This window comes from Micromonospora sp. MP36, assembly GCF_008119785.1.
Taxonomy (GTDB): Bacteria; Actinomycetota; Actinomycetes; order Mycobacteriales; family Micromonosporaceae; genus Micromonospora.
Map to the genome: position 1 here is coordinate 1 of NZ_VSFA01000018.1, position 57671 is coordinate 57671.

Annotated in this window: 51 protein-coding genes and 1 pseudogene (1 of these 52 running past the window's edge); 18 read left to right on the forward strand and 34 right to left on the reverse strand. The window is 71.4% G+C overall.

The genetic code is table 11. The annotated features are described in order from the left end of the window. Window positions 1–289: hypothetical protein (locus FXF52_RS41655; protein WP_222870538.1), on the forward strand; the 289-nt coding region annotated here is incomplete at its 5' end. 172 nt (window positions 290–461) lie between these two features. On the opposite strand, the gene FXF52_RS15835 is transcribed toward FXF52_RS41655, so the two are convergent. The 5 genes from FXF52_RS15835 to FXF52_RS15850 all read right to left on the reverse strand — a co-directional run bounded on the left by FXF52_RS15835 (window position 462) and on the right by FXF52_RS15850 (window position 6014). After that, on the reverse strand, window positions 462–1754 hold the full coding sequence (locus FXF52_RS15835; protein ID WP_148797669.1) for an MFS transporter: 1293 nt from the start codon (window positions 1752–1754) through the stop codon (window positions 462–464). Between the two features lie 241 nt (window positions 1755–1995). Further along, complete coding sequence (locus FXF52_RS15840) at window positions 1996–3501, reverse strand: sugar ABC transporter ATP-binding protein (RefSeq protein WP_255472012.1); 1506 nt, start codon at window positions 3499–3501, stop codon at window positions 1996–1998. Between the two features lie 12 nt (window positions 3502–3513). Continuing rightward, the gene (locus FXF52_RS15845) at window positions 3514–4932 is read right to left on the reverse strand and encodes an RNA-guided endonuclease TnpB family protein (RefSeq protein WP_148797670.1); all 1419 of its coding nucleotides are present in this window, start codon (window positions 4930–4932) and stop codon (window positions 3514–3516) included. After that, entirely contained in the window at window positions 4929–5069 is a 141-nt protein-coding gene (locus FXF52_RS41660; protein ID WP_187413522.1) for a hypothetical protein, read from the reverse strand. The genes FXF52_RS15845 and FXF52_RS41660 overlap by 4 nt, the downstream gene beginning before the upstream one ends. Before the next feature lie 108 nt (window positions 5070–5177). Then, window positions 5178–6014 carry a DeoR/GlpR family DNA-binding transcription regulator gene (locus FXF52_RS15850; RefSeq protein WP_222870539.1) on the reverse strand — a complete coding sequence of 279 codons (837 nt, stop codon included), beginning with the start codon at window positions 6012–6014 and terminating at the stop codon, window positions 5178–5180. A gap of 260 nt (window positions 6015–6274) precedes the next feature. Here FXF52_RS15850 and FXF52_RS15855 point away from each other — a divergent pair, with 260 nt between their 5' ends. The 5 genes from FXF52_RS15855 to FXF52_RS15875 all read left to right on the forward strand — a co-directional run bounded on the left by FXF52_RS15855 (window position 6275) and on the right by FXF52_RS15875 (window position 13416). Beyond that, the gene (locus FXF52_RS15855) at window positions 6275–8755 is read left to right on the forward strand and encodes a LamG-like jellyroll fold domain-containing protein (protein WP_148797671.1); all 2481 of its coding nucleotides are present in this window, start codon (window positions 6275–6277) and stop codon (window positions 8753–8755) included. Between the two features lie 102 nt (window positions 8756–8857). Next, the gene (locus FXF52_RS15860; RefSeq protein ID WP_148797672.1) at window positions 8858–9925 is read left to right on the forward strand and encodes an ABC transporter substrate-binding protein; all 1068 of its coding nucleotides are present in this window, start codon (window positions 8858–8860) and stop codon (window positions 9923–9925) included. Then, complete coding sequence (locus FXF52_RS15865) at window positions 9925–11451, forward strand: sugar ABC transporter ATP-binding protein (RefSeq protein WP_148797673.1); 1527 nt, start codon at window positions 9925–9927, stop codon at window positions 11449–11451. The genes FXF52_RS15860 and FXF52_RS15865 overlap by 1 nt, the downstream gene beginning before the upstream one ends. Continuing rightward, on the forward strand, window positions 11444–12406 hold the full coding sequence (locus FXF52_RS15870; protein WP_148797674.1) for an ABC transporter permease: 963 nt from the start codon (window positions 11444–11446) through the stop codon (window positions 12404–12406). The genes FXF52_RS15865 and FXF52_RS15870 overlap by 8 nt, the downstream gene beginning before the upstream one ends. Beyond that, window positions 12403–13416 (forward strand): ABC transporter permease, encoded by a 1014-nt coding sequence (locus FXF52_RS15875; protein ID WP_148797675.1) that lies wholly within the window; start codon window positions 12403–12405, stop codon window positions 13414–13416. Before FXF52_RS15870 ends, FXF52_RS15875 begins: the two co-directional genes overlap by 4 nt. Before the next feature lie 296 nt (window positions 13417–13712). Here the strand turns inward: FXF52_RS15875 and FXF52_RS15880 are convergent, their stop codons facing one another. Further along, window positions 13713–14720 carry a YafY family protein gene (locus FXF52_RS15880; protein ID WP_148797676.1) on the reverse strand — a complete coding sequence of 336 codons (1008 nt, stop codon included), beginning with the start codon at window positions 14718–14720 and terminating at the stop codon, window positions 13713–13715. A 99-nt stretch (window positions 14721–14819) separates the two neighbouring features. Here FXF52_RS15880 and FXF52_RS15885 point away from each other — a divergent pair, with 99 nt between their 5' ends. Further along, the gene (locus tag FXF52_RS15885) at window positions 14820–15506 is read left to right on the forward strand and encodes an alpha/beta fold hydrolase (protein ID WP_148797677.1); all 687 of its coding nucleotides are present in this window, start codon (window positions 14820–14822) and stop codon (window positions 15504–15506) included. Window positions 15507–15560: 54 nt separating this feature from the next. After that, entirely contained in the window at window positions 15561–16127 is a 567-nt protein-coding gene (locus FXF52_RS15890; RefSeq protein ID WP_148797678.1) for a GNAT family N-acetyltransferase, read from the forward strand. Between the two features lie 92 nt (window positions 16128–16219). Here the strand turns inward: FXF52_RS15890 and FXF52_RS15895 are convergent, their stop codons facing one another. The 5 genes from FXF52_RS15895 to FXF52_RS15915 form a co-directional block, all read right to left on the reverse strand. Beyond that, window positions 16220–18700: a M14 family metallopeptidase gene (locus tag FXF52_RS15895; protein WP_148797679.1), complete on the reverse strand. Its 2481-nt coding sequence runs from the start codon at window positions 18698–18700 to the stop codon at window positions 16220–16222. A gap of 322 nt (window positions 18701–19022) precedes the next feature. After that, complete coding sequence (locus FXF52_RS15900) at window positions 19023–19583, reverse strand: DUF3592 domain-containing protein (protein WP_255472013.1); 561 nt, start codon at window positions 19581–19583, stop codon at window positions 19023–19025. 86 nt (window positions 19584–19669) lie between these two features. Then, window positions 19670–21472, reverse strand: a complete 1803-nt coding sequence (locus tag FXF52_RS15905) for a glycoside hydrolase family 15 protein (protein WP_148797680.1) — start codon at window positions 21470–21472, stop codon at window positions 19670–19672. A gap of 49 nt (window positions 21473–21521) precedes the next feature. After that, window positions 21522–21998: a hypothetical protein gene (locus FXF52_RS15910; RefSeq protein ID WP_148797681.1), complete on the reverse strand. Its 477-nt coding sequence runs from the start codon at window positions 21996–21998 to the stop codon at window positions 21522–21524. A gap of 350 nt (window positions 21999–22348) precedes the next feature. Continuing rightward, window positions 22349–23110 (reverse strand): alpha/beta fold hydrolase, encoded by a 762-nt coding sequence (locus tag FXF52_RS15915; protein ID WP_148797682.1) that lies wholly within the window; start codon window positions 23108–23110, stop codon window positions 22349–22351. 47 nt (window positions 23111–23157) lie between these two features. Here FXF52_RS15915 and FXF52_RS15920 point away from each other — a divergent pair, with 47 nt between their 5' ends. After that, the gene (locus FXF52_RS15920) at window positions 23158–24546 is read left to right on the forward strand and encodes a hypothetical protein (RefSeq protein WP_148797683.1); all 1389 of its coding nucleotides are present in this window, start codon (window positions 23158–23160) and stop codon (window positions 24544–24546) included. Between the two features lie 25 nt (window positions 24547–24571). Here FXF52_RS15920 and FXF52_RS15925 read toward each other — a convergent pair whose 3' ends face one another. From FXF52_RS15925 to FXF52_RS15950, 6 genes are all read right to left on the reverse strand, one after another. Beyond that, entirely contained in the window at window positions 24572–25300 is a 729-nt protein-coding gene (locus tag FXF52_RS15925; protein ID WP_148797684.1) for a YqjF family protein, read from the reverse strand. A gap of 89 nt (window positions 25301–25389) precedes the next feature. Further along, complete coding sequence (locus FXF52_RS15930) at window positions 25390–25974, reverse strand: DUF3618 domain-containing protein (RefSeq protein WP_148797685.1); 585 nt, start codon at window positions 25972–25974, stop codon at window positions 25390–25392. A 20-nt stretch (window positions 25975–25994) separates the two neighbouring features. Continuing rightward, entirely contained in the window at window positions 25995–26387 is a 393-nt protein-coding gene (locus FXF52_RS15935; protein ID WP_148797686.1) for a phage holin family protein, read from the reverse strand. Continuing rightward, window positions 26384–27055 (reverse strand): hypothetical protein, encoded by a 672-nt coding sequence (locus tag FXF52_RS15940; RefSeq protein ID WP_148797687.1) that lies wholly within the window; start codon window positions 27053–27055, stop codon window positions 26384–26386. The genes FXF52_RS15935 and FXF52_RS15940 overlap by 4 nt, the downstream gene beginning before the upstream one ends. 347 nt (window positions 27056–27402) lie before the next feature. After that, on the reverse strand, window positions 27403–28920 hold the full coding sequence (locus FXF52_RS15945) for a sodium:solute symporter (protein ID WP_148797688.1): 1518 nt from the start codon (window positions 28918–28920) through the stop codon (window positions 27403–27405). Further along, window positions 28917–29204 (reverse strand): DUF3311 domain-containing protein, encoded by a 288-nt coding sequence (locus FXF52_RS15950; RefSeq protein WP_148797689.1) that lies wholly within the window; start codon window positions 29202–29204, stop codon window positions 28917–28919. The genes FXF52_RS15945 and FXF52_RS15950 overlap by 4 nt, the downstream gene beginning before the upstream one ends. Window positions 29205–29423: 219 nt before the next feature. Here FXF52_RS15950 and FXF52_RS15955 point away from each other — a divergent pair, with 219 nt between their 5' ends. Genes FXF52_RS15955 through FXF52_RS15965 form a run of 3 tightly spaced genes read left to right on the forward strand, consistent with a single transcriptional unit; the run spans window position 29424 to window position 31346 of the window. Next, window positions 29424–29960, forward strand: coding sequence for a cupin domain-containing protein (locus FXF52_RS15955; protein ID WP_148797690.1), 537 nt, complete (start codon window positions 29424–29426; stop codon window positions 29958–29960). Between the two features lie 23 nt (window positions 29961–29983). Continuing rightward, on the forward strand, window positions 29984–30328 hold the full coding sequence (locus FXF52_RS15960; RefSeq protein WP_148797691.1) for a TIGR04076 family protein: 345 nt from the start codon (window positions 29984–29986) through the stop codon (window positions 30326–30328). 16 nt (window positions 30329–30344) lie between these two features. Continuing rightward, entirely contained in the window at window positions 30345–31346 is a 1002-nt protein-coding gene (locus FXF52_RS15965) for an LLM class flavin-dependent oxidoreductase (RefSeq protein WP_148797692.1), read from the forward strand. 142 nt (window positions 31347–31488) lie between these two features. Here the strand turns inward: FXF52_RS15965 and FXF52_RS15970 are convergent, their stop codons facing one another. The 4 genes and pseudogenes from FXF52_RS15970 to FXF52_RS15985 all read right to left on the reverse strand — a co-directional run bounded on the left by FXF52_RS15970 (window position 31489) and on the right by FXF52_RS15985 (window position 34512). Next, window positions 31489–32640 carry an aminotransferase class I/II-fold pyridoxal phosphate-dependent enzyme gene (locus FXF52_RS15970; protein WP_148797693.1) on the reverse strand — a complete coding sequence of 384 codons (1152 nt, stop codon included), beginning with the start codon at window positions 32638–32640 and terminating at the stop codon, window positions 31489–31491. Further along, a pseudogene (locus tag FXF52_RS44060) lies at window positions 32591–32923 on the reverse strand (pyridoxal-dependent decarboxylase); the annotation flags it as partial. The gene FXF52_RS15970 and the pseudogene FXF52_RS44060, both read right to left, overlap by 50 nt. A gap of 236 nt (window positions 32924–33159) precedes the next feature. Continuing rightward, window positions 33160–33447 (reverse strand): DUF2277 domain-containing protein, encoded by a 288-nt coding sequence (locus FXF52_RS15980; RefSeq protein ID WP_148797695.1) that lies wholly within the window; start codon window positions 33445–33447, stop codon window positions 33160–33162. A gap of 75 nt (window positions 33448–33522) precedes the next feature. Beyond that, entirely contained in the window at window positions 33523–34512 is a 990-nt protein-coding gene (locus FXF52_RS15985) for a YafY family protein (RefSeq protein ID WP_148797696.1), read from the reverse strand. A 110-nt stretch (window positions 34513–34622) separates the two neighbouring features. Between FXF52_RS15985 and FXF52_RS15990 the strand changes: the two genes are divergently transcribed. After that, window positions 34623–35060, forward strand: a complete 438-nt coding sequence (locus tag FXF52_RS15990) for a VOC family protein (protein WP_148797697.1) — start codon at window positions 34623–34625, stop codon at window positions 35058–35060. A gap of 204 nt (window positions 35061–35264) precedes the next feature. Here the strand turns inward: FXF52_RS15990 and FXF52_RS15995 are convergent, their stop codons facing one another. After that, window positions 35265–35546 carry a DUF2277 domain-containing protein gene (locus FXF52_RS15995; RefSeq protein WP_148797698.1) on the reverse strand — a complete coding sequence of 94 codons (282 nt, stop codon included), beginning with the start codon at window positions 35544–35546 and terminating at the stop codon, window positions 35265–35267. Window positions 35547–35693: 147 nt separating this feature from the next. Continuing rightward, window positions 35694–36314 (reverse strand): maleylpyruvate isomerase family mycothiol-dependent enzyme, encoded by a 621-nt coding sequence (locus FXF52_RS16000; RefSeq protein WP_255472014.1) that lies wholly within the window; start codon window positions 36312–36314, stop codon window positions 35694–35696. Window positions 36315–36436: 122 nt separating this feature from the next. Between FXF52_RS16000 and FXF52_RS16005 the strand changes: the two genes are divergently transcribed. Both FXF52_RS16005 and FXF52_RS16010 read left to right on the forward strand, forming a co-directional pair. After that, entirely contained in the window at window positions 36437–37495 is a 1059-nt protein-coding gene (locus tag FXF52_RS16005) for a sigma-70 family RNA polymerase sigma factor (protein ID WP_148797700.1), read from the forward strand. Between the two features lie 31 nt (window positions 37496–37526). Next, window positions 37527–37886, forward strand: coding sequence for a VOC family protein (locus FXF52_RS16010; protein ID WP_148797701.1), 360 nt, complete (start codon window positions 37527–37529; stop codon window positions 37884–37886). Between the two features lie 79 nt (window positions 37887–37965). On the opposite strand, the gene FXF52_RS16015 is transcribed toward FXF52_RS16010, so the two are convergent. The 7 genes from FXF52_RS16015 to FXF52_RS16045 all read right to left on the reverse strand — a co-directional run bounded on the left by FXF52_RS16015 (window position 37966) and on the right by FXF52_RS16045 (window position 50791). Next, window positions 37966–43977, reverse strand: coding sequence for a ThuA domain-containing protein (locus FXF52_RS16015; protein WP_148797702.1), 6012 nt, complete (start codon window positions 43975–43977; stop codon window positions 37966–37968). 99 nt (window positions 43978–44076) lie between these two features. Continuing rightward, the gene (locus FXF52_RS16020) at window positions 44077–44928 is read right to left on the reverse strand and encodes a sugar phosphate isomerase/epimerase (RefSeq protein WP_148797703.1); all 852 of its coding nucleotides are present in this window, start codon (window positions 44926–44928) and stop codon (window positions 44077–44079) included. Next, window positions 44925–46100 (reverse strand): substrate-binding domain-containing protein, encoded by a 1176-nt coding sequence (locus tag FXF52_RS16025; protein ID WP_148797704.1) that lies wholly within the window; start codon window positions 46098–46100, stop codon window positions 44925–44927. The genes FXF52_RS16020 and FXF52_RS16025 overlap by 4 nt, the downstream gene beginning before the upstream one ends. 32 nt (window positions 46101–46132) lie before the next feature. Further along, window positions 46133–47146, reverse strand: a complete 1014-nt coding sequence (locus FXF52_RS16030) for an ABC transporter permease (RefSeq protein WP_148797705.1) — start codon at window positions 47144–47146, stop codon at window positions 46133–46135. Further along, window positions 47143–48168: an ABC transporter permease gene (locus FXF52_RS16035; protein WP_148797706.1), complete on the reverse strand. Its 1026-nt coding sequence runs from the start codon at window positions 48166–48168 to the stop codon at window positions 47143–47145. Before FXF52_RS16035 ends, FXF52_RS16030 begins: the two co-directional genes overlap by 4 nt. Then, window positions 48165–49667, reverse strand: coding sequence for a sugar ABC transporter ATP-binding protein (locus tag FXF52_RS16040; protein WP_148797707.1), 1503 nt, complete (start codon window positions 49665–49667; stop codon window positions 48165–48167). The genes FXF52_RS16035 and FXF52_RS16040 overlap by 4 nt, the downstream gene beginning before the upstream one ends. After that, window positions 49664–50791: a Gfo/Idh/MocA family protein gene (locus FXF52_RS16045; protein WP_148797708.1), complete on the reverse strand. Its 1128-nt coding sequence runs from the start codon at window positions 50789–50791 to the stop codon at window positions 49664–49666. The genes FXF52_RS16040 and FXF52_RS16045 overlap by 4 nt, the downstream gene beginning before the upstream one ends. 133 nt (window positions 50792–50924) lie before the next feature. Between FXF52_RS16045 and FXF52_RS16050 the strand changes: the two genes are divergently transcribed. The 3 genes from FXF52_RS16050 to FXF52_RS16060 all read left to right on the forward strand — a co-directional run bounded on the left by FXF52_RS16050 (window position 50925) and on the right by FXF52_RS16060 (window position 54285). Then, window positions 50925–52097, forward strand: a complete 1173-nt coding sequence (locus FXF52_RS16050) for an ROK family transcriptional regulator (RefSeq protein ID WP_148797709.1) — start codon at window positions 50925–50927, stop codon at window positions 52095–52097. Between the two features lie 114 nt (window positions 52098–52211). Next, on the forward strand, window positions 52212–53198 hold the full coding sequence (locus FXF52_RS16055; RefSeq protein ID WP_148797710.1) for a serine hydrolase: 987 nt from the start codon (window positions 52212–52214) through the stop codon (window positions 53196–53198). Window positions 53199–53241: 43 nt separating this feature from the next. Then, window positions 53242–54285: a P1 family peptidase gene (locus FXF52_RS16060; RefSeq protein ID WP_187413523.1), complete on the forward strand. Its 1044-nt coding sequence runs from the start codon at window positions 53242–53244 to the stop codon at window positions 54283–54285. 16 nt (window positions 54286–54301) lie between these two features. Here the strand turns inward: FXF52_RS16060 and FXF52_RS16065 are convergent, their stop codons facing one another. The 4 genes in view from FXF52_RS16065 to FXF52_RS16080 are tightly spaced (each overlapping or abutting the next) and all read right to left on the reverse strand, a layout consistent with a single transcriptional unit that may run on beyond the window. Next, the gene (locus FXF52_RS16065) at window positions 54302–55831 is read right to left on the reverse strand and encodes an aldehyde dehydrogenase (NADP(+)) (protein ID WP_255472015.1); all 1530 of its coding nucleotides are present in this window, start codon (window positions 55829–55831) and stop codon (window positions 54302–54304) included. Next, window positions 55824–57311, reverse strand: a complete 1488-nt coding sequence (locus FXF52_RS16070) for an NAD(P)/FAD-dependent oxidoreductase (protein WP_148797711.1) — start codon at window positions 57309–57311, stop codon at window positions 55824–55826. Before FXF52_RS16070 ends, FXF52_RS16065 begins: the two co-directional genes overlap by 8 nt. Then, window positions 57295–57600: a (2Fe-2S)-binding protein gene (locus tag FXF52_RS16075; protein WP_148797712.1), complete on the reverse strand. Its 306-nt coding sequence runs from the start codon at window positions 57598–57600 to the stop codon at window positions 57295–57297. The genes FXF52_RS16070 and FXF52_RS16075 overlap by 17 nt, the downstream gene beginning before the upstream one ends. Further along, window positions 57597–57671, reverse strand: the end of a protein-coding gene (locus FXF52_RS16080) for an FAD-binding oxidoreductase (protein WP_148797713.1). Its footprint extends 1083 nt past the window's final position; 75 of the gene's 1158 nt are visible here — the last part of the coding sequence; its start codon lies beyond the right edge, outside the window — the gene reads right to left on this strand; the stop codon is at window positions 57597–57599. Before FXF52_RS16080 ends, FXF52_RS16075 begins: the two co-directional genes overlap by 4 nt.

Consider the following 57671-nt stretch of genomic DNA (forward strand, 5'->3'; position numbering starts at 1 on the left):
GCTGCTCGCCCCGGTCGAACTGTCCATCTTCTGCTTCCGCTACCTGCCGCCGGCGGCCCGTGGCGGCTCGCGGTCGGAGGCCGTCGAGGAGGAACTCGACCGCCTCAACGAACGGATCATGCTGGCCCTGCAGCGGGCCGGCAGTTCGTACCTGTCCAACGCCACCATCAACGGTCGCTTCGCGTTGCGGGGCTGCGTGCTCAACTACCGCACCACCCGTCGTGACATGCAGATCCTGCTCGACGACGTGCGCCGCGCCGCCGAGCAGGCCATGGCGGCGACGCGCTGACCGGTGGATCAGGAGTCGATGGGGTCGGGCCGAGGACCGCTGGGCCGGCAGGCGTCCGCCGGGTGGCTGGGGTGCCTTCCGGTCCAGCGTCGCCGTCGTACCGTTCACGCTGGCCGACGAGGCGGGGGAGAGGGACCGGTGCCGCGGTGCGGCCGGGCCGTGCGTCCAGTCGTCAGCCCGGCTCGATCCGGTTCGCCCGGGAACGGCTCGTCCCGGCGCTCAACAGGAGGATCCCGCAGGCTGCGGCACCGCCGAGCGGCGCGAGCAGGAAGCCGACCGTGAGCTCTCCCACCGCGTCCAGTAGCGCCCCACCTGCCGCCGCGCCGGCCGCGCTGCCGACGGAGAAGGCGGTCGCCGCCCACGCGAACGCCTCGGCCGCCGTGCCGGCGGGCGCGACCTCGTCGATCGCGACGAACGCCAGGGTGAGCAGCGGCGGCAGCGCGAGCCCGCTCAGCGCCATCAGCGCCATCATGACCGGCGGAACCGGGGTGAACAGCAGGGGCAGGTAGCCCGCGGCGAAGACCCCGACCGCGCGGGGCAGGGTGGCGTGCTGGCGCAGCGCCGTGAAGCGGACATAGAGCAGGCCGCCGACCAGGGCCCCCGTCGCCTGGGCGGCGAGCAGCCAACCCGTCCAGGATCGGCTGCCGACAGACTCGGCATACCCGGTCGCGGCGACCGTCACGCTGCCCACCGCCGTGCCGACCAGCAGCAGTGCGCCGAGGATCGGTCGGAACCGGCCGGCCCGTAGCGGACCGGCCCAGTGCCGTACCGCTGGCTCGCCCAGCCAGCGACGGACCGCGCCGGTGGTGGCGAACCACAGCGTGCCCACGGCCTGGAACAGCGCGGCCGCCGCCAGACCGCCGCGCGGGCCAGTGAGCGCGACGGCTGCGAGCGTGACCATCGGACCCAGGATGAAGATCGCTTCTTGTACGGCGACGTCCAGCGTGTACGCGGCCTGTACCTGGTGCGGGGGCAGCAGATCGCGCCACAGCACCCGCAGGCACGACTCGAACGGCGGCGCGCCGAGCCCGGCGAGCCCGGCGGCGAACACGGTCACCGGCAGGTTGACCTGCGCCGCGGTGAGCAGGAATCCGATCGTGGAAATGGCTGCCGCCAGCCACAACACCGGGGGCTGTCGCCATCGGTCCGCCATCCGGGCGAACATCGGCTGACCGACTGCGGTGCCGGCGGTGAATGCGCCGACCAGCACGCCCGCAACGGTGAGGGTCATCGTCTCGCGCGCGAAGATCAACAAAGCCAGCGGGGCGGCGCCGAGCGGGAGTCGGCCGAGCAGGCTGGCGGCGAGCACGCGGGCGGCCTGCTGCGCCCGCAGTACGGCCATCGCCGAGGGTTCGCTGGCGGTGGAGGTGGCCCCGGCATCGCTCGGCGCGGTGCCGCTCGACGGGTGCGCGACGGACAGGTCTCCGGCGGCCGGGGCGTCGTGGGTCTGATCGGGTATGGGCATGACGGGGCGCTCCAAGAGTGGCAAAAAGCGGACCGGGCGAAGAGGGAAGGCCGCGCCGATCAGGGAGCGAAGTCGGAGCGCTCGTAGTCGTTGCCGTAGAGCGGCAGATCGGGCGTGATCCAGCAGCCGTACGCTGCGGCGACGACTTCGAGCAGGATCACGCCGACAGTCTACGCCCGGTCAGACCACCGAACGGCCCCGCCGGATGCCGCTGCGGCCCGCCGCGGCGGCGTCGTGGGGGTCAGCTCGCCGCGAGCAGCGCCAGGATGTTCTTCTCGGTGACGCTCGGGCCGGTCAACTGCCCGGCGACGGTGCCGTCGCGCAGCACCAGGACGCGGTCGCAGGAACCGGCGAGTTCCTCCAGATCGGAGGAGATCAGCATGACCGCCAGCCCGTCCACCGCGAGATCGTCGATGAGTGCCTGCACCTCGGACTTGGTGCCGATGTCGATGCCGCGGGTCGGCTCGTCGAGCATCAGCACCCGGGGGTGAGTGGCGAGCCAGCGGGCCAGCAACACCTTCTGCTGGTTGCCGCCGGAGAGTTCCCCGACCGGCTGGTGCGGGCTGGTCGCCTTGATCCTCAGCCGGCGCGTGAAGGTCTCGACGATCCGGTCGAGGCGGGCCTCGGAGACGATGCCGGCACGGGAGAGTCGGGGGAGCGCGGCGAGCGCGATGTTGTCGCGGACCGACAGCGAGGCGATGATGCCCTCGGCCGCACGGTTCTGCGGCAGCAGACCCACGCCGGCGCGGACGGCGCCGGCGATCGAGCGCCGGCGCAGGCGGGTGCCGGAGACGGTCACCTGCCCGGCGTCCAGCGGGATGGCGCCGGCGATGGCCATGGCCGTCTCACTGCGGCCGGCGCCCAGCAACCCGCTGAGACCGACGACCTCGCCGGGCCGAAGGTTGATCGACACGCCACCGAGGACGTGGCGCCGGGTGAGGCCGGTGGCCTGCAGGATCGGCGGGTCGGCGGGCTCGGGGGCCACGCCTTCGGGGGCCGGCGCCGCGAGCGTCACCCGACGGCCGAGCATCAGCGACACGAGCCGCATCCGGTCGAGGCCGGCGAGCGGGCCGGTGTGCACCAGCCGGCCGTCGCGCAGCACGGTGGCGCGGTCGCAGATCCGCTCGATCTCGGCGAGGCGGTGGCTGACGTAGACGATGGAGCGGCCCTGGGCGCGCAGCGCGTCGAGCCTGGTGAGCAGTTGGTCGACCTGATCGTCGTGCAGGCCGGCGGTGGGCTCGTCGAGGACGATCACCGAGGTGCCGATGGTGACCGCGCGGGCCACGGCGACCAGCTGCTGGATCCCGGCGTCGAACGATTCGAGGGGCCGCCGTACGTCGATCCGCAGGCCGCAGTCAGCCATGATGTCGCTGGCTCGGGTGTGCATCTCGGCGATGTTGATGAGGCCGAGCCGGCGGCGCGGTTCGCGGCCCAGGAACAGGTTCCGGGCGACGCTCATCTGTGGGACGAGGTTGGCCTCCTGGTGGACACCGCCGATCCCCGCGCGCTCGGCGTCGCGTGGCGAGGAGAACCGCACCGGCACGCCGTGCAGCCGCAGCACGCCGGCGTCCGGCCGGTCGATGCCGCAGAGCACCTTGATCAGGGTCGACTTGCCGGCGCCGTTCTCCCCGACGACGGCGTGCACCTCGCCCTGTCGCAGAGTGAACGAGACGTGGTCGAGGGCGCGCGTGCCGGGGAAGTCCCGGACCACGCCCGCGGCTTCGATCACGGTGCTGCTGCCTGCCACGGTGCCTGCTTCCTACTTCTTGCTCATTGCTGAGTGGTTCGGATGGTTCGCTCTCCGCTCAGCGGTGGCTGGGCTGGAGTCCTGGACCGGCAGTCTGGTCCGGTGGCGATCGGTCCGGTCCTGCAGGATCTGCTTCACCACATGGTGTGGGGTGTGCAGGGCGATGTCGGGGTCGCCGGCTCGGTGCAGGATGTTGATCGCGGCGTTCACGTCGGCTTGCCACACCACCCCGCACTGGGTGCAGTGAAACCGGTCGCCGCTGCGTCGGCCGAAGTCGCCGCAGTGGTGGCAGGTTTGTGAGGTGTAGGCGGCGTTGACGGGAACGAGCGCAGAACCTCTGCGCTCCGACACGCTTTTCAGCGCCTCGGCGGTGACTCCTTTGGTCCACGCGGCGAGACGCCGGTTGATGTTCTTGGGAAGCTTCTTACGTCCGGTGAAGCGTTTTGTGAGGTCCTCGGCGATCACCGTGTTCGCTTTGTCGACGACCTCGTGCACGGCGGTGAAGATCTCCGTACGCACCCGCGCCCGGTGCCGGGCGGCCTGCCGGTCCCGCTTCACCGTGCCGAGGTTGTTGGCCTTGATCCGGTGCGCTTTCGCGTGGTCACCGCGGAGCGCGGCGGTGTTGGCGATCGAGCGCAGCTTCGCCCGCCGCCGGTTGCGTTCCTTCAACCGATCCGACTCATTGGACAGCAGCACGCCAAGCTGTTCACCGTGGGGCTGGCCGTCGGAGTCGGTGAGGGCTTCGGTGTAGCCCTTGTCCACGCCGATCGTCGCCTCGCCGCACGGCCGCTGCGACGACCGCATCCCCGACGCGTCGATCTGGTAGGGCACCTCGACCCGCCCGCCGCGCAGGATCAGCCGCAGCGTCCCGGTCGGGGCGACCGTCGTGGACAGCGGGATTCGGACCATCCGCCGGGGTTCGAGACCGGGAACCGCCAGCCACAACCGGCCGCGCCCGTCGACGATCGTGTTGTAGTTGTCGGCGCGTACCACGATCTGATGGTGGGTATGGTTGTGGCCTCGCTTCCAGTGCTTGCGCATCTGCCGAGCGAGGAACGGATCGTCGGCCCATTGGTTGGCCTTTAGCGCGGTGAGCATTCGCTTGCGTTCGGCCGGATCGCTCGTGCGTCGGCTGATCGCCCGCCGGACGTCGACCTTGGCCGCCTCCAGGTTCGCGGCGATGTCGGCCATGGCGTCGCGGACGGTTTCCTTCCACGCATTCGCCAACACACCAAACCGGGCGTGTGTGCCGTCGGCCAGCCACCGGTCGCGCACCTGCCGGTCCCTCAACCCGGACCCGACGCCCTTGATCGAGCCGTAGCGCTGCCACACCTCGCTGCGCACCCGGCCCAAACAGCGGGCCTGCTCCGCCAGGGCGGCGTACTTACCTGGGTTGAGTCGGGCCGAGCAGGCGATGCGTGTGACCTTCACCGGTCACTCTCCATGGTCAGGTCCGCCCCTTGGAGTTCCTTTTCGTAGCGTCGGAGACCGCTCAGCTGGCCAGCGAAGGTGCTCAGCGAGCGGCCCACCCACTTGGCAAACTCGCCGATCTGGTACACGCTACCCACGACAGTCAATCGTCGACAGCTTTAGAACGGAAAGCAACCACCAGTCGCGGTGGCCGGCGAGCCGGCTGAGGCGAATGATTGCGCACGGCGGGTGGAAAGGTAAAGACGTCAGGGCCTGGCGACGTGCAGCCGGACGGCCCGGTTGGCCAGTTCGTCGAGCACGTCGCGGGGGGCGGCGTCGTCGGTCACGAGGTGGTCGATCTCGTCCGTGGGGACGGTCTGCACCATGGTGTCGACTCCGATCTTGGTGTGGTCGGCGAGCACGACGATCTCCTCGGCCGCCGCGGCGAGGGCCCGGTCGACGCTGGCGACCTGCATGTTCGGCGTGGAGACGCCGCGTTCGGCGGTGAGGCCGTTGCCGGAGATGAAGGCCCGGCGGACCCGCAGACCGGCGAGTGAGCGCTCGGCGGCGCTGCCGACCAGCGCGAGGATGGCACCGCGGAGCGTGCCGCCGGTGAGGACGACCTCGACCCGTGGCGCGTTGGCGAGCGCCTGAGCCACCAGCAGTGAGTTGGTCACGACGGCCAGCTCGGCGTGCCGGGTGAGCTGCTGTGCGAAGAGTTGGGTGGTGGTGCCGGCGCCGACGACGATGGCGTCGCCGTCCTCGACGAGCGAGGCGGCGAGTTCGGCGATGGCGGCCTTCTCGGCGGCGGCGACCTGGGCCTTCTGGGCGTAGGTGGGTTCGCGGGACAGTGCGCCGGGCAGGGTGGCCAGCGCGCCGGGCAGGGTGGCGCCGCCGTGGTGGCGGTTGAGCAGTCCGTCGGCCTCCAGGATCCGCAGGTCACGTCGGACGGTGACCTCGGAGGACTGCACGGCCTGGGCGATGTCCCGCAGCGAGACCGCGCCGTTGGCGTGCATCAGTTCGAGGATGCGTTGCCGGCGTTCGGCGGCGAACATGGTCCGCCGGCCCTCGGTCGCCGTCCGGGAGTCGTCGCCAGGTGCCACGTTGTCCTCTCTTCGTGATCGGGCCAGCCTGGTTCTGATCGTACTCTGCACCCCTCTCGCACCTGGTGAGAGCGCTCCCGGATCGTTTCTGATCGGATCTGATCGAATAGTATTGACTTGAGATCGTGACGATGATTGATTGTTTCCCAACGATTTCAGGCAGGTCGCCACCCGGTCCGGCCGGCTCACCTCCGGCCCGGTGCCCGGGCGCTCCGGCTTGCCCTCTCACGCCCGAGTTCGTGAGAAAGGGGCCCTGAACGATGAGAAGAGCAGCCATCGCGCTGGTCGCCGCGGCCTTCGTGCTCGGCGGCGTGCCCGGGGTCGCGCACGCCGAGGCGACCTGGCATCCGGGCACACCACCGATCGCCACGCCGTGGACCGGCCAGGTGTCGCCGGACAACGCGCTTCCCGACTACCCCCGTCCTCAGTTGGTCCGCAAGAGGTGGGAGACCCTCAACGGGGTCTGGCAGTTCGCGGGGGCGCAGGAAGGCGAAGCGCCACCGATCGGCGAACAGCTCAGCGAGCGGGTGCTCGTGCCGTACCCGATCGAATCGGCATTGTCCGGCATCCAGCGGCACGAGGACCGGATGTGGTACCGGCGCTCGTTCGACGTGCCGGCGAACTGGCGGATCGGCGGCGACCAGCGGCTGCGGCTCAACTTCGGTGCCGTCGACTACGACGCCACGGTCTGGGTCAACGGCATCAAGGTCGCCACCCACCGCGGCGGCTACGACGGCTTCAGCGTCGATGTCACCGACGCCCTGCGCGGCCGGGGAGCCCAGGAGTTGGTGGTCGGCGTCGAGGACCGCACCGACCAGACCTGGCAGCCGGTCGGCAAGCAGCGCAACGTGCCCGACCGCGGCATCTTCTACACCTCGTCGTCCGGGATCTGGCAGAGCGTCTGGATGGAGCCGGTGTCGGCGAGCCACGTCGAGCGGTTGCGGATGACGCCGGACATCGACGACGCCAGCCTCCGGCTCACCGTGCAGGTCGCCGGTGGCAGCGGTCGTACGGTCGAGGCCGTCGCGTACGCCGGCAACAAGCCCGTCGGCCGGGTATCCGGGCCGGCCGGCGCCGAACTGCGCGTCCCGGTGCCGAACCCGCAGCTGTGGTCGCCCGACTCGCCGTACCTCTATGACCTGAAGGTGCGGGTGCTGGACGGCCCGAAGGAGACCGACCGGGTCGAGTCCTACTTCGGCATGCGCGAGGTGAGCAAGGTCAAGGGCGCCGACGGCAAGCTTCACCTGGCCCTCAACGGCAAGATCCTGTTCAACCTGTCCACCCTGGACCAGGGCTTCTGGCCGGACGGCATCCACACGGCGCCGACCGACGAGGCGCTGCGCTTCGACATCGCCGAGACCAAGCGGCTCGGCTTCAACACGATCCGCAAGCACATCAAGGTGGAGCCGGACCGCTGGTACTACTGGGCCGACCGGCTGGGCCTCATGGTGTGGCAGGACATGCCGGCCATGCGTACCGGCGGTATCCCGCCGGTCGACGCGCAGCGGGAGTTTGAGCGGCAGCTCAAGGAGATCGTCGACGAGCACCAGAGCTGGACCTCGATCACGGTCTGGGTGCCGTTCAACGAGGGCTGGGGCGAGTGGGACCGCACGGCGACCGGCCGGATCGCCGACGAACTGCGCGCCCAGGACCCGAGCCGGCTGGTCAACGCGCACAGCGGCGTGAACTGCTGCGCCTCCAAGGGTGATTCGGGCCGCGGCGACATCATCGACTTCCACCAGTACGTCGGCCCCGCCTCGCCGGTGCCCGGCGGGGACCGCGTCGCGGTGGACGGCGAGCACGGCGGCTTCGGGCTGGAGGTCGACGGCCACATGTGGTTCGGCGACGGCCACGCCTACGAGATGACGCCGGACAGCGCCACGCTGACCCGGCGCTACGTGGAGAACCAACGTGACCTGCTGACCGTGGCCAACCGGTGCGGGCTCTCCGGCGCCGTCTACACCCAGACCACCGACGTGGAGCACGAGGTCAACGGGTTCTACACCTACGACCGGCAGGTCCAGAAGATGGACTTCGACCAGGTCCGGGACGTCAACCGGGCCATCGTCCGCTCCGTTGACGGCACCGGGGCGAACGCCCCGCAGCTGCCGCCGGGCACGCCCGGGCTGACCGGGGTCGGCTGGTGGCCGCTGGACGAGGGCGCCGGCACGGTGACCGACGACAAGGCCGGCAACCACGACGGGACGCTGGTGAACGGCGCGACGTGGACCACCGGCCACTCCGGCGCCGCGGTGCAGCTCAACGGCGTGAACCAGTACGTCGACACCGGCACCGCGATCCTCGACACCACCGGCAACTACACCGCGTCGGCCTGGGTCAAGCTGGACAGCCTCGGCGGGTTCGCCACCGCGGTGAGCCAGGACGGCGGCAGCCACAGCGCCTTCTTCCTGCAGTACTCGGGTGCCGACAACCGGTTCGCGTTCAGCTTCGCCGGGGTCCGGGCGCTCGCGCCGACCGCACCCGAGACCGGCCGCTGGTACCACCTGGTCGGCGTGCGCGATGCCGCCGCCGGCACGCTGACGCTCTACGTCGACGGGCAGCAGGCCGGCACGGCCAGCTCCTGCCTGGGCGAGGCGTCCAGCGGACCGACCGTCATCGGGCGGGCCAGGTTCAACGGCGGCCCGGTCGACTACTGGCGCGGCGCGATCGACCAGGTGCACGTCTACGACCGCGCCCTGTCGGCCGCCGAGGTCGGCCAGCTGTACACCTCCGGAGGCTGAGGCGACGACGCCTCCTCGCCGTCGCCGCCGCGGTGCCCACCGCGGCGGCGACCGCCCCCGCTCCACCCCCTGAGTGAGAACCGCCTCGGGAAAGGAAACCCCATGCCCAGGACATCCGGATTGGCGGCAGCGGTCACGCTGGCCGCCCTGCTCGCCACCGCGGCGTGCGCCAAGAGTGAGGACAGCGGCGACACGCCCGCACCGGCCGGCAGCGCGGGCCAGCAGGTCGTGCAGAGCACGGGCGCCACCGGCCCGACCTGCACCCTGCAGAGCTTCGGCGGACAGAAGTTCGACGTCAAGAAGGACGTGGTCGGCTTCTCCCAGTCGGAGAAGGAAGCCAACCCGTTCCGGATCGCCGAGACCAAGTCCATCAAGGACGAAGCCGGCAAGCTCGGCATCGCCAACCTGCGGGTCACCAACGCGCAGTCCCAGTTCTCCAAGCAGATCTCCGACGTGCAGCAGCTCATCGCGCAGGGCGCCAAGCTGCTGGTCATCGCGCCGTTGAACTCCGACGGCTGGGAGCCGGTGCTGCGGCAGGCGGCGGAGAAGAAGGTCCCGATCATCACCATCGACCGCAAGATCAACGCTCAGCCGTGCACCGACTACCTCACCTTCATCGGGTCGGACTTCTACGAGCAGGGCAAGCGGGCGGCCGACCAGATGATCCAGTCCCTCGGCGGCCAGGGTGAGGTCGCCATCCTGCTCGGCGCGCCCGGCAACAACGTCACCACCGACCGGACCAAGGGTTTCAAGGACCGGATCCAGGAGAAGGCGCCGGGCATCACCATCTCCTTCGAGCAGACCGGCGAGTTCACCCGGGAGAAGGGCCAGCAGGTCACCGAGCAGCTGATCCAGTCCCGCCCCGGCACCAAGGGCATCTACGCGGAGAACGACGAGATGGCGCTCGGGGCGGTGACGGCGCTCAAGGGGGCGGGGAAGTCGCCCGGCCAGGTCAAGATCGTGTCGGTGGACGGCACCCGCGCCGCCGTGCAGGGCATCGTCGACGGCTGGCTGTCCGCGGTCGTCGAGTCGAACCCGCGCTTCGGACCGCTCGCCTTCTCCACCGCACAGAAGTTCCTGGACGGGGAACCGATCCCCGCCACGGTGATCATCAGTGACCAGGAGTACACGACGGCGAACGCCAAGGAGAGCCTGGGAAACGCGTACTGATGGCGACCGCGGTTCTGGAGGCCCGGGGAATCTCGAAGGGATTCCCCGGGGTCCTCGCCCTCGACGACGTGTCCTTCCGGCTGGACGCGGGGCAGGTGCACGCCCTGGTCGGCGAGAACGGCGCCGGCAAGTCGACCCTCATCAAGGTCCTCACCGGCGTGTACCGGCCGGACCGGGGGACGCTGCTGCAGGGCGGCGAACCGGTCACCTTCGACAACCCCCTCGCCGCCCAACGGGCCGGGATCTCGACCATCTACCAGGAGGTCAACCTCGTCCCACAGATGAGCCTCGCGCACAACCTGCTGCTCGGGCGGGAACCGCGCACCCGGCTCGGGGTCATCGACATGACGCAGCTGTACGCCGAGGCCGAGCGCGTGATGACCCGGTACGGCATCCGGACCGACGTGCGCCGGCCGCTGCGCTCGCTCGGCATGGGCACCCAGCAGATGGTGGCACTCGCCCGCGCGGTCTCCATCGAGGCCCGCGTGGTCATCATGGACGAGCCGACCTCAGCCCTGGAACCGCGGGAGGTGGACACCCTCTTCGGCGTCATCGCCGACCTGCGAACCCAGGGCATCTCGCTGATCTACGTGAGCCACCGCCTCGACGAGCTGTACCGGATCTGCGACCGGGTCACCGTGCTGCGCGACGGCAGGGTGGCGCACACCGGGCCGCTCGACAAGCTCCCGCGCGTGGATCTCGTCGCGCTGATGCTCGGCCGCGATCCCGCCGAGATCAGGCGGGAAGGCGCGACGAAGTTCTCCGGCGAGCACACCACCGCCGCCAACGGGCCGCTGGTGGAGGCCCGCTCGTTGTCCCGCCGGCCCGACCTGCGTGATGTGTCGGTGCAGGTCCGCCCCGGCGAGGTGGTGGGCCTGGGCGGGCTGCTGGGCGCCGGGCGCAGCGAGACGGCCAAAGCGATCGCCGGTGCCCTCCCAGTCGACGGCGGCACGGTGCTGGTGGCCGGGCAGGAGGTGCGCCGCGGCTCGCCGGCGGCGGCGATCCGGGCCGGCGTCAGCCTCGTCCCCGAGGACCGCAAGGTCGAGGGCATCGTGCCGACCCTGTCGGTACGGGACAACATCGCGCTGGCCGCCCTGCCCCAGCTGTCCCGGTCCGGAGTGGTGTCCGACGCCCGGGTCGACCGGATCGTCGACACCTTCATGCGGCGGCTGCGCATCAAGGCCGCCTCCCCCCACCAGAAAGTCGCCGAGCTGTCCGGCGGCAACCAGCAGAAGGTCCTGCTGGCCCGGTCGCTGGCCACCGGCGCGAAGGTGCTGCTGCTCGACGAACCAACCCGGGGCATCGACGTCGGGGCCAAGGCCGAGGTGCAGGCACTCATCGACGAACTGGCAGCCGAAGGGCTCGGGGTGCTGCTGATCTCCTCCGACCTGGAGGAACTCGTCGAAGGGGCGGACCGCGTCGTGGTCCTGCGCGACGGCGCGGTCGCGGGCGAGCTGAGCGGCGACCAGGTCACGGAACAAGCGATCATGGCAACGATTGCCGCGACAGGAGAGACCGATGGCTGAGATCGCGGTCGCGCCGCGCGCCTGGGGCGGGCGGGCAGGACTGCTCGCGTGGCTGCAGGAGTACGGCGTCTACGCGTCGGTGCTCGCGCTCCTGCTCTTCAACGTGGTGTTCACGCCGCACTTCCTGGAAGTGGCGAACTTCCGGACCCAGCTGATCCAGGTAGCCCCCGTCGTGATCACCTCGCTCGGCATGGCGCTGGTGATCGGCACCGAGGGCATCGACCTGTCCGTCGGTTCGGTGATGGCGCTCGCCTCGGCGATGGTGGTGCTCTACCTCGGGTACGGCGCTCCGGTCGCGATCGTCGCGGCCCTGATCGCCGGCGCCGCCATCGGCGCCGGCGGCGGCGCGCTGGTGGCGTACGTGGGGGTGCAGCCCATCGTGGCGACGCTGGCCCTGCTGGTAGGCGTACGGGGCCTGGCGAACGTGCTGGTGCCCCAGCTCACCGAGTTCCGCAACCCCACGCTGATCACCCTCGGCAGCCGGTCCGTGCTCGGCCTGCCACTCGTGGTCATCATCGCGGCGGCGCTCACCGTACTGATCGGGTTCCTGGTCAAGCGCACCACCCTGGGCCGCCAACTGGTGGCCGTCGGTGGCAACCGGGCCGCGAGCCGGCTGTCCGGCCTGCCGGTACGCCGCGTCCTGGTCACCGTCTACCTCATCTCCGGCCTGCTCGCCGCGGTGGCCGGCGTGCTGGCCACGTCCCGCCTGCAAGCCAGCGACCCCACCTCACTGGGCCTGCTCATGGAACTGTCCGCGATCACCGCCGTGGTCGTCGGCGGCACCCCGCTCACCGGCGGCCGGGTCCGCGTGCTCGGCACCGTGATGGGCGCCCTGCTCATCCAGCTCCTCCAGGCCACACTCATCAAGCACAACCTGCCGCAGTCCTGGACCCAGATGGTCCAGGCGGTCATCATCCTGGCCGCCGTCTACGCCGCCCGAGGGAGGCGCGCATGACCACCACCATCGCCGGCGCGGACACCAGCGCCGACGCGCGGCGCCGGCCGGGCGGGCTGCGCCGCGAACGCATCGGCCATCTCCTCCAGCACCACGGCGCGCTCATGGTGCTGGCGGTCACCGTCGTGGTCGGGGCCGTCGCCTTCGACTCGTTCGCCACCCCACAGAACGCCGCGAACATCGTCGTGTCCTCGTCGTTCCTGGCCATCGTCGCGATCGGGATGACCTTCGTCATCATCAGCGGCGGGATCGACCTCTCCGTCGGCTCGTCCTTCGTGCTCGCCGGGGTGCTGGCCGCCTACGGCTCCCGGTACGGGCTGCTCGTCGCGCTCCTGCTGCCCCTCGCCGTGTGTGGCGCGATCGGGCTGGTGCAAGGGCTGATCGTGGCGCGCACCGGCATGGCGCCGTTCATCGTGACCCTGGCCGGCCTGCTCGGTATGCGTGGCCTCATGCTCGCGGTCTCCGGCGAAGGGGCGAACACCTACCTGGTGCAGAACGACGCCTTCAGCGCGCTGGGCCAGACGTCCATCCTCGGCCTCACCGTGCCGGTCTGGATCACGCTGGGGCTGGTCCTGCTGGGCGGGGTCCTGCTGCAACGCACCAGCTTCGGACAGAACGTCTACGCCATCGGCGGCAGCGAAGAGGCCGCGGTGCTCATGGGCGTGCCGGTCACCCGAGTCAAGGTCGTCGTCTATCTCATCTCCGGATCGCTGGCCGGGCTGGCCGGGGCGCTCAACGCCGCCCGCCTGTCCTCCGGCGTCACCATCCTCGGCGCCGGCATGGAACTCGACGTCATCGCCGCCGTGGTCATCGGCGGCACGCTGCTCACCGGCGGCGCCGGCGGGCTCACCGGCACGATGGCGGGGGTGCTGCTGCTCGGCGTCATCCAGAGCCTGATCAACCAGATCGGCGTGCTCACCTCGTCGTTCCAGCAGGTCGTCAGCGGCGCGTTCCTCGCGCTGGTGGTGGTCATGCAGCGGATCCTGCACCGGGCGCAGCGGCTGTCCTGAGGGCTGCTTCCCGGTCGCCCACCGGCCGCGACCGGGCGGGCCGATGGCAGCCGCCCACGGTGGATCTACCGGGAGGTCCCGTCAGCCAGGTGGCCGCTGCGGGGTGCCGCGTCAGCCGCCGTGTTGGTGTGGGGCGCCGACGGTGTAGAGCAGAGTGGCGAGTGCGGCCAACGCGAGGACGATCCGTAGCTTCATGGCCATCGATGCTAGGGATTGGCGAACATCAACTGACTCGGCGGTGTCGGTGGGTATCTGAAGCTGTTCGTACAGAAACGCCACGCGATCGGGCCGTTAATTCATCGATCGGCGTGCCCTGCCTCGCCGGGATTCGCCGGCGCCGCCGAGGGCCGGTTCGCCAGGGCGGCAGCGAAACGCGTCGCGAGCGTCGCGACCGCGGCACGGAGTTCTTCTCCGCCGACGACGCGGAAGGCGAACGGCACACTCGCCAGCCACTCCTGCGCGTACATGGCCGGATTGCTCGTGCTGCCCACGAGCACGCACCCATCTCCTGATGGTTCGAGCCGTCCCATGGGCGGCCGGATCCACGGGGCCACCTCAGCCAGCGGGGCATCGAACACCACGTGGGTGGGGAACTCCCACCCGATGCCCAGGTGCTCCTCCAGCGCGGCGACCGGGTCGAGGCCGTCGGGCGGCTCGAACTCGTGCGCGGTCTGCCGGACCGCGCGGACCCGGTCGACCCGGTAGGTGCGGATCGCGTCCGCCCGATGGGATTGACACAGGAGGTACCAGCGCCCGCGGCGGACGACGACCGCCCAGGGGTCCACCTCCGCGTCCCACTCGTTGCCGGTCTCGCTCCGGTACGTGACCAGCACGCGACGTCGGGCCGCGACGGCCGCGACGAGTGAGCTGGTCAGGGTGGGATCTGGACGGGCCGAGTGCCGGTCGGGCGCAGCTGACGCATGCTCTCGCAGTGCGGCCGCCTGCCGGCCGACGCCCTCGGGCAGGGCCTGGATGACCTTGCCCAGGGCAGCACCCACAGGATCGTCGACGTCGGCGGCCGCCGGCTGGCCGTCGAGCACCGCCATGACCAGGCCAAGCGCCTCGGCCTGCGTGAAGACCACCGGAGGCAGCCTCGTCCCGCGCCGAAGCCGGTACCCGCCGTGAGGACCCCGGGTTGACTCGACGGGGATGCCGGCCTCCCGGAGGATCCCGACATACCGGCGCGCGGCCCGCTCCGTGACACCGAGTCTCTCGGCGAGTTGGTCGGCCGTCGTGCCGGGGCGGGCCTGGAGGATCTCGAGGGCACGCAGCGCCCGTGCGGTGGGGCTGAGATCGGTCGGCACCCCAGCAGACTAGGTCGCCACGAAACGAACCGGAAGTAGATCGTCCGGAACTGGCCCTAGCGTGATGCCCATGACCACCGCGGGGAAAGGAAACTGATCATGGAGATCGTGCTCATCGCTGGCCTGTGGCTCGATGGCTCCGTGTGGGACGAGGTGGTGTCCGCACTCGAGCCGCTCGGCCATCGCCCCGTACCGCTCACCCTCCCGGGTCAGGGTGACGGGTCCGTGTCCGCCTCGCTCGACGACCAGGTGGCAGCGGTCCTCGCCGCCGTGGACTCGGCATCCGGAAAGCCCATGGTGGTGGGGCATTCCGCCGCCTGCACCCTGGCCTGGCTGGCCGCTGACGCGCGACCGGAGCAGATTGCCAAAGTCGCTCTTATCGGTGGCTTCCCGTCCGGCGACGGGGAGCGCTACGCCGACTTCTTCGAGCTGAAGGATGGCGTCATGCCCTTCCCCGGCTGGGGCCCATTCGAGGGACCGGACTCTGCGGACCTCGACGAGGCGGCCCGGCGGCGCATCGCGTCCGCCGCGATTCCCGTACCGGAGGGGGTGGCCAGGGGGGTGGTGCGCCTGGCCGACGAGCGACGCTTCGACGTCCCGGTCGTGCTCGTGTGCCCGGAGTTCACACCTGCCCAGGCCAAGGAGTGGATCGACGCCGGCGACGTGCCCGAGCTGGCAAAGGCCAGGCACCTCGACTTCGTCGACATCGACTCCGGCCACTGGCCCATGGTCAGCAAGCCGAAGGAACTCGCCCGGCTCCTTGCCACGGCGGCCGCCGAGGTCTGACCTGCCGCCGCGGCCGTGAGCCGGGAGGATGAGACGCGCGGAAGGATGCGAGGGATGGCATACACGATCCGACCCCTGGACGCCTCGACCTGGGATGCATTCGCGGAGCTGGTCGAGCGCAACAACGGGATCTTCGGTGGGTGCTGGTGCATCGGTTACCACCCGGAGTGCGGCCAGCGGGGGATCAGCTACCGGGCGGTCAAGGAGGACCGGGTCCGGACCGGCCGTGCTCACGCCGCGCTCGTCCTCGACGAGGACGGCACCGCACAGGGGTGGTGCCAGTACGGCAGCCCCGAGGAACTGCCCGGCATCAAGCACCGGCGGGCGTACGACAGGGACGCGCCACCGCGTCCGGACTGGCGGATCACCTGCTTCTACGTCGACCGGAAACATCGCGGTCAGGGCATCGCACGGGCAGCCCTGGAAGGCGCTCTCGACCAGATCGCCCAGGCCGGCGGCGGCCTCGTCGAGGCCATCTCCGAGGTCACCACCGGCCGCGAGGCGCCGGGCCGTTTCCTGTTCAGCGCGACCGTCGAACTCTTCGAGCAGTTCGGATTCACCCGCGGCCGCCAGGTTGGCAAGCACGCATGGATCGTGAGCAGGGTGGTCGGTCCCGTGTGACGTCGGCCGTCTGCTCCCAGCGAGCGCGACCGTTGCCTCGTCAGTGCGGGCGAAACCGCACTGACGAGGCAACTGACCACGATGGGCGGGGGTTACTGCTTGGCGACCGTGATCGTCGCCGTGCGGTAGTTGTTGCGCGTGTCGTTGTTGCTCGGGTCGTAGTTCTGCTCGATGTTGCCGGCGCTGTCGACCGAGAACCAGCGGAACGTCGTGGTCTCGGTCACGTGGAACACCTGTCCCGGCTCACGGAACTCGGTCGCCGCGTAGCGGGGCGACTCGAGGGTGGGCCGGCTGCCGTCCGTCGTGTAGTAGATGGTGGCCGGCTCGCTCGTCTCGAAGCGCACGTCGACGGGCCCGGAGTACTTGCCGCCGCCGGGGACGAGCGTGGACGTCGGCTTCTTGTTGTCCTTGCCCCACTCCGCCGCGATCCGGAACATCTCCATGAGCCCGTTGGCGTACTCCATCGTCTCGGCGTGGCCGCTGACGAGCTCCGGGTTGCCCACCCACGCCGGCTGGAACGAGCCGCCCTGCCAGTTGCCGGTGGCCGGGTTGTAGACCGAGCCGCCGACCTCCCAGCCGAAGGCGTAGATCCCGTAGTTGTGGTACAGGTCCTCGCGTACGTTGCCGGCGGAGGAGTAGAGGACGTCCGACGAACCGCCGACGTTCTCCGGCGTGACGACGGTCTGCCGGTGCGCCTTGACCTGCGACAGGATCCGGGCGGCCGACTGCCAGTAGAACGCCTCGTCACCCAGCGGCGGGCGCGGCGTGGTGATCCGCCCGTCCGCGATGTAGGCGCCGGGCTGCCAGAACAGCTGGCCGCCGTTGGAGTGCACCGACATCATGAACTTGATGTTCCGGTACTTCTCGACCAGCCAGATGATGTTCTTCGACTCGGGTTCGGACAGCTTCTCCGGTCCCTGGTAGGTGTCGCTGACGCAGCTGGTCGACCCGCCCGCGTAGCCGTCGTGGCCCGACCCGACCCGGTAGTTCCGGTTCAGGTCGACGCCCCACGAGTTACGCCGGGCCGGATCGGCGTTGTCGTCCGCGCAGTGGTTCGTCATGTTCCGGCGCTGCGAGGCGAAGTTGTAGAAGCTGTAGTTCGCCCCGTCGGGGTTGTTCGACAGGATGAAGAAGACGTCGGTGTTGTCGACGATCTTCTTCGTCTCCCAGTCCGACTTGTAGTTGTGCACCAGGCGCTCGGCCGCCTCCAGCGACGTCGTCGCCGGCACCCACTCACGGGCGTGGTCCTGCGCCTGGATCAGGACGCCCGGGTTCCTGCCGTCGCGGTGCTTGCCGATCCGCAGCACGGGGATCGTGGCCGGACCGCGCGGCACCTCGCCCTCCGGCGCGCCGGCGCGCTTCTGGTCGAGGAAGTCGGTCAGCGCGACCGGGCCGGACGTCGCGGCGACGATGCCGGTGCCCGTGTTGGTCCGGTACGGGTGTGCCCGGTCGATCAGGCCCTGGGACTGGGTCCGCAGCGCCGTCGCCACCTGGGCGGCCGTGCTCGCCGGCGCACCGGAGGCGTCCGTGGCGAGAAGGACCCGCACCGCCTTGCCCGCCACCTCGACCGTGAGCGGGAGGTTCGCCCCCGGCCGGTTCACGAACTCGACGGTGATGTCGTTGCCGCCCTCGTGGCCCCACGCCGCCGAGCTGACCACGACCGCCGATTGCCCGGTGCCGCCGATCGTGGCCTGGGCCTTACGCTGGTAGCCGTTCGTCTTGTTCGGCAGGTAGACGATCTCGGCGATGTCCGGGTACTGGCGGGCGATCTCCTCGGCGCGGCTGTAGAGCTGCTGCGGGTGCTTGTAGCCGTCAATGAAGTCCGACTGGTAGCCCGGGTTCGCCGTCAGCGGCGGCGGGCCGTCCTCGAGCCAGTTGGAGACGTAGCCGGTGGCGGCGCCGCCGGTCGAGCTCGTGACCCGGATCTGGTTCGGGCGGGTGTCAAGCTTGAACAGGTTCCGGTGGAACATGTACTGCCCGGAGTCGACGAACCGGCTCATCGTCCGGGCGAAGCCGAACGTCGTGCCTGCGCCCGAGTCGTTCTCGAGCTGCATCGTGACGATCGGGTTCGTCTGCTGCCCGTCCGTGGTTCGCGCCTCGACGTACAGGAAGCCCTGGCCCTTCGTGGTGAACCAGTCGGCGCGGACGATCCGCACCGTCGCCTCGTGGCCGGCCGGCTGGACGGCCTGCGCGCGCAGGGCTCGGATGCCGCCGTCAGCCTCGTCGCTCCATGCGAAGCCCTCATCGTCGCCGAGGATTTCGACGCCCATCGCCTTGAGCTCGGCGATCTGCTCGGTGCTGACCACCGCCTCGCCCTCGATGCCGGACGGCACGCGCCTGAGGCCGTGCTCGAGGTCGAAGCCGGCGGCGACCACCTTGTCCAGCATGTCGGCGCCGGTCAGCTGGATGCGGACGAGACGTACCGACTCTGAATCCTCAAGGTGGGATCGCCCCGAGCCCGCCGTGGCGGTCGACCCCGCGGGATCCGCGCCTGCGGGCGCGGTCGCCATGAGGACGCTCCCCACCAGGGCGGGCAGTGCGAAGAGCGCTATGCGCAACTGTCTGCGTCGCATTCTCCCCTCCTTCTGCTTGTGGCGTCTGGTTGATGTGCGAACCGGCCGCGGTGCTGGGCGGTCCGTTCAGGACGGTCGTGCTGAGCTCGCGCACGGTGATCCTGGGTACGACGGAGGCCACCGTCGTGGGAGGTGCACAAGGGCCGCGAGCGAGCTGGGTGCGGTGAGCGTATGTGCATCTTTCGCATCGACGGCGCACGTGAACCGGATTTGAGCATTACTTGAGGCATCGCCACGCGGTAGCTCGCGTTGGCTGGCCAGACCTGGTGTCGCCGCACGCAGTGCGCCCGAACATGGCGAAGTCGGCAGGCCGACCGCCCCGTCAGCGCCGGCTGCTCCGCTTGTGCTTGGAACGGCTCGTGAACCGGCCGCTGCCGCCGACCGACGCGGCGGGCCGACGCGGCCGCGTACGCCGAGGGAACCAGCGCTGGAACGGGATGCGGGACAACAACATCGGCACCGCCAGGACCAGGATCGCGAACCCGGCGACGCCCAGCCCGCCCTGTACGCGGCCCCGGTGCCCGCTGAGCTGATCGAAGTCGGTGACAAAGTCGCTCGGGTCGGCGGGATTCACCCAGATCGCCACCCGGTCACCACTCGACCGGCACACCTCGAAGCAGGCGACCTCCTGCTCGTACGTCCGGCCGCTCAGCTCGTACCGGAAATACATGGTGCTCGACGGGGCCGATCGGTTGCCGCGGGACTTGGTCACCTGGTCGTAGACGACGGCACGCGCCGGCACCCCGGTGGCCCGTAGTTCCCTCGCCCAGTCGTCGAGCGCGTACTGGGTGTGGAACGGTAGCCAGAGCAGCACGCCGCCGGCGGCGACCAGCAGGGCGCAGCCGAGGGTCACCCACGCCGACGAGAGTTGCCGCTTGATCACTCGATCATCGTGGCGTAAAGACGCAACCCGGCCGCGGAGGGCACCGGCCCGACGCGCCCAGGGCGTTTCCCGGCGGCCACGCGGACTCAGGATCGCAGCTCGGGGGCGTCTCGAATGGCGAGCGCGGCCTGGACGAGCGCGGCGTGGGTCAACGTCTGAGGGTAGTTGCCGAGGTGGGCGCCGGTCCCGGGGTCCAGCTCCTCGGCATAGAGGCCGAGGGGGCTGGCGTGGTCGAGCAAGGTCTGGAACAGCTCAACGGCCTCGGCGCGGCGCCCGGTGCGGGCGAGGGCCTGCACGAGCCAGAACGAGCAGGGCAGGAACGCGCCTTCGGCGCCGGGGAAGCCGTCACGCCCCGGCGGGTAGCGGTAGAGGAGCGGGCCGCCGGCGGAGAGCCTGTCCCGGATGGCGTTGATGGTGCCCTGCACCCGGGGCGAATCGATACTGTCCAGGTCCAGCAGCGGAAGGACGAGCAGGGCCGCGTCGAGGTCGGGGGAGCCGTAGCTGCGGACGTAGCTGGCCGCCGTCGGGTCGAAGCCGTGCGCCCGGACCTCGGCGGCGATGGCGTCCCGGGTTTCCTGCCAGCGCCGGCGTTGGCGCTCCGGCAGTGGGTGAATGTCGGTGATGCGCAGGGCCCGGTCCAGGGCGAGCCAACCCATGAGCTTGGAATGTACGTGCTGATCGGGCTCGCGGACCTCCCAAATGCCGGCGTCGGGCTCCTGCCAGCAACGGGCGACCAGGTCGGCGAAGCCGCGCACCGCCCGCCACGTCTCGCCGTAGAGGCGCTGCCCGGCCTGCGCGAACGCCCAGGCGGCGTCGATCACCCAGCCGTAGCCGTCGAGCTGGTGCTGGCCGGCGGCGCCGTTGCCGATCCGTACCGGCACGCTGCCGAGATAGCCCGGCCAGCCGGGCAGTTCCCGTTCCGCCGGAACGTGCCGGCCGTGCAGGGTGAGTAGCGCCGGCAGGCGTGGCCGCTGCAGCCGGCTGGCGTGCAACAACCAGGCGAGGAAGCCGTGGGCCTCATCGGGTTTGCCGACGCTGAGGAAGGCACTGACGCCGATGCTGGCGTCACGGGGCCAGACATAGCGGTAGTCCCAGTTCCGTATCCCGCCAGGGTCCTCCGGCAGTGACGTGGTGGGTGCGGCCACCGGAGCCTGCGAGGGCGAGTAGGTCAACAGTCGCAGGGTCAGCAGGCTCCGCACGACCTGCTCACGGAACGGCAGCGACCCGTCGATCTCGGCGGTCCAGGCTCGCCACCGGTTCTCGTCCTCGATGAGCAGGTCCCAGGCCATTGCCGGCTCGACGTGGATCAGCGGTTCGCGGTGGGCCACGGCCAGCACGAGGGTGACCGGATGACCCGGCCTGACCATGATCGAGCTAGGCCGACCCGGCTCGATGGTAAGCCCGGGAGTGCTGCCCACGGAGACCGCGTTCGCGCCCCACTCACACACCAGGTCCCGGCCCCGGTGCTGAACTCGGGGCCGGCGGTGCCGTACGCCGAGGCGGGGGTCGAACTCGACGACGGCGTCGACCGCCGCCTCCTCGGCCGACAGACGCCGGACGAGCAGAGTCGTCGGCAGCAGGCGACCGCTGATCTCGGCCACCATGGCCTCGGCGAGGGTGAGTCGTCCCCTGCCCACCGCCCAGGTCGTCTCCAGGGTGGCCGTGTGCTGCCGGTAACGCCGGTCGACGACCGTGGCCGGCCGGGCCGGGCCGACCCGGAACGTTCCCGCCTCCGGGCCCCCGACGAGCCGGCCGAACAGGGGCTCGCCGTCGAAGCGGGGCACGCAAAGCCAGTCGATCCCGCCATCACCGGCGACCAGGGCAGCGGTGCGGGTGTCACCCAGCAGCCCGTAGTCGCTGAGCGGCGCTGGGGGCCGAGGCCACGTCACGTCGGGCCACCAGTCATCAAGATCGCTCCCTGCCGAGGCGCGACGCGGGTCAACCGGCCTGGAGGAGCAAGCCGAGGACGATCCCGTACAGGACGTGGACGACAGCCGCGACCGCGGGAGTCTGGACGCCGTAGTTGAGGGCGAACACGCCAGGTGGCTCCAACACGGCCGTGCTGGCCAGGCCCGCCCGCTGCGAGGCCATGCGCGGGTGGACACCCGGAAGCAGCGGCAGGAGCACCGTCAGCGCTATCCCGACGTGCAGGGTCCCGAGCAGCGCCCCGATCCACCAGGTGGCGCGGTGCAGCAGGGCGAACGTGGCCGCGTAGCCGAGGGCGAAGCCCTGACCGGCGCAGAGGTGGATGAAGAACCCGAAGACCCGGGCCCGGTCGGGATCCTCGGTGACGATGGTCCCGAGCACCAGGGGAAGGTCGAGGCGGGTGAGGCCGGCCAGTTGAGCAGTGATCAACGCTGCGGTGAGCGCCACCGTGGCGACCAACCCGAACAACGCCCATCCGGCCCAGTCCATCTCAACAGTGGTCGACGCCGCGGGCGTTCACGGTCGGGACGGCGAGAGCTCCGGCGCTGGCGCCGCCCGGCCCCCCGGCGTCGTCCAGGTCGACACCGGCGCCAGCCAGCGGCGCAACTGACCGGCTCTGGCCCGCCGAACAGCGGTTCCGGGTCGTCGCCACGCGGCTCGGCGACGGTCGCTCGGTCATCGGTCCATCCTCCGGCCGGACAACGTGAAGGCCCTACGGCTCTGATCGGGGCGCCCGCCGCGCACCAGCATGGACCACAGTGGCGGCCCCGGATCTCACCATAAGCCACCGGACCCGGGACGCTGGCCCGCTTGCTGAGGTGCACCGGGCCCGCCGGGTCTCATGATCGCGCTGCCTGGGCGAGCCGGCGCACCGGCTCCGACCAGGCCTGCGGGTCAAGCCAGGGGAACGTGTGGGCGCCGGGTACTTCCGCGTACCGGCCATCGGGCACCATCTCGGTCAGGTGCCGCGCCCAACGGCTGGTGCTGAGCCGGTCCTGTTCGCCTCGCAGGACCAGCAGCGGGACCGTCAGCCGCGCCACTGGCTGCTCCACGTCGTGACGAAGATGAGCCCGTACCAGATGCACCAGCCGGCGCAGCCCGGCCCGCTTCCACTCCGGCCAGTGCGAGTCGGTCAGGCCGGGAGGTTCGTGCCGGCCGTCGAGCTGCCACCGGACGAGCAGGCGTACGGGACCGCGGGCGACCGGGTCGACAGTGGGGCTGGCCAGTACCAGCCCGGCCACCCGGGGATGGCCCACGGCGGCTTCGGCGGCGACCTGGGTGCCACTGGAGTGCCCCGCCAGGATCACGCGGTCCGGTTGTCGGGCAGTCAGCCAGTCCGCCACGGCGTAAGCGAACTCCGGCACCGACAGTTCGTGCGGCGGCTCGCCGCTGCCGCCGAACCCGGGCAGCTCCACCAGATGCGCGCGCGTCCACCTGCCGAACGCCGCCAGTCCCGGCAACAGGTAGTCGGCCACCGCCATGCCTTGCACGAGGACGACCTGCGGCACGCCGGTTCGCGGGACGCCGACTGCCCGAGTTCGCATCCGGCCCAGCACCCCGTCGTGGTATGACGTGGTGACGTCGCGCGGGAACTCGGGCATGACGCTGGGTACCCGCGCTAGCAGGCATGATTCGGCCGGAGGTGGCCATGAGGCTGCCGCGGGAGGTCGCCGGCTTCGACTCCGCGTCCGCGATGGTGGTGGCGTTGGCCCGGTTCCTGCACGGTCGCGGCACGCCGCCGCTGGGCAATTCCGCCTTCCGGGCGTTGCGACCTGCCGCTGCGGTGGCCGCCCGATTGCCGGTGACCACCCGTCAGTGGATCTACAGCGTGTTCAGCGGTGCCGAGGGACGCCGCGAGGCGGACATCGCGCGGATCGACGCCGAGACCGTCGCCGCCTCAGTTGCTGCTCTCTATCCGCGCCGCCGCTACCCGGCGGTGGTGATCGGTTCCTCCAACGGCGCGCTGACGCACCTCTGCGCCGCGCTGGGGGTGCCCTGGCTGCCGCAGACGCTGCTGCTCCCCGTACGCCAGCAGCAGGTCCCACCGGATGACCCGATGCGTGCGGCGCACGCGTTCGACCGGACCGCCCGCGCCCTGCTCGATCGCAATCCCGCTCTGGTGCTGCACCATATGCACGACCCGAACCAAGATCGCCTCACCCTGCGCCGGATGGCGTACTTCCGGGTCAAACACACCCGACTGGGCCGGGCATACGAGAAGTTCATCACCGACCTCCTCGAACCGGGCGGCACCATCCTGATCGCCGAATGCGGCCAACAGTGGCCTACCACCCGCATCGGCCGGCGTCACCTTTTTCAGCTCGGTGCCGTCGGCGGCATGCCGCCCGAGGAATATCGCACCGGCGGCCCGCGGGTAGCGGACTATCTACGCCGATATGGGGCTGCGGTTTCAGGATGGCAGGCGCCGCCGGCCGACGCGGACAGCCCGGAAGCGGAGTGGGGCTTCGAGCCGGTGCTCCGCGACGACATCACCGCCTTCGCCGACCGTCACGGGTTCCGGACGACCCGGTTGATGTTCGACCAGCCCGAGGACCTTAGCCCGCCGATCGCAGACCTCTACCGGTGGTGGTACCGGCAACGAGGGCTGCCAGCCAACCGGCTGCTGATCGACTCATTCATCCTGCTCGACCCCTGGTGGACGCTGCGCACCGGCAGCGTGCCGTACTGGACGGCCTTTCCGGTCCAGTCGTCACTGGCTGGCCTGCACCGCTACCTTGACGGCGGCGACGGCTACGACTACCTGCACCTGGCACTGTTCTGTCACGGCGTCGACTCGGTCGGAGTGGCGACCGCCGGGCAGTGGCGTCAACTTCTGCGGCGGGCCCGGATCGAAGGAGCCTTCGCCGGTGTCTCACCAAGCCGGTACCCCAACGACCCGTACACCTTCTTCGGTCACCAGCGGGCACTGCGCGCCATCCCGGACCGGTACCCCAATCCCCAGCCACTGCCGCTCAACACGTTCAAGGCATTCCTGCGCGACGCCCCGCACCGGTACCCCCGAGTGGAGATCGCCTGACCGGTGGAACGACCTGGTCCGCTGCTCACGGTCGCTCCAGCGGATGCCACGCTCCCACCCGTACCGGAACGCCGACAGACGCGTGGAGCAGCGGATCGCCGGCCGGCATGGACAGTCCGGCGCCGGTCAGCAGCTCCTGGTCCAGCCGAAGCAGCTCGACCCGGCGCAGCGGCCACTCGGGGTGTTCCACCTCGGCGGTGGCCAGCCTGCCGGCGACGACCGTGAACAGGCGATACCGGGCGGTGAGGAAATGGGCCAGCTCGTCGCACTCCGCCTCGCGCAGCGGCGGACCCAGCCTCACGTCGGCACCGCAGCGCACCCGGCGCGGGCCGGGCCAGCGGCGCTCACAGCGGTAGACGACCTGCTTGCCGCTGACCCGTACTGCCATCTTCGACCAGTAGTAGGGCAACCCGTAGCCGGCGCGGGCCGCGAGGACCGCGGGCAGTCGGGCCGCGTCCAGGGACAGGAACCAGATGCCCCGCCGGCCCCGCCGGTCCCGGACGTAGGTTCGTACGTTGGTCTCAGGAAAGCTCGACAGCCACGGTACGGGCGGCAGCCCCGGGGCCCGTACCCCCTGCATGAGGAACGGCGTCAACCCGACCCACGCTGATCCGTCGAAGGCCTCCACCGCCAGGCCGGACGGCACCATCGCCTGCAGCACCGAGGGCGGGCAACGCCAGTGGAAGAACGTTATCCAACTCCACCGGTGGTACATCACCGGTCGTGCCACCTGCGGCGACGGCGGAGCCCGCATCAGCCCTCCCTCCTCCCGCCGGCCACGGTCGACGCACGGCAGTGCGGGGCGGACCCGCGTCAGCGAGCCCGCCCCGTCACCGCCCCGGCTCAACCCTGCCGGAGCTCACCCGCAGCTCCCTTGGCCTGCCCCTGCACCTGCTGGGCGGCCGACTGGGTCTGGCCACGCACGGCCGACGCGCCGTGTACGGCTGTGGACCCGAGCGACTGGGCCGCCTGCTTCGCGGGCTCGCGCAGGTTGTCCCGCATCTGGTGGCCGACCTGGCTGGCCTGCTGTCGCAGTTCGCCAGCATGTTGGCTGGCCATTCCCTTGGCCTGGCCGGCCCACTGCCGCTCGGGGCGGCTGGGCGGGATCAGCGCGGAGACCAGCATCCCGGCGCCGAAGGCGATCAGGCCGGCGGCCAGCGGGTTGCCCTGAGCCTGCTGCCCGACTTCGCGGGCCTGGTTGCGCATCGATCCGGCGGCGGAGGACATCTGCTGGCCGGGGCCGTGCCCGTCCGTGGGTGTGCCCATCATCTTCTCCTTGACCCGGTTGAGCGCGTCGCGCGCCTGGCCCACGCGGTCACCGGCGATCCGCCGTGGGTCGACCCTGTCGGTCAGCGCGTCGACGTCGCTGACCAACTCGCTGCGCGTCTGTTCGATCTGCTGTCGGATCTGGTCCGGATCAGTCGACATCGTGTGCTCCTCCCGCTCGTTTACCGGCCGCGTAGGGCGTCCGGCATCTGCCGTGCGGTCTGTTGCGTCCGGGGCAGCACCGCGCGGAGCTGCCGCAGCTTCGTCCGCCCGACCACGGCGAGGATGGCAGTGACGATCGCCCACACCCCCGCCACGATGAGTGCGGCCCAGCTCTGGTCCATCACGTTGGACAGACCCCACCAGCCGGCGTACGAGACGAACAGCACGGTCAGGAAACCGGCCAGCGCGGCACCGGCGAACATGCCGCCGGCCTTGCCGGCCTGGCTCGCCTCCTCGCGCAGTTCCGCCTTGGCCAGCGCGATCTCCTGGCGGACCAGCGTCGACATGTCACGGGTCACGTCACCCAGCAGCTCACCGACCGACTGGGTGCGCTCCTTCGCCGGGGCGCTCACGGTGCCACCCCGCCCGGGATGTCCGTCTCCCGCCGGCCCGCTGGCGACGCGTGTTCCGCCCGCGCCGTCCCCGCGTAGGGCCCTTCGCCGGAGTACGGAGCCTCGACCGCCTGCTGACCGGCCGGCCCCGGTTGGCCAGGCTGCGCGGTCTGACCCATTTGTTCGCTCGGGCGCTTCCCGTTCCCGGACGTCAGGTTTCGGGTCAGCCGGCCGGCCAGGACTCCGGCCACCGCCGCGCCAGCGAGAAACATCCCCGGGTGCTGGCGGGCGTAGCCGCGCATGTCGTCCAGCACCTCGCCGGGTTCACGCTCGTCGAGCCACCCGGCGGCCCGGTCCGCGACCGTCGCCGCCTGCCGGACAGCCTGGCCGGCCAGCCCGCTGTCTGCGCCACGGTCGGCCATCGAGCCGAGATCCCGGCCGAGACCGCGCAATCCCTCCGCAGCCCGATGCTGCTGGGACCGCGCCTGGTCGCGCACCTGCGAGGTGGCCTCCCCGGTCAGGTGCCGCGCCTCCTGCCGCGCCTGCGCAGCCACCTGCCGGCCTTGCTCGGCGGCGGCGTGGCCGACCTGTCCGCCCGCCTGCGCGGCCTGCTGGCCCACCCGGGACGCCGCCTGTTGAGCCTGCTCGGCGGTGCCGCTCGGCGGTCTGCTCTGGTTGATCGCCGTCATCGCATGCTCCTCTCCTCGGCTCCGCGCCAGGTACAGCCCGGAACTCAAGCCGCGTACCCCCACCGCCCGACCACATTCGCCCGCCTCGGGCAACAAGAGAGGTGGCCGTTGGTCAGGCGGTCACGGCGAGGACAAGCCCGCGCCAGGCGTGCCGACCGTCGCTGCGGGGCACCGGCAGGTCGAGGCGGGCGGACCCGGTAGCCAGCGGGCGAAAGGTGGACGGGTACGCCCGTCCAGTCTGAATCCGTACCCGTATCGGAAACGCCCTTACCGGGCCGACCGGGGGGAGGAGCCTCGGCTGTGGCGGGGGTGCATGAGCGCCCGGTCATGCACCCCCGCACCGTTGACTAGCTGCGGATGGTCGCGGGCTGCGCCGGACCGTGGGCGGCGACGTCCTCGGCGCGCAGGGCGTGCCCGACCGCGACGGCCTCGTCGGCCGGGCGTGGTGTGATCAGGCTGACCAGCACGGTCACCACGAGGTTGATCGCCATGGCGATCAGGCCGGGCTCCCAGTCGGGCAGATGGCTAGCCCAGAAGGTCTTCGCGAACGGGGCGAGCAGCGCGACGAACCCGACCGTGATCCCGGCCAGCACGCCGATCGCGGTGACCCGCCGCCACAGGAAGGCGAGGAAGACCGCCGGGGCGAGCATCCCGATCGCCGAGTACGCGTAGAGCAGGATGTCGACCAGCGAGTCGCTGCGGCCGAGAGTCAGCCACACGGCGATCGCGGCGAAGGCGATCATGGAGACCCTGGACAGCAGCAGAGCCTGCCGCTCGTCGAGGTTTCTGCGCAGCGGCGCCACGACGTTGCGGGTGAACACGGAGCCGGAGGTCAGCAGCAGGACCGAGCCGGGGGCCAGGGCGAGCAGGAAGCCGGTGCCGGCGACGAGGCCGATCACCCACGCCGGGTACCGGTCGGTGACGAACTGCAGCAGGGCCGCGTTGAGGTTGCCATCCGCCGGCTGGGTGCCGGCCACCAGCGCGGCGAAACCCAGCAGGATGATGAAGAAGTAGGCGAGCGAGTACAGCGGTTGCCAGATGGCGTTGCGGCGGATCGCCCGGCCGCTCTTCGCGGCGTACGACACCTGGAACAGGTGTGGGAACACCCAGTTGCCGAGGGCCACGTTCAACGCTGACGTCATCAGCCAGACGGGACCCGTGGGCGAGGCAGGGTCGATGCCGGGCAGCTTGCCGATACCGGGATGGGCCTGCTCGGCGAGCCGGAAGACGTCGAACATCGACGCCGCGCCGACCTTGGCTGCCACGGTCGCCGACAACAGCACGACGACGAGGACCATCAGGATGTCCTTGACCGCCGCGGCGAAGGCGGCGGAGCGGAGGCCGGCCAGGTAGACGAAGGCGAGCATGACCACCGCTGCGATGATCACCGCAGCCGTCGTCGACAGGGTGCGGCCCAGCGCCAGCTGCACGATCAGGCTGAGGCTGACGAGCTGGATCTGCACGTACACGACCAGGGCGGCGATGCCGACGAGACCGGCGACCACACCGAGCCACGGGGCGCCGAACCGGGCGGCGAAGAAGTCGCCCTGCGTGATCAGTCCGTGCTTCCGCCCGGCCCGCCAGATCTTGGGCATCAGCCAGTAGCCGATGGCGTAGCTGAGGGAGACCGAGCAGAAGGCCAGGTACGCCGGCGCGCCGAGGGCCCACGCGTAGCCGGAGATGCCGAGCACCGCGAAGGTCGTGTACACCTCGCCGGCGTTGATGAACCAGAACAGCAGGGTGCCGAGCCGGCGACCGCCGACCGCCCATTCGGCGACGTTGGTCCTGCGCGAGGCGCGCCGGCCGTAGCCGATCGCCCCGGCCGCCGTGCCCAACAGGATCACCAGCACGATCGCGAGCGTCATGCCTGCTCACCCACTCTCGGCTCGGTTGCCGCCGCGAACTGCCGCTCCTCCTCGTCGACACCGGCGGCCCGGTCGAGCCGGAACACCACACCGACGATGATCGTCGTGGCGACGATCCCGAGCATCTGCCAGAGCATGGGGAACGGGATGTGCAGCGGCGCCAGCTTGACGTCGTTGACGACGGGCACCAGGGCGACCTGCCAGATGAACGGGATCACGAGCAGCCACCGGTGGACCGTGGATCGACGCGCCGGGGCCTGCTCGGGGGGATCGAGCGATGCCATGACTCTCCTGAAATCCGAGCGGCGGTACGGCCGCCGTCAGCCGCCTGTGCAGCGCTACTGCACGATGAGGCGCGACGCTAGGCCCACCGGGGGACCTCGTCAAGACCCGCGCACCTGGCCTCCGCTGGGTTGACGGCACGTTCCGGCGCCCCTACCGTGCAGTGCCAAGCATGCAGTGAGCCTGCATGTTTCGGGGTGTGAGACGGGGAGGATGCCAGGGTGATCGGCGACCGGCTGCATGAGCTTCGCGCCGCGCGCGGCCTGAGCCTTCGCACGCTGGCCGCCGAGGCTGGCGTGTCGGCGACCCTGCTCAGCCAGATCGAGCGCGGCGTCACCGAGCCGAGTCTGGCGACCCTGCGCCGGCTCGCCACGGTCTTCGGCGAATCGGTCGCCTCGCTCTTCGCCGACCCCGCCGCGCCGTCGGTCTGGATCAGCCAGCCGGGGCAGCGGACAACCCTCGGGGCCCCGAACGGGCAGATCCGCTACGAGCGGCTCACCCCCGGCAACGGGCAGCTTGAGGTGCTGCACGCGACCCTCGCACCCGGTGAGGTCTCCAGCAAGGAACCCTGGAGCCATCCATCGCTGGAGTGCGCATACGTGGTGGCGGGCACGCTGACCGTCGAGGTCGGCCGGGCGACGTACACCGTCACCGCGGGCGAGAGCATCACCCTCGACTCCCACCAGCCACACCGATACCGCAACACCTCGAACACGACCACGGAAATCGTGCTGGCCATCAACCCGCCGACTCCGTGACTGTCGGCGGGAAAGGAAGGGACATGGCCAAGCACGAGTCAGACACCGGGTCCGACGGCGACATGGAGCTCTACGACCTGCGGGTCCAGGTGGAGCGCATCGAGGGCCGCTCGGTATGCGGCATGGAGGTCGGCGACTGGTTCGAGGTCACCAACAGCGCCCACCTTCGCCTGCCCGAGGGCCGGCACTTCTGCGTGTACGCGCTGGCGTCGGTCCTGCCGTTCCTCGCGGCCAAGCAGCGCGACCTGGCCGCCGGGGACTGGCTGGCCCAGGACTCGTTGTTCGCCTGCCCGGATCCGGAGGAACGGCTGATCATGCGGGTGGACCGCACCTGCCGGCGCCGGATGAACTCCGCCGACCTGACCTGACAGCCTGAGGAGAGACGTGACCGCAGCAGAGTTCGGCCTGGGTCTGCAGAGCGACAAGCGGGCCGGCGACTACGGTCGCTTGGCACGCAGCGCGGAGCGGGCCGGCTTCGACGTGCTGACCGTGTTCAGTGATCTGATGTACCAGCCGCCGATCTTCCCGCTGCTGGAGATGGCCGCCGCGACCGAACGCGTCCGGCTCGGCGCGGCCTGCCTGAACCCGTACTCGATGGCCCCGTACGAGATCGCCGGACAGGTGGCCGCCCTCGATCTGGCGTCCCACGGCCGCGCGTACCTCGGGCTGGCCCGTGGCACCTGGCTGGGAGCCGTCGGCATCGACCAGCCCCGGCCGCTCACCGCGCTCGACGAGGCCGCGCAGGTCGTCTACCGGCTGCTGCGCGGCGATACCGGCGGCTTCGCCGGGCGGATGTTCCGCCTCGCACCGGACACCGTCCTGCGCTACCCGGTTCACCGCCCCGATCCGCCGTTGCTGATCGGCGCCTGGGGCCCGAAGGGCGCCGCGCTCGCCGGCCGGATCGCCGACGAGATCAAGGTCGGGGGGAGCGCCAACCCCGCCATGGTCCCCGTGATCCGCGACCGGCTGCGGGTCGGCGCCGAGCGGGCAGGCCGCGGTGTGGACGACATCGGGATCGTGTTCGGCGCGGTCACCGTCGTCGACCGCGACGGCCCGGCCGCCCGGGCACGCGCGCGCACCGAGGTCGCCATGTACCTCGCGGTCGTCGCCGACCTGGACCCCACGGTGGACCTTCCGAGCGACCTGTTGGACCGGGTGAAAGTCCTCGTCGACGCCGGTCAGCACGAGGCGGCCGGCCGCCTCGTCCCCGACGACGTGCTCGACCTGTTTGCCTTCTCCGGCACCCCCGAGCAGGTGGCCGCCCAGGCGCAGGCCCTCATCGACGCCGGCGTGCGCAGGGTCGAGTTCGGCACCCCGCACGGGCTCGACGACCAAGGTGGGGTGGAGTTGCTCGGTGGCGAGGTGCTGCCCATGCTCCGCCGGTAGCGACCGCCACCGCCCTGGCAGTCGCCGCCCAGGAGACGCGCCGGGCATGGATTCGGATGCCACCGAACCACTCGCGCCTGACCGTGGCCCCGGCTGAGCCGACCCGCCGGGGCCAACCAGCGATCAGCCCCAGGTCCAGTCGTCAGGCTGCCTCCTCGATCGCCTCCTCGGCGGCGCGGCGTACGTCGTCGAGCAGGATCTGCATGTCGCGGCGGGTGGTGCGGTAGTTGAGCACGCACCCGCGCAGCGCGAAGCGACCGTTGATGGTGGCGTTGGACAGGTACGAGTTGCCGGCCTGCTGCAGGGCCAGCATGATCCGTTCGTTGAGGCGGTCGAGTTCCTCCTCGACGGCCTCCGACCGCGAGCCGCCACGGGCGGCCGGCGGCAGGTAGCGGAAGCAGAAGATGGACAGTTCGACCGGGGCGAGCAGCTCGAATTCGGGGCTGGCGTCGACCAGCTCGGCCACGTGACGGGCGCAGTCGAGGTTGCCCTCGATCGCGTCGGCGACAGCTCGCGAACCGGCGTGCGCCAACGCCATCCACACCTTGAGCGCCCGGAACCGCCGGGACAGGTCCGGGCCGTAGTCCCAGAAGGCGAAGGCCTCGGCCGGCTCGGTCTGCATGACCCGCGTGTAGTCCGCGTCCAGGCTGAACGCGGGCCGCGCCGCCTCAGGATCGCGGTAGATGAGGCAGCCGCAGTCCGCGGGCAGGTAGAGCCACTTGTGCGGGTCCAGGGCGATCGAGTCGGCCGCCGCCATCCCGTCGAAGAGGGGACGGGCAGACGGCGCGAGCCGCGCGAAGCCGCCATAGCACGCGTCGACGTGCATCCACAGCCCGTACCGCCGGGCGACCGCTGCGATCTCGGCCAGCGGGTCGACCGCGCCGGTGACGACCGTGCCAGCGTTCGCCACCACGCACAACGGTTCCGCCCCGGCGGCCCGGTCCTCCTCGATGGCGCGCACGAGGGCGTCGACGTCCATCCGGAAACCGGCGTCCACCGGGATCTCCCGGACGTTCGCCCGCCCGATCCCGAGCAGCGCGGCGGCCTTGTGGATCGAGTGGTGGGTCTCGGTGGAGGCGTAGACCCGCAGCGGTGCCGGGTGGGCGGCCGCACCGTGGGCGGCGACCGCGTCGCCGCAGTGGCGGTGCCGCGCGGCGGCGAGCGCGGTGAAGTTGGCCATCGATCCGCCGCTGGTGAACAGGCCCCCGGCGCCCGGGTCGCAGCCCAGGGCGCTTGATCCAGTCGATGGCCACGTGCTCCAGCTCGACCGGAGCCGGCGCCGACCGCCACGCAGGGAGGTTCGCGTTCAACGCCGACGCGAGGAAGTCCGCCACCGCAGCGACCGGGATGCCCGGCGCCGACACATACCCGAAGAAACGGGGATGCCCGTTGTGCCGGCTGCCCGGCACGATCACGTCACGGAAGATCGTGAGCAGGTCGGCGAAGTCACGACCCTCCACGGGCAGCGGCTCGGCGAGCAGCTCCCGCAACGCGGCAGCGGAGGTGCGCGGAGCGATGGGCAGATCCCGGATCGAGTCGTGGTAGCCGGCGACCCACTCGACGGCGCGCGCACCCATGTCCCGGATCTGCTCCGTCGACGGGTCCAGGGCGGGGTCGACGCCGCGCCCCTCAGGTGAGATCGAAGTCGTGGCCCGGAGAATAGTTCGGATCCTGCCCTGGCGTGCACCCGCCGACGCCACCGTCCGGCGCCCGGCCGCAGCGGGTCGCCGCGCAGCGGGCGGCGTTGGTGGCCGTGAGCGCGAGACCGGCCTGCGGAAGCTCGCCGCAGATCGGCGCCGGTCCAGCCGAGCCGTCAGCCCGAGGTCGCCGCGCGGACCCCGTACCGTTCGGCCGCGCGTGCCCTGGCCTTCGTGGCCTCCACCTCGCGGTCGCGCGGGGGCGCCTTCGTCACGAGGCTATCCAGCAGCGTCCGGGTGGCCGCCGTGACGGCGCGGACCGCCTCGCCGAACGCCTCCTTGTTGGCCGCCGACGGCCGGGTCGTGCCGCTGACCTTGCGCACGTACTGGATGGCGGCTGCCTCGATCTCATCATCGGCCGCAGGCGGCTCGAAGTTGTGTAGCACCCGAATGTTCCTGCACATGCCCCTACGATGCCAGACCGAACCGACAGCGGCAGACAGGCCGACGGGTCCACGTCGCCGAGCAGGTTTCCGACGTCAGCGACGGGCGTCAGGTCCAGTGCCGTGACCGGAGGTCCCGGCCATCGCCGCGAGACGGCGGGCGAGCAGGGCGATGGCCGCCCGCAGCTCCGGAGGCTCCAGCACCTCCGCCTCGAAGCCCAGCCGGGCCACCTGCGCGGCGAGCCAGTCCAGGGTCTCGCCGCCGACGACGAGCACGCACCAGCCGTCGTCATCGTCCTCGACGCGCCCCACCTGGGGCGGCACCAGCTCCGGCACCTGGTCGGATCGGGCGTGCACCCGCACCCGGGCGAGATACCGGTAGGGCGCCTCGGTCACCGACCGCTGCACGTAGGCGACCGGGTCGGGATGCTCCCTCGGCCGGAAGCGCCAGGTCGTCGCCACCACCTCGCGCATCCGGTCCAGCCGAAACGTGCGCCAGTCGTCGCGGTCGACGTCCCAGGCCATCAGGTACCAGCGGCGGCCGGTGGTGACCATCCGCACCGGCTCGACCATGCGTTCGCGTTGCCCGCCGTCGCGTCCGGCGTATCGGAACCGCACCCGCACGGCGTCGCGGCAGGCCCGCGCGAGCGTCACCAGCAGCTCCGCGTCGATCTGGACCCCGGGGCCGGTCAGCGTCTCGGTGGCGCCGTGCACCGCCCGCACCTCGGCGCGCAGCCGGGGCGGCATCACCTGGTCGAGCTTCGCGAGCGCCTGCAGTGCCGCCTCGCCCGCCCCGGCGACCGTGCCGCCCGACGCCAGCCGCAGGGACACCGCCGTCGCGATCGCCTCCTCGTCGTCGAGGAGCAGCGGGGGCAGCCGGCTGCCCGCACCGAGCTGGTAGCCGCCGCCGACACCCGCCGTCGCGTGCACGGGGTAGCCGATCGCGCGCAGCCGCTCCACGTCGCGGCGTACCGAGCGGTCGGTGACCCCCAGCTCGGCGGCGAGCTCGGCGGCCGTCCAGGACGCCCGCCGCTGCAGCAGCGCCAGCAACCGCAGCACCCGCTCGGTCGTCGCCTCGACAGTCACGCACTCATCGTCGCACGGATCGCGGAACGATCCTGTCCGCTATCCGTGGGAGGCTGGCACCATGACCGACCAGACCTGGAGCCTCCTGCTCCGCGAGGAGGCAAGCTGAGATGGCCCGCGACGTCCAGATCACCTTCGACTGCGCCGACCCGGCCGGGTTGGCCGCGTTCTGGGCCGAGGCCCTCGGCTACCAGCTGCAGGACCCGCCCGCGGGCTTCGAGTCATGGGAGCAGGCCCTGGAGGCGATGGGCGTGCCGCCCGAGCGCCGCAACGACGCCTCGGCGGTGGTCGACCCCGAGGGGTCCGGGCCGCGGCTGTTCTTCCAGCGGGTGCCGGAGGGCAAACAGGCCAAGAACCGCGTGCACCTCGACGTGCGAGCCGCCTCCGGGCTCACGGGCGAGGCGCGGATGGCGGCCCTGGAGGCGGAGGCCGAGCGGCTCGTCTCCCAGGGCGCCACCCGGCTCCAACGCTACGAGCCGGCACCCCCGCTCGGCGCCGGTCACATCGTGATGGCCGACCCGGAGGGCAACGAGTTCTGCCTCGACTGATCAGCCACGCGGCAGGGCCGGCGACCTCAGTGCGGTCCGGACCGGGACTCCCCGGTCCGGACACGTAAAGCGGTGATGCGCCGGCCCGGCTGGACCGTGTCGTCGACGCGTCCGTCCCGCTCGACGAGTGCGAGACAGACGCTGGCGGTCGGGCTCGCGATCGTGATGGCCGTGGTCGCGGGCGGCACCCGCCCGCCCGGGCCGTCAGCCCGCCGCGCGGATCCCGTACCGTTCGGCCGCGCGTGCCTTGGCCTTCGCGGCCTCCACCTCGCGGTCACGGGGAGGCGCCTTCGTCACGAGGCTGTCGAGCAGGGTACGGGTGGCGGCCGTGACCGCGCGGACCGCCTCGCCGAACGCCTCCTCGTTGGCCGCCGACGGTCGGGTCGCGCCGCTGACCTTGCGCACGTACTGGATGGCGGCTGCCTCGATCTCGTCGTCGGTCGCAGGCGGTTCGAAGTTGTGGAGCACGCGAATGTTCCGGCACATGCCTCTACGATGCCAGACCGAGCCGACACCGGCAGACAGCTCGACCGACGACGCACACCATGAGTAACCTCATCATCGCGAATCGTCACCGACGGTGAGCGCAAAGTGACGCCACGGTGGCGGGCGGGCGGCTGCCCACACCCCCGGTCAGCCGGAGAACCGTGTCGCGGGCTCGCCGTCGAGGTGCCCCGGCGGTAGGCGGCGACCGCAGATCACGAGCAGCAGGTCCTGGGCGAGCCCGCGCAGCGGCGTTCCCGATCCGTACTCCCAGTCGAGGTCGGTCGCCTGCAGGCTGACCCCGGTCAGGTCGACGCCGAAATACGCGACGTTCCGTGGCCGCATCCCGGCCAGCACCAGCCCCACCCGCTCCGGCGGGACCCTGCGGTCCAGCCCGAGACCCACGGTGATGTCCAGGCCGTGGATGACGTCGTGCGACAGCGCTCCGGCAACGCCGCCGCCCGGCGGCGTCCAGGGATGGTCGGTGTTCTCCCGCAGCGCCGCGAGCAGCCGCTCAGCCGGCATGGTCGCCGCGTCACGCCGGGCGGCGCGGTCGGCCATCCGGTCGAAGCTGCCGCGCGCCTTCACCAGGTCGATCAGGATCCGCCCGACGGAGGTCCGGAACGGCATCGTCATGTGCGCGACGACCTCCCGCACCCGCCAGCCATCACACAGGCTGGACGAATCCCATTGCGCGGCCGGCAGGGTGGCGAGCAGGTCCGCCAACTCCCGCCGTTCCGCGACCACCGCGGCTCGAAGCCGATCCTCCATCATCCGACTCCCATTCCGTTGCGCGGACCCGTCCGGAGCCCGCGCCAAGGGATACGACGCCGGCGCCCGGAACTCATCGGTGCTAGCTGCCACACGTCAGTCGGTATCCGTATGGTCGGAGCGTGGTGGACGCGACAACGGTGGACCGGCTGGAGCCGTTCCGGGTGGAACTGACCGGCTACTGCTATCGAATGCTCGGGTCCGGGTTCGAGGCCGAGGACGCGGTGCAGGAGACCCTGCTGCGGGCCTGGCGGTCGCTTGACCGGTACGACGAGCGACGCGGCTCGCTGCGGACCTGGCTCTACCGCATCGCGACCAACGTCTGCGTCGACATGCTGCGCGGCGCGCAGCGCCGCGCACTTGCGATGGATCTCAGCGGCCCGTCGCGGGCCGGGGCGGAGATCGGCGCCCCGATCACGGAACGGGCCTGGGTGCAGCCGGTCCCGGACGCTCTCGTGCTGCCGGCTGACGGCGGCCCGGAGGAGCAGGCCGTACGCCGTGAGACCATCCGGCTGGCCTTCGTCGCCGTGCTCCAGCATCTGCCGCCCCGCCAGCGGGCGGTGCTGATCCTGCGCGATGTGCTGTGCTGGCGGGCCGAGGAGGTCGCGGACCTGCTGAACAGCAGCGTGGCCGCGGTGACCAGCGCCCTGCAACGGGCCAGAACGACGCTGAAGGCCGCCGGGGTGACGCCGGGTGAGCCGCTGCGGCCGGACGACCGGGCCCAACGCGACCTGCTCGCCCGATACTGCGACGCGTTCGAGCGGCACGACGTGACCGCGCTGGTGGCGATGCTGCACGAGGAGGCCACGATATCGATGCCGCCGTTCCGGTGGTGGCTGCGCGGCCGGGAGGACATCCGGCAGGCCCTGCTGGTGCCGGGCTCGTGCGAAGGAGCCCGGCTGGTGCCGGTGGCGGCGAACGGCTCGCCGGCGTACTGGCAGACCCGGCCGGATCGGGACGGCGTGCACGTGCCGTTCGGGCTGGTCGTGCTCGACGTGTGGCAGGGGCTGGTCACCGGCAGCATCACGTACCTCGACCCCGGCCGGCTGGTCCAGCTGTTCGGCCCGCCGGCCGACCCCCGACGGCCGGTCGGAGCCACGCCGGTCGGCCCGCCGTCCGTCGGAAAGCCGGCGCCGGGCGCACCGATGAGTCCGGCGGCTCCGGCACGTATTCCCTGCTAGGTGAAATACCACGCCAACCGGAGGAGCAGCCGTGACAACGGTGCAGCCCATCATCAGCACGCCCGACCTGGCCCGCCTGCAGGCGTTCTACCAACGCGTGTTCCACGCCGTGCAGGTCCGACGGGTCCCCGCTGACGGTCCGCCGTTCTTCGTCGGCCTCAGGTTGGGCGACTCGGAGTTCGGCCTGGTCAGCCAGGCGGACACCGACCTGTCCACGCCGCCGCGGATCCTACTCAGCATCGACGTCGACGATGTGGACGCGCTGCTCGACAAGGTGGTGGCCGCCGGTGGGCGGGTGCTCGGCCCACCGAACGACATGCCGTGGGGGCAGCGCGTGGCGCACGTGCACGATCCTGACGGCAACCTGGTCAACCTGACTCGTGAGCTGTGAAAGACCAAGTGCCGGAGCACGCGGGGCGTGCTCCGGCACCGGTCGGGGAGCCGGCCGGCACCGGCTCGCCGTCATCTCCTCACAGGCGGGCCTTCAGGTAGGCGCCGGCCGCGAGCAGTTGCGTGCGGGCCGACTCGTCGGTGGCGGTCCTGGCCGCCGCCGCGTACCGGTCCAGGGCAGCCTTTGCCTGGTCGGGCCGGCCCGCCGCCGCCGTGCTCTTGGCCGCCTGGAGCTGGCCGAACAGGTGGTCGGCGAGATCCTCGCTGATCAGACCGTCCGCCTGGTACCGCCGCACCAGCGCCTGGGCGTTGTCGTAGGTGGCGACGATCTCGAACGAGACGCTCTCCTCCGTGGCGTTGCCGGCCAGGTCGGTCGCCACGACGGTCAGCTTGTGCTCACCGGCCGTGGGCTCGGCACCCGTACCGCTCTCGATCGCCACCCCGTCCAGGCGGAGGGCCACCGAGTCGACGCCCGACGCGGCGTCCCGTGCCGTGGCGGCGATCGGCAGTGACCTGCCGAGCTCGTACTTGCCGCCGTTCGCCACGCCGTCGACGGTCACGACCGGCCCCGTGGTGTCGACGGCCAGGGACACCGCTTTCAGCGGGGAGATGTTGCCGGCCTCGTCGATCGCCCGGAGCCGCAGCTCCCACCGGCCGTCCTCGGTCACCTGGATCGGCTCGCGGTATTCGATCCAGGCACCGTCGCCCTCGACGAACTCGATGCGGACCGGGCCGCCGCGGTCATCGCTCGCCGAAGCGGTGACCGTCACCGGCGAGGTGTACCAGCCGCGCTTGCCGTTCGGCTGCGCCGGGTCGACCGACACCGTCAGGTTCGGCGCCGTCGTGTCGAGGACCCGGAAGTAGTCGAACGCGACGGTGACCGGCTGCGCCTGCTCCGGCCCCAACGCCATCAGGCCGAACGAGGTCATCACGGCGTCGTTGGTGACCGGCTGGCCGAGCGAGGTCCAGTTGCCCCCGCCGTCGCTGATCTGGGCCGAGTAGGTGTTCCCGCTTCGGCTCAGCCGCAGGTGGTACCAGCCGCTCTCGGTCGAGTCGGCGATGTCGATCGACCGGTTGCCGCCGTTGCCGAACTGCGCGTTGCGTTCCGAGACCAGCTCGGCGCGCAGGTTGGTCGGCGTCCCGGCGTTGTTGTTGGCCACGACGTCGAACTTCACGTAGTTGTCGTCGTTGTTGTAGACCAGGAAGCCGGCCAGCTGCCACTTGTGCAGCATCGCCGGCGTCAGCCGGGTCTCGATCGTCCAGTCACCGGCGGCGACGTCCGCGGGGATCTTCTGCAGGATGAAGTTCCGCGGGGAGTCGTTGTTGGTGCCGTTGATGTCGCCCGGCTGGGTCTCGATGCGCAGCGCACCGCCGCTCACCGCGGCCTTGGCCGAGTCGTACCGCACCGTCGCGTTCCACCGGCAGCCGTCGACGGCGTTGCCGTCGAACTCGTCGCTGGGCGCGCGGACGCCGTCGTCCGTGCCGTCCGGTGTGATGGTGAAGTGGTCGAACACGGCGTTGACCCGCGCCGTCCCGGTGTCCCCGGCGGCCATGGGGCCGACGGTCGCGTTCGGGATGATGTTCGCGGATCCGGCGAGCGCCGTCCAGGTCTGGCCGTCGGCGGAGTACGCCGCGGTCAGCTTCTGACCGTCGCTGACCAGCCGCAGGTGGGCGGTGGACGGGAAGTCCGCCGGCAGATTCACGTTGGCGTGCCAGGTCCGCGTACCGCCGGCCTCGGTCTGGAACTCCATGATCCGACCACCCGACGAGGCGCGGGTGAACGCCAGCTTCACGTAGTCGTTGTCGGTGCCGTGCATGAGCAGTCCGGCGTGCTGCCACTCGCGGTCGTGCGGGATGGTCACCTTCGTGGTGATCGTCCACGGGCCGACCTTGGCGCGCTGACCGGCGTAGCTGATCGGCCCGGTGGTGCCCTCGTTGATGTCCCCGTTGGTGACGGGCAGCACCAGGCCGCCGCCGGTGACCCGCACCGGCAGGTTCGGCGCGTTGCGCACCGTCGTCCACCGGTTGGTGTTCAGCGTGTCACCGTCGAAGGTGTCCGAGCCGCGGATCGCGCAGCCCGGCGCGGTCTCCGGCGGTGCCGGGTGGATGGCCTTGTCGACCAGCGTGAAGCCGGTGAACTTCACCTCGCTGGTGGCCGAGGCGTTGTGCGCGGTGACCGCGAGGCCGATGTCCTGCGGGCCGGCCGCCCCGGGCAGCGTCACCGGGTCGCCGACCAGGGTGAACGACTTGCCGTCCTTGCTCCAGTAGCCGTAGTACTTCCCGCCGTCGCGCACGATCCGCACCCACGACGGGTAGCTCGTGTTGCTGGCGCCGGTGCTGGCGTCGAGCTGGCCGTTGCCGTCGGTGTCGCGCAGCCACTCGAACCCGAGGCCCGCCCGCATCGTCATCGCCGCGTACCCGGGCGACCTGCCGGGCTGGGTGATGTCGTTGCGGACGATCAGACCGGCCTTGGCGGAGTTGTTGGTGTTCGTCTGGCTGTCGATCTTGACGGTGGCGGTCCAGGTGTCGCCGGCCGCCGCCGGAAGGTACACCGAGCCGTACTGGTCGGTGCCCTGCCACATGTTCTCGCCGCCGGCGTTGATGATCCAGGTGTCCCGGTCCGGCCGGTCGAACGCGGCGGTGGCGTTGCTGTAGGTCTGCCAGGCGCCGTAGAGGTCACCGACCTCGACCTGCACGACGCGGGACTTCGCGTGGTAGCCCTTGTCGTTGGTCGCCACCGCGGTCAGCTGGTAGCGCTTCTCGGTGGACGCGTTCCACTTCATGGCGTACGGCGCCGTGGTGTCGACGCCGATCGACGTGCCGTCGACGAAGAACTCGACCTTGGTGATCGTGTTCTCCGCGTCGCTCGCGGCGGCGGTCACCTGGATCTCGCCCGGTTCCAGCTTGTCGGCCGGTGTCGGGGAGGTCACCGCGACCTTCGGCTTGCTGGTCGGCGAGACGCCCTTGCCGTCGGCCTCGATGAAGTTCAGGCGCCGCTCACCCGCACCCGGGAACACCGCGTACAGGGTGAACGTCTCGCCGGGATCGGACACCTCGATCGGGATGTCCACGTAGCCGCCGCCGCTGGTCGCCGGCACCTGCGCGGTGCCGAGCAGTTCACCGTCCGGCTTGCCGCGCCGCAGCTCGATCTTGCCCGCGGTGGCGGCCGACGCGCGCAGGATCAACCGGTCGACGTTGTGCAGGTTGACCGGGTCGTACGACGCCCAGGCGCCGTTCTGGCCGGCGATGGAGTTCCCGTGGCCCTCGACGTCCCGCGACGAGCCGACCGTCACGTTCGACGAGTTGTCGAAGAACTCCGCCTCCCGCTGCTTCGGGAACATCAGGGTGGTGTCCGAGCCGGTCAGGCTCGGGATGCCGTCCGCGCCGCCGGAGTCGGCGTAGCGGCCGTCGATCGCGTAGAAGACGTTCATGTCCTCGCCGTGCCCGCCGCCGAGGGCGGTGACCACCTTGCCGGTGCGCCCGTGCAACGGGTCGGCCGGGTGCGCGTGCTCGTCGTGGCCCATCGCCGGCTGGATCACCACGTCGGCGTCGTCGATCTGGGTGTCCTCGGGGTCGCTGACCGACAGGTCCCAGCTCACCTCGTCGCCGAAGTCGAAGAACGCCCCGTTGGGCGGCTGGTTGAACTTCACCTTCGGCCGGGTGTTGCCGACCGTGATCGGCACCGTCGCCGTCCCGGTCTTGCCGGCCGGGTCGGTCACCGTGAGCCGGGCGTTGTAGACGCCGTTCGTGGTGTAGGTGAAGGTCGGCTTCGACTCGGTGGAGTCGGCGGAGCCGTCACCGGTGAAGTCCCACTCGTAGCGCAGTTGCTCGTTCTCCGGGTCGGTGCTGCCCGACCCGTCGAAGCGGACCTGCAGCGGTGCCTGGCCGGAGTCCGGCGACGCGCTGATCTTCGCGGTCGGCGAACGGGAGCCGGAGATGTAGTCGACCCGGTACAGCCCCGAGTTCGGGTTGTCGCGGCCGAAGCCGCCACCCCAGTCCAGCACGTACATCGAGCCGTCGGGACCGAACTTGGAGTCGATCGGCGCGAGGAACTGCTGCTGCGGCAGGAACGGATTGACCTTCTCGACCCCGCCCTGCCCGTTCGGGATGATCGAGTACATCTTGTTCCGCGACCACTCGTAGAAGAACGGCTTGCCGTCGTAGGACGCGGGGAACTTGGTGTCCGACTGCAGGTTCGGGTCGTACTGGTAGAAGGGTCCGCCCATCGGCGCCAGACCGCCACCCTGCGGGATGACCGACGGCACCGAGGAACGCTTGTAGCCGTACCACATCTTGGCCGGCTTGGCGGCCGGCAGCTCGGTCAGGCCGGTGTTGCGCACCGAGTCGTTGATCGGGTGGGCGCAGTCGAAGGGCGCGCCGACCGTCACCGGATTCGTCCGGTAGTCCACGTCCCGGAACGGCTCGTTGTTGCCCATGCACAGCGGCCAGCCGTAGAAGCCGGGCTCGGTGATGAGGTTCCACTCGGCGATGCCGGCGGGTCCGCGGTCCGGGTTGTCGTTGCTGTTGTCCGGCGAGTAGTCCGCCAGCCCGATGGCCCCGGTCTTCGGGTCGATCGAGAACCGGAACGGGTTGCGGAAGCCCATCGCGTAGATTTCCGGCCGGGTCTTCGCCGTGCCCGGCGGGAACATGTTGCCCGCGGGGATGGAGTAGGTGCCGTCGGCCTCGGGGCGGATCCGCAGCAGCTTGCCGCGCAGGTCGTTGGTGTTGGCCGAGGTGGCCCGCGCGTCGTGGAACGTGCCGTCCCGTTCGGACAGTGGCGCGTATCCGCCGGACGGCTCGGAGTGCGGGTTCACGTCGTCCCCGACGCTCAGGTAGAGGTTTCCGTCCGGACCGAACGCGAGGCCGCCGCCGGTGTGGCCCGGCTCGTCGGGCAGCCGCCGCGCCGGCACGTCGAGCAGGACCTTCTCGGTGGCGCGGTCGATCTGGGAGCCCGGGCCGACGGTGAGTCGGGACAGTCGGTTGACGAAGTTCGCCGGGTCGCTGTCGTTCGTGCTCGCCGGTGAGTAGTAGACGTAGAGGTGGCCGTTCTCGGCGAACTTCGGGTCGAGCGCGATGCCGAGCAGGCCGTCCTCACCGCCGGAGTAGACCGGGATCGTGATCGCGGTGGAGGTGGTCCTGGTCCTAGGGTCGTAGACCCGGATCTGGCCGCGTACCAGCTCGGTGAAGAAGACCCGGCCGTCCGGTGCGACGTCCATGGCGAACGGGGCGCTGGTGTTCTGGTCGAGTGGGACCCGTTCGAACTGGTCCCACACCGTGCCGCCGCAGTCGCCCTCGACCATGCCGGCCGCCCACTTCACCCCGCCGACGATGTGCTGGACCAGCCCCGGCTCGCCGGTGTAGTGCGCCCCGAAGTGGCCCATACCGGTCATCCAGGCCCGGCCGCCGTCGTACGGCTTGCACCACGAGATCGGGTGGTCGTAGCCCATCGCGTTGTTGCCCGGGTTGTACGTCGTCTCGTCCATCGTGGCGAGCACGTGCGCGTCGCCGCGGACGTTGAGCGCGTAGTTGTACCACTCGTCGGCACGCTCCCACCGCTGCGGCAGGTGACTCGTCGACGGGTGGGAGTGGTCCTCGACGCGCACGGTGCCCGGCAGGCCGGGGCTGGTGCCGGTGGCGGCGTGGCCGGGCATCAGCGTGCCGATCATGTTGTCCCACCACGCGTAGTTCCCGCGCATGTCGGTCGCGTTGTGGATGGCGACGATGCCGTGGCCGGCCTTCATGTAGCGCTCCATCGCCGCCTTCTGGTCGGCGGTCCACGGGTCGCCGGAGGCCTGGAACATCACCAGGGCGTCGAAGTGCGCGAGGTCCTCGTCGTTGAAGATCGACGAGTCCTCGGTGTGCTGCGAGGTGATCCCGGCGTCGGCGAAGGCGGCCTGCAGCACGGGAACGCCCTGCTCGATCGCCTCGGTGTGCCGGAACTGCGTGGTCTTGGTGAAGATCAGCACGTGGGCTTGGCCGTGCTCACCCGGGTGTGCGGCCGCCGGCGACGGGCTGATCATGGACAGCGCGAGCGCGCCGACGATGGGTATCGCGAACAACCGTCCCCACCGGGGACGCCAGGTCACGTTCATGAGATGCGGAACCTCTCTGGGACGCGAGGAACTACTGGGGTGGTCATGACCGTGCGGCGTGCCGGCGCCGTCGGACTGGCGTGGAGTTGGCGGTCCGTTCTAGGGCATCACCGCCCGCAGGAACTTCAGGCCGTCCACGGCGATGGCGTCCTGAGTCGCGGCGAGCGGGCGCCAGATGGAGGCGGCGGTCGCGATCGTCGCGTTCTCCGCGGTGAACGACTCGATGCACAGCGGGCCGGCGTAGCCCGCCTCGTCGATCGCGGCGAGGATCGCGGGCCAGTCCAGGTGGTCGGCGCCGGGCGTGCCGCGGTCGTTGCCGCAGACCTGGACGTGCGCGATCCGGCCGGCGGCCGAGCGGATCGCCGCGGGGATGTCCGTCTCCTCGATGTTCTGGTGGTAGAGGTCGAGCGCGACCCCGCAGTGGGGCAGGTCACCGATCGCGTCGAGGGTCTGGCCGATGGTGTTGAGCAGGCTCGTCTCGTAGCGGTTGAGCGGTTCGACGGCCACCGTGACGCCGGCCGCACCCGCATACTCCACGACGGGGGCGAGGTTGTCCCGCAGCTGCGTGTAGGCCACGGCCCGCTCGGCCGGTGACAGCCGCCAGGTCCGGCCGACCGAGGCGTACGCGGGCCCGGCGATCACCGGCGACCCGACCGTCGCGGCGGCGTCCACCACACCGCACAGGTATTCCTGTGTGGACCGGATGGTGGCGGAGTCCGCCGCGACCAGCTCACGTCCGGGTGGCATCACGAGGCAGACGGTGGCGCCGAGGCCGTGGTCGGCGAGAACTTGGGCGGCCCGTTTCGGCTCCCAGTCGCCCGGGTTCTCCACCGGGAGCTCCAGCACGTCGAAGCCCCACCCCGCGACCTTGGCCGCGAGGGCGGCCAAGGTCGCGTCGGTCAGCGGCGAGGTCCACACCCAGGTGTTGACCCCGAGCGGCGCTCTGCTCACTTCCACGGCACCGGGTAGCCCGGCATGCCCTCACAGCCGCACATTGCGTAGTGCAGGGGCGGCATGTCCTGCTTGACGTAGTCCTTGACCTTGTCGTCGGTGATCCGCGGCTGCGGCAGCACCCACTCCTTCGGCACCTGCTCGCCCTTGAGGATCTTCAGCGCGGCGATGATCGGCGTACGCCACTGGTAGGTGGGGTAGGTCGGCGCGACCGCGGTCAGGTTCTCGTCGACCCACAGCCGCAGGAAGTCCTGCTGGTCCTCGCCGACGATGGCGGGCACGTCGACCCCGGCGTCCTGGAACGCCTCGGCCGCGGCGACGGCGGTCGCGCCGGCGTCCATCCACACACCGTCGATGCGGCCCTCGCGCTGGATGTAGTCGGCCACGATGCTCTTGGTCTTCGCCGCGTCGCCGTCGGTGAACTCCACACCGACCACCTTGAGCTCGCTGCCGGTGAAGATCTCGTTGGCGGCCGCCCAGCGCTGCTCGAGCACGTCCACGCCGGGCAGGATGCGCAGGGCGAGAACCTTGCCGCCCGGCTTGACCTTCTCCTTCAGGAACTCCGCGCCGTCCGCGCCGAAGGCGAAGCCGCCGATGGGGTGGATGAAGGTGACCGGGCAGCTGGTGTTGACGCCCCGGTCGAACACGATCACGGGCACGCCGGTCTGGCACGCCTGCTCGACCGCCGGCGTCAACGTGGCCGTGGTGTTCGGCGAGATGATGATCGCGGAACAGTTCTTGCCGGACAGCGACTGGATGTCGCTGATCTGCTTGTCGTCCTTGGCCTCCGCGTCCAGCACGGTGAACGTGGTGATCTCCGGGTGCAGCTTCACCTCCTGCTGCATGGTCTTGAAGCCCACCTGCCGCCACGGGTTGTTCACCGCGGCGTTGGAGAAGCAGAGGGTGTACTTCCCGCCGGGCTTGGCGAACTTCGCGGTGTCGACCATTTCCGGCTCGAGCATCTGCTCCCACGGCTTGCCGTCCGGCCCTTGCGGCGTGGCGCTGCGGAACTTCAGCTGGCGGTCATACTCCGTCTGGTCGAAGAACTTGGACTTGGTCGCGTCCGAACTGGGTGATCCACCGGCGCTGGCCTGGTCGTCGGGCAGGTCGCTCGAGCACCCGGCGAGCGCCAGCACGCCCGCCGCGACCACCAGGGCCCATCTCTTGGTCATTATCGTTGATCTCCTTACTAACCTTGGGGACTTCAGGAGGCGGCGGGTTGCGCAGGTCGCGCGCTGTCCCGCTGCTGCGGCCACCACCGCAACCGCTGCCGTACGCCGTTGCCGAGGGAGGCGTAGGCGACGGCGGCGATGATGATCACGCCCTGCACGGCCGATTCGAGGGCGCCGCTCACGCCGAGCAGGTTCAGCAGCGTGAACAGGGCCTCCAGCGACAGCGCGCCGGCGGCGGCCGCGACGACCGAGCCGCGACCACCGCCGAGGAGCACGCCGCCCAGCACGACGGCGGTGATCGCCCGGAACTCCAGGCCGTCGCCGACCTGTGCGGAGACGCCGGCGAACCCGCCGAGCAGGATCGCGGCGACCGCGGCGAGCAGTCCGGACAGGACGAACGCGAGCAACCGGAGCCGGTCGACCTGGCCGCCGGACAACCGCACGGCGGCCTCGTTGTCGCCGACGGCGACCAGCGCCCGGCCGGTGCCGCCGCGCATGAACAGCGCCGCGGCCAGCAGGATCCCCAGCAGGATGAGCACCGACCACGGGACCTCGCCGAGCGCCGGGACATCCACGGCCCCGCGCCCGAACGTCCGGAACCCGGCGGACAGCGCGCCGCGTGGGGCGCCACCGGTCCACAGGAAGATCGCGCCGTCGAGCACGAGCAGCATGCCGAGCGTGACGATGAACGACGGCACCAGAAGCTTCGTGGTGATCAGCCCGTTGACCAGGCCGACCAGCAGGCCGAAGGCGAGCACGAGCAGGATCACCCGTGCCGTCGCGGACTCACTGCCGTTGATCAGCCGGGCCGCGATGACCACCCCGGCGGTCACCAGCGCGCCAACCGACAGGTCGAAGCCGCCGGAGACGATGACGAAGTACTGCCCGATCGCGAGGATCATCAGCGGCGCGGCCCGCTTGAGCAGCGCCAGGTAGCCGGACGGCTCGTCGTAGGCCGGGCCGGCGACCGCGAGGCCGATGAGCAGCAGGAGCAGGACGACGAGCACCGGCGCGGTGCCCTCGGCCAGGCGGGGACGCCAGGTCATGCCAACCTCCCAGGGGCGCGGTTCGCGATCATGCGCCGGGCATAGAGCGCGACCGCGGTCACGAGTACGACACCGCGCACCACGTCCTTGAAGAACGGGTCGACCTCGAGGTCATCGAAGATCGTGTCCAGCGTGGCGAGGATGAGGACGCCGCCGATGGTGCCCACGACGCCGCCCCGGCCACCGGCGAGCAGCGTCCCGCCGAGCACGACGGCGGCGATCGATTCCAGGTCGTACCCCGCGTCGGTGCCGACGTACGGGGCGCCCGACCCGAGCCGGCTGGCGAGGTAGATCCCGGTCAGGCCGGCGGCGACCGAGCACAGCACGTGCGCGGTAACGATGACCCGGCGGGTGGGCACCCCGGACAGCCGGGCCACCTCGATGTCACCGCCGACGGCGTACATGTGGTAGCCGGGGCGGGTCCGCGACAGGTACCACCAGGCCAGTGCGGCGGCGGCCAGCATGAGCAGCGCGGCGACCGGCACCGGCCCGATCCGGTCGTAGCCGAGGTGCTGGAAGCCGCGCGGCACGTCGCCGGCCGGGCCGGTGTAGTTGTCCTCGAGGTAGCCGCGCAGGATCAGCGCCACGCCGAGCGTCGCGATGAACGCGTTGGCCTTGAGGACGGTGATGACCAGCCCGTTGACCAGGCCGACCCCGGCGGCCACGGCAAGCGCGAGCAGCACGCCGGGCACGACCATGCCGTCCCGCCCGGCCATCGTCTCCGCCGCGATCAGCGACGTGAGGCCGACCAGGTAGGCGACGGACAGGTCGAGGGACCCGGTGAGGATCACCATCGTCTGTCCGATCGCTACCAGGCCGAGCGCGGTGGCCCGGGTGAGAATGTTGAGAATGCCGCCCTGGTCGAGCAGGACCTCGCCGCGCAGCCCGACGAGCACGCTGCCGACGACGAGCAGGGCGACGAGCGCGAGGTAGACGATGACGGTGGGCGTGAGCCGCCGGCGGACGACCAACCGGGTGGCCTTCTGCCCGACCGGGATCGCTTTCTCCTGCAGAGTGCTCACGCCGCCTCACCGATCCCGTGCCCGGTGGCCAGCGCCATCACAGCCCCCTCACTCGCGCTGGCGGGCAGCTCACCGGCCAGCGCACCGTCGTGCATGACGAGGATCCGGTCGCTCATCCCGATCAGCTCGGGGAGCTCCGAGGAGATCATCAGGACCGCCACACCGCGCCTCGCGAGGTCGCGCAGCAGCTCGTGCACGGCCCGCTTCGCGCCGACGTCGATGCCGCGCGTCGGCTCGTCGACCACCAGCACCCTGGGCTCGACCGCCAGCCACTTGGCGAGCACGACCTTCTGCTGGTTGCCGCCGGACAGGAAGCGCACCTCCTGGTGCTCGCCGCGGGCCACCACGGTGACCAGGTCGAGCAGCGCCGGCACGTCCGACCGCGCGCGGGAACGCCCGCCGCGTAGCGCGGCGCGGCGCACCAGCAACGTGTTGTCGCGCACGGACTGGCGGAGCGCCAACCCGTCCCCCTTGCGGTCCTCGGTGACCAGCGCGATCCCGAGACGCACGGCGGTGCGGGGCCGGGTCACCCGCCGCGCCACGCCGTCCACCTCCAACACGCCGCGGGTGAACGGCTCGACGCCGAACACCGCGCGCGCGACGGCCGAGCGCCCGGACCCTTGCAGCCCGGCCAGCCCGACGATCTCCCCGGCGCGCACCTCGAGGTTCAGCTCGCGGAGGCGCTGGTTGCCGGCGCCCCTCAAGGAGAGCCGGACCGGCCCGAGGTCGTCGGGGGCGGCCCGGTCCGGGTAGTACTCGCCCAGGTCGCGGCCCACCATGTGCCGGACCAGGTCCTCCGAGGTCAGCTCGCCGGTCGGGGCGCAGGTGACGAACTGGCCGTCCTTGAGCACGGTGATCCGGTCGGACAGGTCGAACACCTCGCGCATCCGGTGCGAGACGTAGAGGATCGCGATGCCTCGTTCCCGCAGCCGGCGCACCAGGTCGTAGAGCAGCTCGACCTCGTGATCGGCGAGCGCGGCGGTCGGCTCGTCCATGCCCAGCACCCGAGCGTCGGTCGACAGCGCCTTGACGATCTCTACGACCTGCCGCTGCGCGACCGACAGGGACGACACGGTGTCGGTCGGATCGATCCCGTCCTCGCCGAGCCAGTCCAGCAGCTCGCGGGTGTCGGCCACCATGCGCCGCCGGTCGACCTGCATCCGCCGCACGGGTTCCCGGCCGAGGTAGACGTTCTCGGCGACGGTGCGATGCGGCAGCAGGGTGAACTCCTGGTGGATGATCGCGATGCCGGCCCGCTGCGCGTCGGTGGGGCTGGCGAAGGACATCTCGGCGCCGTCGACCTCGATGGTTCCGCCGTCTGGCCGGTGCACCCCGGCCAGCACCTTGAGCAGCGTGGACTTGCCCGCGCCGTTCTCGCCCATCACGGCGTGCACCTCGCCGCCCCGCAGTTCCAGGTCCACCCCGCGCAGCACCGGCACACCGAGGAACGATTTGCTGATCCCGGTCAGCCGCACGCTCGTCGTGGTGCGAGGCGTCATGCCGGCACCTCGGTCCACGCGCCGTCCGCGGCTGCGGAGGCCAGCACCGCGTCGGTGATCCGTACGGCGCGTAGGCCGTCCGCGAACGTGGGCAGGCCGTCCGGGATGCCCTCGCCGCGCACCGCCCGGTAGGTGTCGGCGACGAACGCATCGAAGCAGTCCTGGTAGCCCTGCGCGTGCCCGGCGGGCAGCCGTACGTAGCGCGCGGCGGAAGGGTGCAGCCGGCCCGGGTCACGCAACAGGGTCTGGCCGCCCTCACGCCGGCCGACCCACAGCCGCTCCGGGTCCTCCTGGTCGAAGCCGAAGCTCGCCTCGGTGCCGGAAAGCTCCAGGTGCAGCCGGTTCTTACGGCCGGCAGCGACCTGCGACACCACCAGCGTGCCGACCATGCCGGCGGCGGTGGTGAAGTGCACGGCGGCGAGGTCCTCGGTGGGCTGCCCGGTCCTGCCGGCCCGCTCGTGCACCACAGCGGTGCGCGCGGACAGCCGGGCGATCCGGTCGCGGGTGACGAACTCGAAAAGGTCGCACCAGTGCGAGCCGATGTCGGCGAACGCTCGCGACGGCCCGCCGAGCGCGGCGTCGACCCGCCAGTCGTCGTCGGACGGGCGGGACAGCCAGTCCTGGAGGTAGCCGCCGGTCACGCTGCCGATGACGCCCGCCTCGCCCGCGGCCAGCCGGGCCCGCATCTCGCGCACCATGGGGTGGAAGCGGTAGACGAACGGCACCGTGGCCACCCGATCGCCGGCCGCCGCCATCAGCGCCACCGCCTCATCGCTGCCCGTGGCGAGCGGCTTTTCGCAGATGACGTGCACGCCGGCGGCGAGCGCGGCGGCGGCAACGGCGGCGTGCGACGCGTTAGGTGTGCACACGTGAAGCACGTCGATATTGGCGGCGTCGAGCAGGGCCGCCAGGTCCGGGTAGCCCTCGTCCGCGCCGACGGCGCGAGCCGCGGCGGCGGCGCGCTCGGGGCGCGACGCCACGGCGGCCACGACGCTGCCCCCCGCGCGCCGGGCGGCCTCCGCGTGCACCTGCCCCATGAACCCCGCGCCGACGACCGCCACGCGCGGCGCCTGGCGCTCGGATTCGAGGCCACCAGACGCCCTTATGACATCGGTCACAGACATGTGACGACGGTAGCGTCCACTTATGACGATAGTCAATCAAAAGATGCGCCTCAATCATCCATAGTGGCATGATCAACATCTCAAGGCTTCCTGTCGCGCGCCGTAACCCGTCCCGCTTCGCTTTAATTGAGGGATGAACAATGGGCACAGCGCCGCCCCGACGTCGCCCGGCGAGCTGCTCCGGCTGCTGCGCGACGGGCAGGCACGCACCCGTGCTGAGCTGGCGACCGAAACCGGACTGGCCCGGTCCACCGTGCGCCTGCGCCTCGACGCGCTCATGGACGCCGGGCTCGTGACCGACGGGGGCGACGACGCCGCCACCGGCGGACGGCCCGCCAGCAGGTTCGTGTTCAACGCCCGCGCCCGCGCGGTGCTGGCAGCCGACGTCGGAGCCACCCACGCCACCGTCGCCATCGCCGACCTGACCGGTGAGCCGCTGGCCGTCGAGGAGCTCACCCTGGACATCGCCGACGGACCCGACGCGGTGCTCAGCCTGCTCGTCGACACCTGGCGACGGATGCGGGCCAACCACGACCCCGCCGCACCCATCGCCGGCGTCGGCATCGGACTGCCCGGCCCGGTCGAGCACTCGACCGGCAAGCCGACCCACCCGCCGATCATGCCCGGCTGGAACGGATACGACGTGCCCGCACGGATCGCCGCCGACTTCGCCGTGCCCGTCCTGGTCGACAACGAGGTCAACCTGATGTCCCTCGGGGAGCACGTCCGCTGCTTCCCGAACGAGGCGCACATGATCTTCGTCAAGGTCGCGACCGGCATCGGCTCCGGCCTGATCAGCAACGGTCAACTACACCGAGGCGACGTCGGCGCGGCCGGCGACCTCGGGCACATCCTGGCCCCGCACGCGGATGACGTCCTCTGCCGCTGCGGCAACAGCGGCTGCCTGGAGGCGGTGGCCGGCGGTCCCGCCATCGCCGCGAAACTCCGCGCCGCCGGCCTCGACGCGACGAGCAACGCCGACGTCGTGGCCCTCGTGCAGGCCGGCAGCCCGATCGCCGGGCAAGCCGTCCGCCAGGCCGGCCGGGACATCGGCGAGGTGCTGGCCGCCGGCGTCAGCCTGTTCAACCCGTCGCTGATCGTGATCGGCGGGGCGCTCGCGCAGGCCGGCGAGATGCTGCTGGCGGGCGTGCGGGAGTCGATCTACCGGCGCTCCCTGCCGCTGGCCACCGAACGCCTGCGCATCGTCACCTCCCAGGCCGGCGCGAACGCCGGTGTCGTCGGCGCTGCGGCGATGGTCGTCCAGCACACCCTCTCCCCCACCGTGCTGGACCGCGAGCTCGCCTGAATTGACTCACCTCGCTGACGCAGGCGATGATCAAGTCCGGTCTGCCCGGGCTTCTCGATCCACGCCCTGCGTGTTATCCCGTAGGGCAGTACTGCCTCGCCGACGGAGTGGCCCATGAGGACAGAGTTGCGCAAGCGCCTGGACGACGCGCTCCAGGCCGGGCAGGTCGAGGGCCTGCACGCGGTCGTGGCGGTCCACGGTGGCCGGGCCCTGCTGGAGTACTACGGCGCAGGCGAGGACTTCACCTGGGGCACCTCACTGGGTGTCGTCGAGTTCCGGCCCGAGACGCTGCACGACGTCCGGTCGGTTACCAAGAGCGTGACCGCGCTGCTGTACGGCATCGCGCTCGACGAGGGTAGGGTCCCCCACCCCGCAGAGCCGCTCCTGCGCCAGTTCCCGGAGTACGCCGATCTGGCGGCCGACCCTGAGCGGGCCCGGCTCACCGTCGAGCACGCGTTGACCATGTCCCTCGGCCTGGAGTGGCGCGAAGACATCCCGTACGACAACCCAACGAACGCCGAGATTGCGATGGAACTGGCACCGGACCGGTACCGGTACGTGCTGGAGCGACCGATCCTGGAGCCACCTGGCGCCCGGTGGGCGTACTGCGGTGGCGCCACCGCGCTGCTCGGCCGGCTGATCGCCGACGGCACCGGACAGCCGCTGCCACAGTACGGTCGAACGGCGCTGCTCGCGCCGCTGGGCATCCACAACGTCGAGTGGATGACCGGCACGGACGGGGTGGCCTCCGCCGCGTCCGGGCTGCGGCTCGCGCCGCGCGACCTGGCCAGGATCGGTGAACTGGTGCTCGCCGACGGAGCGTGGAAGGGCCGCCGGATCGTCTCCGCCGGCTGGATCCACGCGATGCTCCAGCCGCGCCTGCGGACCGAGTGGGGCAGCCAGTACGGCTACCACTGGTACCGCGAGACCATCGCGGGCCACCGCCTGGTGGCTGCGATGGGCAACGGTGGCCAACGCCTGATCGTCCTGCCTGACCTGGATCTCGCCGTCGCGATCACCGCTGGCAACTATGACGACCCCGACCAGTGGCGGACTCCGGTGACGCTGCTGGAGCGGGTCATCCTGCCCGCGATGGGGTGACGACATCGATCCATCGCCCGGACGTGACACCGACAGGAGCATCGTGCAGCAGCAAGTCCACCGCGCCCGCGATCTGGGCATCGTCGTGGGACCACTGCCCACCGGACGGCACAACGCAATCACCGACGTCGCCGGGGTGGTGGTGGGGCATACCACCATCGACAACGGTCGCGACCTGCACACCGGGGTCACGGCGGTCGTACCGGGTCAACTCGGCCCGGGACGGTGGTCCCTACCCGCCGCCGTGTACGTGGGGAACGGCTACGGGAAGCTGGTCGGCTCGACCCAGGTGGACGAACTCGGCGTGCTGGAATCACCGATCGTCCTCACCGCCACGCTGTCGGTGTTCCGGGCCGCGGACGCGCTGCTCACCTACCTGATGCACCGCCGTCCGGACGGTCTGTCGTTCAACCCACTCGTGGGCGAGACGAACGACGGCCACCTCTCGGACATCCGCCGACGCCCGATAACCGAGGAACACGTGCTCGACGCCATCACCCACGCGTCCGGTGAACCCCCGGCGGAAGGCTGCGTCGGCGCGGGAACCGGCACCACGGCCTTGGGCTACAAGGCGGGAATCGGCACCTCGTCCCGGACGGTACAGGTAGGCGACCGCTCGGTGACGGTAGGTGCCCTCACCCAGTCCAACTTCGGCGGCGTGCTGACCGCGCTGGGTGTCCCACTGCCGGTCGAGGAGCTGATCCCGGCGGCCGACCGAACCGAACCACCCGGCAACTCCTGCATGATCGTGGTGGCCACCGACGCGCCCCTGGACGCCCGGCAGCTCGGCCGCCTCGCCCGCAGGGCCATCTTCGCCATGGGCCGGGTCGGCGCGGCGTACAGCAACGGCAGCGGCGACTACGCGATCGCGTTCAGCACCGCACAACCGGACCGGCCACCCGTCCCCGACTCGCAGCTCAACCCGGTCTTCGCGGCCGTCCTGGACTCGGTCGAGGAAGCCCTGCTCAACTCGCTCATCGCCGCCACGACCACCAGCGGCGTGGGAGGGCGCACGAGTCACGCCCTGCCACACGATGCCGTCGTCCGGCGGTTGGCGGCGGCCGGTCGGCTGACTCCGCCAGCCTGAATCCCCGGATGAGCCGCTATGCGGTCATGCGGACACCGTCGACCGTGCGGGGAAGGCCGAGCGGGTTGGCCTCGCGCAGCTCCGGTGGGAGCAACGGTTCGGGGGTGTTCTGGTAGCAGACCGGGCGCAGCCACCGCTGGATCGCGCTGCTGCCCACCGAGGTCGAGCCGCTGGTGGAGGCGGGGTAGGGGCCGCCGTGATGCATGGCCGGGGCGACCGTCACCCCGGTGGGCCAGCCGTCCACGACGACCCGCCCCGCGATCTCGCTCAGGCCGGCGACCAGTTCCGCCGCCGCGCCGTCCCGCTCGTCTGCGGCTAGGTGCACGGTCGCGGTGAGATTGCCCGGCAGGGCGCCGAGCACCGCGTCCCGCTCGGCCGCCGAGCCGTAGCGGACCAGCACGGTGACCGGCCCGAAGCATTCCTCCAGCAACTCCTGGTACGGCCCGCCCTCGACCAGCCGCGACGCGGCGACGGTCAGCAGGCCCGGCCGGACGGCCAGCGGCGCGGCGTCATCGCCGGCCTCCCCCGCCCGGAGCGGTTCGGCCACGGCGGGGAGCGCGGCACGGGAGCGGACGCCGGCGAGGAACGCGGCGCGCATGCGCGGGTCCAGCAGCGGTCCGGACGGTACGGCCGCCGCGGCGACCGCCTGGACGACGGCGTCACCGGCCGGCCCCTCGGGGAGGAGGACGAGACCGGGCTTGACGCAGAACTGGCCGAGGCCCTGGGTGTATGAGGCGGCCAGCCCCGCCCCGATCTCGTCCGCTCTGGTCTCGGCGGCCCGCGCGGTCACCACGACCGGGTTGAGGCTGCCCAGCTCGCCGTGGAACGGGATCGGCCGCGGCCGGGAGGACGCGATGTCGAACAACGCACGGCCGCCGCGCACCGACCCGGTGAACCCGACGGCCGCGGTCAGTGGGTGGCGGACGAGTTCCGGCCCCGCGTCGAAGCCGTGGACCAGGCGGACGACGTCCTCGGGCAGCCCGACCTCGGCCGCCGCCGAGCGGAGGATCCGGGCGCACAGGACCGAGGTGGCCGGATGGTCCGGGTGTGCCTTGACCACGACCGGGCATCCCGCGGCCAGCGCGCTCGCGGTGTCGCCGCCCGGCACGCTGAAGGCCAGCGGGAAGTTGCTCGCGGCGAAGACCGCGACCACGCCCAGCGGCACCTGGTAGCGCCGCAGGTCCGGGCGGGGCGCGGGCTCCGCCTGCGGGTCGGCATGGTCGATGGTCACGTCCAGGTAGGCGCCGGCTTCGACCACGTCCCCGAAGGCGCGAAGCTGGTAGCACGTGCGGGCGAGCTCGCCGGTGAGGCGTACCCGGCCGAGCGCCGACTCCGCATCGGCGGCCGAGACGATCTCCTCACCGTTCTTCTCCAGGAGCGCGGCGGCCGTGCGGAGCAGGTCGGCCCGCGCGGCGCGGTCCCTCAGTGCCGGGGCGGCTGCGGCGGCGGCCCGCACCGCCTCGTCCACGTCGCTCGCCGTCGACTCGGTCGCGACGCGTCCCAGCGGCTGGCCGGTACGCGGGTTGGTGCTCAGCACGTCAGTCACCGTCTCGTCCTCTCCATTCCGTCCCGGTCGCCTCGGCGGGCGTCGTGCCTTCGGCCAGGGCGGCGAGTTCCCCCAGGGGCACCGGCACGGCCAAGCTGCGGGTGGCCAGGCTACGCAGGTCCTCCGGCGTGGTCTCGCGACCGTGCAGACAGGCCGCGATCCCGGCGGTGGCGAAGCCGCACACCCGGCCCTGACACCAGCCCATCCCCGGCCGGGCGAACATCTTCAGCGTGCGCGCGTCCTCCGCACCGAGGTCGTCGTGCGCCCGGCGCAGGTCACCGTACGAGACCTCCTCGCAGCGGCAGACCGGCGTCGTCTCCGACAGCCACTGCGGCCACGCGCGCGGCACGGGATAGGTCCGGTGCATGGCGGCGGCGAACCGCCGCCCCCGCCGGACGGCGCGGCGCAGCCGCCTCATCGCGGCCGGATCGGCCGGACGACCGAGTTCGGCGGCGAGGGCCAACGCGCTCAGTCGTCCCTCGTGGACGGCCAGGGCCGCGCCGCCCACGCCGGTCGCCTCGCCGGCGACGTACAGCCCCTCGACGCTGCTGCGCTGGCGGTCGTCGACGGTCACCACGAGAGATCCGTCGACGTCCTGCGCGGTCTCCGCGCCGAGCATGAGCGGCAGTTCGAGCGATGGGGTGAAGCCCCAGCCGAGCGCCACGACGTCGGCGGCCATCTCCTCGTCCGGCCCGGCCGGGCGGCCGTCGCGGTCCACCCGCGCGATCCGCACCGCCTCGACCCGGTCCGTACCGAGGATCTCCCGGATCACGGTCCTCGTCCGGTACGGGATGCGGTGGCGGGCCATGAGCGCCGCGTACTGCAGTGCCTCGACGCCCTTGCCGGGCGCGGAGATCGCGCCGACCGGGTGGCGCAGCCAACCGAGCGTTCCGTTGGCCTCGACGACGGCCGCGACGGTCACCCCGGCCCGGGCGAGGCCGGTGGCCACGGGCAGCAGGAACGGGCCGGTGCCGGCGACAACCACTCGCCGTCCCGCCGGGGTGCGGTGCCCCTTGAGCAGGGCCTGCACTCCCCCGGCGGTCATCACGCCGGGCAGGTCCCAGCCGGGGAGGGGCAGCTGCCGGTCGTATCCCCCGGGACACAGGATCAGCGCCCGCGCGCTGAGCGTACGGTCCGTCCCGCCGGCCGCGGCCGTGGTGGCCGTCATCTGGAGGGTGAACGCGCCGCTTTCCTCCCGGGTGATGAGCCAGGCCTGGTGGCCGGGGAGGTAGCGGATCCGGCCGGCCGCGCGGAGGGCGTACATCCGGTCCCGCAGCCGGGTGAAGGCCGGCCAGCCATGATGACCGGCGGGGTCGTTGGGGCGGGCGTGGTTCTCGTCGTAGTGCCGCCAGTACTGCCCGCCGGGCTGTCCGGCGGTGTCGATCAGGGCGACGCCGAGCCCGGCCTCGGCGGCCTGGACGGCGGCGGCGAGCCCGGCCGGGCCCGCGCCGACCACGGCGACGTCAGGCACGTGCGGCACCGCCGTTCCTCCCGTCGCCGAGGTCCTCGGGGGCCGCGCCCGTCTCGGCGTCGTCGCCGAGGCGCATGCCGTCGGCGGCGGTGACCAGGCAGGCGCGCTGGTCGGGGACGCCGTCGACGGTGATCAGGCAGTCGAAGCAGACCCCGATGCCGCAGAACAGTCCCCGTGGCCGGCCGCCCTTGCGAGTGGTGCGCCAGTCGAGGATGCCGGCGGCGACCAGTGCGGCGGCGACGCTCTGGCCGGGCTCGGCCGCCACGGTGCCGCCGCGGAAGGTCATCTGGTGGGTCATCGGAGCACCTCCTCGGCGTCGCCGAATCGGTCCGGGGCGAACGGCGTGAGGTCCAGGTCGGGCCGCTCCCC

Bases quoted from the DNA above. Each gene is read 5' to 3' on its own strand.
- FXF52_RS15930 (WP_148797685.1), bottom strand. From the start codon at position 25,974: ATGTCGACTGATCCGGACCAGATCCGACAGCAGATCGAACAGACGCGC.
- FXF52_RS16075 (WP_148797712.1), bottom strand. From the start codon at position 57,600: ATGACCCACCAGATGACCTTCCGCGGCGGCACCGTGGCGGCCGAGCCC.
- FXF52_RS15885 (WP_148797677.1), top strand. From the start codon at position 14,820: ATGGAGATCGTGCTCATCGCTGGCCTGTGGCTCGATGGCTCCGTGTGG.
- FXF52_RS16055 (WP_148797710.1), top strand. From the start codon at position 52,212: ATGAGGACAGAGTTGCGCAAGCGCCTGGACGACGCGCTCCAGGCCGGG.
- FXF52_RS15980 (WP_148797695.1), bottom strand. From the start codon at position 33,447: ATGTGCAGGAACATTCGGGTGCTACACAACTTCGAGCCGCCTGCGGCC.
- FXF52_RS15875 (WP_148797675.1), top strand. From the start codon at position 12,403: ATGACCACCACCATCGCCGGCGCGGACACCAGCGCCGACGCGCGGCGC.
- FXF52_RS16040 (WP_148797707.1), bottom strand. From the start codon at position 49,667: ATGACGCCTCGCACCACGACGAGCGTGCGGCTGACCGGGATCAGCAAA.
- FXF52_RS15995 (WP_148797698.1), bottom strand. From the start codon at position 35,546: ATGTGCCGGAACATTCGCGTGCTCCACAACTTCGAACCGCCTGCGACC.
- FXF52_RS15895 (WP_148797679.1), bottom strand. From the start codon at position 18,700: ATGCGACGCAGACAGTTGCGCATAGCGCTCTTCGCACTGCCCGCCCTG.
- FXF52_RS15925 (WP_148797684.1), bottom strand. From the start codon at position 25,300: ATGCGGGCTCCGCCGTCGCCGCAGGTGGCACGACCGGTGATGTACCAC.
- FXF52_RS15835 (WP_148797669.1), bottom strand. From the start codon at position 1,754: ATGCCCATACCCGATCAGACCCACGACGCCCCGGCCGCCGGAGACCTG.
- FXF52_RS16015 (WP_148797702.1), bottom strand. From the start codon at position 43,977: ATGAACGTGACCTGGCGTCCCCGGTGGGGACGGTTGTTCGCGATACCC.
- FXF52_RS15865 (WP_148797673.1), top strand. From the start codon at position 9,925: ATGGCGACCGCGGTTCTGGAGGCCCGGGGAATCTCGAAGGGATTCCCC.
- FXF52_RS16025 (WP_148797704.1), bottom strand. From the start codon at position 46,100: ATGACCAAGAGATGGGCCCTGGTGGTCGCGGCGGGCGTGCTGGCGCTC.
- FXF52_RS16050 (WP_148797709.1), top strand. From the start codon at position 50,925: ATGAACAATGGGCACAGCGCCGCCCCGACGTCGCCCGGCGAGCTGCTC.
- FXF52_RS15950 (WP_148797689.1), bottom strand. From the start codon at position 29,204: ATGGCATCGCTCGATCCCCCCGAGCAGGCCCCGGCGCGTCGATCCACG.
- FXF52_RS15945 (WP_148797688.1), bottom strand. From the start codon at position 28,920: ATGACGCTCGCGATCGTGCTGGTGATCCTGTTGGGCACGGCGGCCGGG.
- FXF52_RS16000 (WP_255472014.1), bottom strand. From the start codon at position 36,314: ATGGAGGATCGGCTTCGAGCCGCGGTGGTCGCGGAACGGCGGGAGTTG.
- FXF52_RS16030 (WP_148797705.1), bottom strand. From the start codon at position 47,146: ATGACCTGGCGTCCCCGCCTGGCCGAGGGCACCGCGCCGGTGCTCGTC.
- FXF52_RS15890 (WP_148797678.1), top strand. From the start codon at position 15,561: ATGGCATACACGATCCGACCCCTGGACGCCTCGACCTGGGATGCATTC.
- FXF52_RS15910 (WP_148797681.1), bottom strand. From the start codon at position 21,998: ATGGACTGGGCCGGATGGGCGTTGTTCGGGTTGGTCGCCACGGTGGCG.
- FXF52_RS15915 (WP_148797682.1), bottom strand. From the start codon at position 23,110: ATGCCCGAGTTCCCGCGCGACGTCACCACGTCATACCACGACGGGGTG.
- FXF52_RS15860 (WP_148797672.1), top strand. From the start codon at position 8,858: ATGCCCAGGACATCCGGATTGGCGGCAGCGGTCACGCTGGCCGCCCTG.
- FXF52_RS15960 (WP_148797691.1), top strand. From the start codon at position 29,984: ATGGCCAAGCACGAGTCAGACACCGGGTCCGACGGCGACATGGAGCTC.
- FXF52_RS15870 (WP_148797674.1), top strand. From the start codon at position 11,444: ATGGCTGAGATCGCGGTCGCGCCGCGCGCCTGGGGCGGGCGGGCAGGA.
- FXF52_RS15855 (WP_148797671.1), top strand. From the start codon at position 6,275: ATGAGAAGAGCAGCCATCGCGCTGGTCGCCGCGGCCTTCGTGCTCGGC.
- FXF52_RS16045 (WP_148797708.1), bottom strand. From the start codon at position 50,791: ATGTCTGTGACCGATGTCATAAGGGCGTCTGGTGGCCTCGAATCCGAG.
- FXF52_RS15940 (WP_148797687.1), bottom strand. From the start codon at position 27,055: ATGACGGCGATCAACCAGAGCAGACCGCCGAGCGGCACCGCCGAGCAG.
- FXF52_RS15990 (WP_148797697.1), top strand. From the start codon at position 34,623: ATGGCCCGCGACGTCCAGATCACCTTCGACTGCGCCGACCCGGCCGGG.
- FXF52_RS15920 (WP_148797683.1), top strand. From the start codon at position 23,158: ATGAGGCTGCCGCGGGAGGTCGCCGGCTTCGACTCCGCGTCCGCGATG.